Source organism: Stappia sp. MMSF_3263 (genome assembly GCF_030733745.1).
In the GTDB taxonomy this organism is placed as follows: Bacteria; Pseudomonadota; Alphaproteobacteria; order Rhizobiales; family Stappiaceae; genus Stappia.
In genome coordinates this window covers 57,545-114,277 of record NZ_JASHIK010000016.1, presented here as the reverse complement: position 1 = coordinate 114,277, position 56,733 = coordinate 57,545, and the positions used below count along the sequence as shown (strand labels likewise).

The 56,733-nt window shown below is 61.2% G+C and carries 50 protein-coding genes, 3 tRNA genes and 2 pseudogenes (2 of these 55 only partly in view); 23 read left to right on the top strand and 32 right to left on the bottom strand.

The features are described from left to right. The 3 genes in view from RBB46_RS17045 to RBB46_RS17035 are tightly spaced (each overlapping or abutting the next) and all read right to left on the bottom strand, a layout consistent with a single transcriptional unit that may run on beyond the window. Positions 1-327, bottom strand: partial view of a glycosyltransferase family 2 protein gene (locus RBB46_RS17045; RefSeq protein ID WP_306030207.1) — the start only. It extends 450 nt beyond the left edge of the window; only the first 327 of its 777 coding nucleotides appear in the window; it begins with the start codon at positions 325-327; its stop codon lies beyond the left edge, outside the window. Beyond that, positions 324-1,313, bottom strand: coding sequence for a phosphatase PAP2 family protein (locus tag RBB46_RS17040; protein ID WP_306030206.1), 990 nt, complete (start codon positions 1,311-1,313; stop codon positions 324-326). Before RBB46_RS17040 ends, RBB46_RS17045 begins: the two co-directional genes overlap by 4 nt. Further along, the gene (locus RBB46_RS17035) at positions 1,310-2,557 is read right to left on the bottom strand and encodes a glycosyltransferase family 39 protein (protein ID WP_306030205.1); all 1,248 of its coding nucleotides are present in this window, start codon (positions 2,555-2,557) and stop codon (positions 1,310-1,312) included. Before RBB46_RS17035 ends, RBB46_RS17040 begins: the two co-directional genes overlap by 4 nt. Before the next feature lie 166 nt (positions 2,558-2,723). Here RBB46_RS17035 and RBB46_RS17030 point away from each other — a divergent pair, with 166 nt between their 5' ends. The 3 genes from RBB46_RS17030 (at position 2,724) to RBB46_RS17020 (ending at position 6,589) form a co-directional block, all read left to right on the top strand. Then, entirely contained in the window at positions 2,724-3,020 is a 297-nt protein-coding gene (locus RBB46_RS17030; RefSeq protein ID WP_306030204.1) for a hypothetical protein, read from the top strand. 221 nt (positions 3,021-3,241) lie between these two features. Then, on the top strand, positions 3,242-4,063 hold the full coding sequence (locus RBB46_RS17025; RefSeq protein ID WP_306030203.1) for a phosphodiesterase: 822 nt from the start codon (positions 3,242-3,244) through the stop codon (positions 4,061-4,063). A 381-nt stretch (positions 4,064-4,444) separates the two neighbouring features. Next, entirely contained in the window at positions 4,445-6,589 is a 2,145-nt protein-coding gene (locus RBB46_RS17020) for an EAL domain-containing protein (protein ID WP_306030202.1), read from the top strand. Positions 6,590-6,634: 45 nt separating this feature from the next. On the opposite strand, the gene RBB46_RS17015 is transcribed toward RBB46_RS17020, so the two are convergent. Both RBB46_RS17015 and RBB46_RS17010 read right to left on the bottom strand, forming a co-directional pair. Then, positions 6,635-8,116: a PAS domain-containing methyl-accepting chemotaxis protein gene (locus RBB46_RS17015; RefSeq protein ID WP_306030201.1), complete on the bottom strand. Its 1,482-nt coding sequence runs from the start codon at positions 8,114-8,116 to the stop codon at positions 6,635-6,637. Positions 8,117-8,530: 414 nt separating this feature from the next. Continuing rightward, positions 8,531-9,544 (bottom strand): 1-aminocyclopropane-1-carboxylate deaminase, encoded by a 1,014-nt coding sequence (locus tag RBB46_RS17010; RefSeq protein ID WP_306030200.1) that lies wholly within the window; start codon positions 9,542-9,544, stop codon positions 8,531-8,533. 143 nt (positions 9,545-9,687) lie between these two features. Here RBB46_RS17010 and RBB46_RS17005 point away from each other — a divergent pair, with 143 nt between their 5' ends. Continuing rightward, positions 9,688-10,167: an Lrp/AsnC family transcriptional regulator gene (locus tag RBB46_RS17005; RefSeq protein WP_306030199.1), complete on the top strand. Its 480-nt coding sequence runs from the start codon at positions 9,688-9,690 to the stop codon at positions 10,165-10,167. Between the two features lie 16 nt (positions 10,168-10,183). On the opposite strand, the gene RBB46_RS17000 is transcribed toward RBB46_RS17005, so the two are convergent. Beyond that, positions 10,184-11,041 (bottom strand): LysR family transcriptional regulator, encoded by an 858-nt coding sequence (locus RBB46_RS17000; RefSeq protein ID WP_306030198.1) that lies wholly within the window; start codon positions 11,039-11,041, stop codon positions 10,184-10,186. 98 nt (positions 11,042-11,139) lie between these two features. Here RBB46_RS17000 and RBB46_RS16995 point away from each other — a divergent pair, with 98 nt between their 5' ends. Together RBB46_RS16995 and msrA are read left to right on the top strand one after the other, a co-directional pair. Further along, complete coding sequence (locus RBB46_RS16995) at positions 11,140-11,568, top strand: VOC family protein (protein WP_306030197.1); 429 nt, start codon at positions 11,140-11,142, stop codon at positions 11,566-11,568. Between the two features lie 186 nt (positions 11,569-11,754). Beyond that, positions 11,755-12,261, top strand: a complete 507-nt coding sequence (gene msrA, locus RBB46_RS16990; protein ID WP_306030196.1) for a peptide-methionine (S)-S-oxide reductase MsrA — start codon at positions 11,755-11,757, stop codon at positions 12,259-12,261. Between the two features lie 20 nt (positions 12,262-12,281). Here the strand turns inward: msrA and RBB46_RS16985 are convergent. From RBB46_RS16985 to RBB46_RS16950, 8 genes are all read right to left on the bottom strand, one after another. Further along, positions 12,282-12,358, bottom strand: a tRNA-Arg gene (locus RBB46_RS16985). Between the two features lie 86 nt (positions 12,359-12,444). After that, positions 12,445-12,750 carry an ETC complex I subunit gene (locus RBB46_RS16980; protein WP_306030195.1) on the bottom strand — a complete coding sequence of 102 codons (306 nt, stop codon included), beginning with the start codon at positions 12,748-12,750 and terminating at the stop codon, positions 12,445-12,447. Between the two features lie 350 nt (positions 12,751-13,100). After that, positions 13,101-13,177, bottom strand: a tRNA-Pro gene (locus RBB46_RS16975). 202 nt (positions 13,178-13,379) lie between these two features. After that, entirely contained in the window at positions 13,380-14,426 is a 1,047-nt protein-coding gene (locus RBB46_RS16970) for a GGDEF domain-containing protein (protein ID WP_306030194.1), read from the bottom strand. Further along, on the bottom strand, positions 14,323-14,844 hold the full coding sequence (locus tag RBB46_RS16965) for a methanogen output domain 1-containing protein (RefSeq protein WP_306030193.1): 522 nt from the start codon (positions 14,842-14,844) through the stop codon (positions 14,323-14,325). The genes RBB46_RS16970 and RBB46_RS16965 overlap by 104 nt, the downstream gene beginning before the upstream one ends. Before the next feature lie 235 nt (positions 14,845-15,079). Continuing rightward, entirely contained in the window at positions 15,080-15,526 is a 447-nt protein-coding gene (locus RBB46_RS16960) for a DUF192 domain-containing protein (protein WP_306030192.1), read from the bottom strand. 112 nt (positions 15,527-15,638) lie between these two features. Continuing rightward, the gene (locus tag RBB46_RS16955) at positions 15,639-16,223 is read right to left on the bottom strand and encodes a cold-shock protein (RefSeq protein WP_306030191.1); all 585 of its coding nucleotides are present in this window, start codon (positions 16,221-16,223) and stop codon (positions 15,639-15,641) included. A 134-nt stretch (positions 16,224-16,357) separates the two neighbouring features. Beyond that, a complete protein-coding gene (locus tag RBB46_RS16950) occupies positions 16,358-16,624 on the bottom strand; it encodes a hypothetical protein (RefSeq protein WP_306030190.1) in 267 nt (88 codons plus the stop codon). Between RBB46_RS16950 and RBB46_RS16945 the strand changes: the two genes are divergently transcribed. Both RBB46_RS16945 and RBB46_RS16940 read left to right on the top strand, forming a co-directional pair. Continuing rightward, positions 16,623-17,063 (top strand): VOC family protein, encoded by a 441-nt coding sequence (locus RBB46_RS16945; protein WP_306030189.1) that lies wholly within the window; start codon positions 16,623-16,625, stop codon positions 17,061-17,063. The genes RBB46_RS16950 and RBB46_RS16945 overlap by 2 nt on opposite strands. 174 nt (positions 17,064-17,237) lie before the next feature. Next, positions 17,238-17,313, top strand: a tRNA-Glu gene (locus RBB46_RS16940). Here the strand turns inward: RBB46_RS16940 and RBB46_RS23365 are convergent. Continuing rightward, positions 17,273-17,821, bottom strand: coding sequence for a tyrosine-type recombinase/integrase (locus RBB46_RS23365; RefSeq protein ID WP_369293119.1), 549 nt, complete (start codon positions 17,819-17,821; stop codon positions 17,273-17,275). The genes RBB46_RS16940 and RBB46_RS23365 overlap by 41 nt on opposite strands. Here RBB46_RS23365 and RBB46_RS16935 point away from each other — a divergent pair. After that, entirely contained in the window at positions 17,717-18,169 is a 453-nt protein-coding gene (locus RBB46_RS16935) for a hypothetical protein (RefSeq protein ID WP_306030188.1), read from the top strand. The genes RBB46_RS23365 and RBB46_RS16935 overlap by 105 nt on opposite strands. A gap of 783 nt (positions 18,170-18,952) precedes the next feature. Here the strand turns inward: RBB46_RS16935 and RBB46_RS16925 are convergent. The 5 genes from RBB46_RS16925 to RBB46_RS16900 form a co-directional block, all read right to left on the bottom strand. Continuing rightward, on the bottom strand, positions 18,953-19,210 hold the full coding sequence (locus RBB46_RS16925) for a hypothetical protein (RefSeq protein ID WP_306030187.1): 258 nt from the start codon (positions 19,208-19,210) through the stop codon (positions 18,953-18,955). Positions 19,211-19,432: 222 nt separating this feature from the next. Continuing rightward, positions 19,433-19,657: a hypothetical protein gene (locus tag RBB46_RS16920; protein ID WP_306030186.1), complete on the bottom strand. Its 225-nt coding sequence runs from the start codon at positions 19,655-19,657 to the stop codon at positions 19,433-19,435. 5 nt (positions 19,658-19,662) lie between these two features. Next, the gene (locus RBB46_RS16915; protein WP_306030185.1) at positions 19,663-20,403 is read right to left on the bottom strand and encodes a hypothetical protein; all 741 of its coding nucleotides are present in this window, start codon (positions 20,401-20,403) and stop codon (positions 19,663-19,665) included. Positions 20,404-21,015: 612 nt separating this feature from the next. Then, a complete protein-coding gene (locus RBB46_RS16905) occupies positions 21,016-26,184 on the bottom strand; it encodes an NACHT domain-containing NTPase (RefSeq protein WP_306030183.1) in 5,169 nt (1,722 codons plus the stop codon). Positions 26,185-26,656: 472 nt separating this feature from the next. Then, the gene (locus RBB46_RS16900) at positions 26,657-31,246 is read right to left on the bottom strand and encodes a hypothetical protein (protein ID WP_306030182.1); all 4,590 of its coding nucleotides are present in this window, start codon (positions 31,244-31,246) and stop codon (positions 26,657-26,659) included. A gap of 135 nt (positions 31,247-31,381) precedes the next feature. Here RBB46_RS16900 and RBB46_RS16895 point away from each other — a divergent pair, with 135 nt between their 5' ends. Then, the gene (locus RBB46_RS16895; RefSeq protein ID WP_306030181.1) at positions 31,382-32,986 is read left to right on the top strand and encodes a DUF2235 domain-containing protein; all 1,605 of its coding nucleotides are present in this window, start codon (positions 31,382-31,384) and stop codon (positions 32,984-32,986) included. A gap of 374 nt (positions 32,987-33,360) precedes the next feature. Here the strand turns inward: RBB46_RS16895 and RBB46_RS16890 are convergent, their stop codons facing one another. From RBB46_RS16890 to tnpB, 4 genes are all read right to left on the bottom strand, one after another. Beyond that, positions 33,361-35,214: a DUF3363 domain-containing protein gene (locus tag RBB46_RS16890; protein WP_306030180.1), complete on the bottom strand. Its 1,854-nt coding sequence runs from the start codon at positions 35,212-35,214 to the stop codon at positions 33,361-33,363. Positions 35,215-35,845: 631 nt separating this feature from the next. Next, a complete protein-coding gene (locus tag RBB46_RS16885) occupies positions 35,846-36,142 on the bottom strand; it encodes a hypothetical protein (RefSeq protein WP_306030215.1) in 297 nt (98 codons plus the stop codon). After that, positions 36,142-37,767, bottom strand: a complete 1,626-nt coding sequence (locus tag RBB46_RS16880; RefSeq protein WP_306030179.1) for an IS66 family transposase — start codon at positions 37,765-37,767, stop codon at positions 36,142-36,144. Before RBB46_RS16880 ends, RBB46_RS16885 begins: the two co-directional genes overlap by 1 nt. A gap of 63 nt (positions 37,768-37,830) precedes the next feature. Beyond that, positions 37,831-38,178 (bottom strand): IS66 family insertion sequence element accessory protein TnpB, encoded by a 348-nt coding sequence (tnpB, locus tag RBB46_RS16875; RefSeq protein ID WP_306030178.1) that lies wholly within the window; start codon positions 38,176-38,178, stop codon positions 37,831-37,833. A gap of 153 nt (positions 38,179-38,331) precedes the next feature. Here tnpB and RBB46_RS16870 point away from each other — a divergent pair. Further along, positions 38,332-38,433, top strand: a pseudogene (locus RBB46_RS16870) (transposase domain-containing protein); the annotation flags it as partial. A gap of 268 nt (positions 38,434-38,701) precedes the next feature. Here RBB46_RS16870 and RBB46_RS16865 read toward each other — a convergent pair. Genes RBB46_RS16865 through RBB46_RS16855 form a run of 3 tightly spaced genes read right to left on the bottom strand, consistent with a single transcriptional unit; the run spans position 38,702 to position 42,222 of the window. Further along, the gene (locus tag RBB46_RS16865; protein ID WP_306030177.1) at positions 38,702-40,423 is read right to left on the bottom strand and encodes a serine protease; all 1,722 of its coding nucleotides are present in this window, start codon (positions 40,421-40,423) and stop codon (positions 38,702-38,704) included. A gap of 6 nt (positions 40,424-40,429) precedes the next feature. Beyond that, positions 40,430-41,494 (bottom strand): hypothetical protein, encoded by a 1,065-nt coding sequence (locus tag RBB46_RS16860; protein WP_306030176.1) that lies wholly within the window; start codon positions 41,492-41,494, stop codon positions 40,430-40,432. Continuing rightward, the gene (locus RBB46_RS16855; protein ID WP_306030175.1) at positions 41,491-42,222 is read right to left on the bottom strand and encodes a hypothetical protein; all 732 of its coding nucleotides are present in this window, start codon (positions 42,220-42,222) and stop codon (positions 41,491-41,493) included. Before RBB46_RS16855 ends, RBB46_RS16860 begins: the two co-directional genes overlap by 4 nt. Before the next feature lie 210 nt (positions 42,223-42,432). On the opposite strand from RBB46_RS16855, the pseudogene RBB46_RS16850 reads away from it, so the two are divergent. Then, positions 42,433-42,678, top strand: a pseudogene (locus RBB46_RS16850) (transposase); the annotation flags it as partial. Positions 42,679-43,189: 511 nt separating this feature from the next. Here RBB46_RS16850 and RBB46_RS16845 read toward each other — a convergent pair. Beyond that, positions 43,190-44,371 carry a Fic family protein gene (locus RBB46_RS16845; protein ID WP_306030174.1) on the bottom strand — a complete coding sequence of 394 codons (1,182 nt, stop codon included), beginning with the start codon at positions 44,369-44,371 and terminating at the stop codon, positions 43,190-43,192. A 149-nt stretch (positions 44,372-44,520) separates the two neighbouring features. On the opposite strand from RBB46_RS16845, the gene RBB46_RS16840 reads away from it, so the two are divergent. Next, the gene (locus RBB46_RS16840) at positions 44,521-44,715 is read left to right on the top strand and encodes an AraC family transcriptional regulator (RefSeq protein ID WP_306030214.1); all 195 of its coding nucleotides are present in this window, start codon (positions 44,521-44,523) and stop codon (positions 44,713-44,715) included. Between the two features lie 184 nt (positions 44,716-44,899). Here RBB46_RS16840 and RBB46_RS16835 read toward each other — a convergent pair whose 3' ends face one another. Next, on the bottom strand, positions 44,900-45,268 hold the full coding sequence (locus RBB46_RS16835; RefSeq protein ID WP_306030173.1) for a helix-turn-helix domain-containing protein: 369 nt from the start codon (positions 45,266-45,268) through the stop codon (positions 44,900-44,902). A gap of 122 nt (positions 45,269-45,390) precedes the next feature. On the opposite strand from RBB46_RS16835, the gene RBB46_RS16830 reads away from it, so the two are divergent. After that, complete coding sequence (locus RBB46_RS16830) at positions 45,391-45,690, top strand: glutathione S-transferase N-terminal domain-containing protein (RefSeq protein WP_306030172.1); 300 nt, start codon at positions 45,391-45,393, stop codon at positions 45,688-45,690. After that, a complete protein-coding gene (locus RBB46_RS16825; RefSeq protein WP_336623173.1) occupies positions 45,691-45,975 on the top strand; it encodes a glutathione S-transferase C-terminal domain-containing protein in 285 nt (94 codons plus the stop codon). A gap of 105 nt (positions 45,976-46,080) precedes the next feature. Here RBB46_RS16825 and RBB46_RS16820 read toward each other — a convergent pair whose 3' ends face one another. Further along, positions 46,081-46,854 carry an SDR family oxidoreductase gene (locus RBB46_RS16820; protein WP_306030171.1) on the bottom strand — a complete coding sequence of 258 codons (774 nt, stop codon included), beginning with the start codon at positions 46,852-46,854 and terminating at the stop codon, positions 46,081-46,083. An 87-nt stretch (positions 46,855-46,941) separates the two neighbouring features. Between RBB46_RS16820 and RBB46_RS16815 the strand changes: the two genes are divergently transcribed. Continuing rightward, complete coding sequence (locus RBB46_RS16815; RefSeq protein ID WP_306030170.1) at positions 46,942-47,559, top strand: TetR/AcrR family transcriptional regulator; 618 nt, start codon at positions 46,942-46,944, stop codon at positions 47,557-47,559. A gap of 142 nt (positions 47,560-47,701) precedes the next feature. Here RBB46_RS16815 and RBB46_RS16810 read toward each other — a convergent pair whose 3' ends face one another. Further along, entirely contained in the window at positions 47,702-48,061 is a 360-nt protein-coding gene (locus RBB46_RS16810) for a hypothetical protein (protein ID WP_306030169.1), read from the bottom strand. A 1,368-nt stretch (positions 48,062-49,429) separates the two neighbouring features. Between RBB46_RS16810 and RBB46_RS16805 the strand changes: the two genes are divergently transcribed. Further along, entirely contained in the window at positions 49,430-49,864 is a 435-nt protein-coding gene (locus RBB46_RS16805) for a YqaA family protein (RefSeq protein ID WP_306030168.1), read from the top strand. Between the two features lie 16 nt (positions 49,865-49,880). On the opposite strand, the gene RBB46_RS16800 is transcribed toward RBB46_RS16805, so the two are convergent. After that, a complete protein-coding gene (locus RBB46_RS16800; RefSeq protein WP_306030167.1) occupies positions 49,881-50,660 on the bottom strand; it encodes an IclR family transcriptional regulator in 780 nt (259 codons plus the stop codon). 155 nt (positions 50,661-50,815) lie between these two features. On the opposite strand from RBB46_RS16800, the gene RBB46_RS16795 reads away from it, so the two are divergent. The 6 genes from RBB46_RS16795 to menC all read left to right on the top strand — a co-directional run. Continuing rightward, positions 50,816-52,363, top strand: a complete 1,548-nt coding sequence (locus RBB46_RS16795; protein WP_306030166.1) for an ABC transporter substrate-binding protein — start codon at positions 50,816-50,818, stop codon at positions 52,361-52,363. A gap of 108 nt (positions 52,364-52,471) precedes the next feature. After that, positions 52,472-53,389, top strand: a complete 918-nt coding sequence (locus RBB46_RS16790; protein ID WP_306030165.1) for an ABC transporter permease — start codon at positions 52,472-52,474, stop codon at positions 53,387-53,389. Between the two features lie 4 nt (positions 53,390-53,393). Then, the gene (locus RBB46_RS16785; RefSeq protein ID WP_306030164.1) at positions 53,394-54,278 is read left to right on the top strand and encodes an ABC transporter permease; all 885 of its coding nucleotides are present in this window, start codon (positions 53,394-53,396) and stop codon (positions 54,276-54,278) included. After that, positions 54,275-55,144 (top strand): ABC transporter ATP-binding protein, encoded by an 870-nt coding sequence (locus RBB46_RS16780; RefSeq protein ID WP_306030163.1) that lies wholly within the window; start codon positions 54,275-54,277, stop codon positions 55,142-55,144. Before RBB46_RS16785 ends, RBB46_RS16780 begins: the two co-directional genes overlap by 4 nt. Further along, complete coding sequence (locus tag RBB46_RS16775; protein WP_306030162.1) at positions 55,141-55,941, top strand: ATP-binding cassette domain-containing protein; 801 nt, start codon at positions 55,141-55,143, stop codon at positions 55,939-55,941. The genes RBB46_RS16780 and RBB46_RS16775 overlap by 4 nt, the downstream gene beginning before the upstream one ends. A 49-nt stretch (positions 55,942-55,990) precedes the next feature. Beyond that, on the top strand, positions 55,991-56,733 hold the 5' portion of the coding sequence (gene menC, locus RBB46_RS16770) for an o-succinylbenzoate synthase (RefSeq protein ID WP_306030161.1). Its footprint extends 391 nt past the window's final position; only the first 743 of its 1,134 coding nucleotides appear in the window; its start codon is at positions 55,991-55,993; its stop codon lies off the right edge, out of view.

Below are 56,733 nucleotides of genomic sequence, written 5' to 3'. Positions count from 1 at the left end.
GAGCAGCGCCGGAATATAGGCAGGGTCGTTCTCGCCGTCGCCGTCGATGGTGACGACGATGCGCCCGCGCGCGGCATGCAGCCCCGAGCGCACCGAAGCGCTCTGCCCGCAGGCCACCTCGTGACGCAACCCCCGCAGATAGGGAGCCTGTTGCGCGAGTTCCGCCAGATAACCGGCCGTGCCATCGCCCGATCCATCGTCGACGACGATGATCTCGAAGAGCCGTCCGTCAAGCGCGACGGCGATCTCCGCAATCAACTCGCCCAGGTTGTCGCGCTCGTCCTTTGCCGGGACGATGACGGAAATCTCGGGCTCGGCGGCGCTCATTGTAGTGTGTCCTGAATGTCATGCCGCGCCCCGGCGGCCGGCGTGAGGGGGGCAGCGCCGGTGACCGGGCGCTTTCCGGTCAGTGCGCGCAACAGCGCCCTGGCACCGAGCCGGGCGCCTGTCCGGCCGATGATCGGGCGGATGCTGCCGGCCTCGTCGAAGACGAAGCCGATGCGCCGTCGCGCCATCCAGCGTCCGACGACCAGCGCCACGCTCATGCCCAGCAGCGTGCCGGCGATCACGTCGCTGGGATAATGGGCCCCGACCATGATGCGGCTGAAGGCGATCCAGAAGGCGCACACGATGATCAGCCAGCGATAAGTTGGAAAGATCAGCGCCAGCGCGGTCGCATAGGCGGCAACCGTCGTCGAATGGCCGGAGGGAAAGCTCGTATAGGCACCCTTGAAGGCGAAGACGTCGAAATGCACCGGGCCGACCATCTCGTAGAGCTTTGGCCGCGCCCGGCCGAGCACCCATTTCAGCAGCAGAACCGCAACACCGCTCGCCGCCACCGCCGCGAAGATGTAGGCGGCAAAGGTCCAAACGGTGCCAAGCGCCATGCGCATCCGGAAGCGCATCGCATCCCAGTCGAGCGCCAGCGTCAGCAAACAGTAGAGACCGGTGCTCCACAGGATCCAGTGGCCCTTGCCAAGATCCGTGATCGCCGAGAAGGCCGCCTTGTACTCCTGCGGCAGCGAACGCAGCCAGGGATAGGTCGGGATATCCAGCGCGATGACGGCAATACCGACCGTCAGCAGCAGCACCGCCAGGACATCCTGCGGCCGATGACCGGGCGGCAGCGTCCGGGTCGCGCTGGCGACCCGCGCATTGCGCCCGTCCACCAGCGCCTTCATGCGCGCCGCGTTGGCCCGGGCACGCTCGAACGCGCGCCGCAACCTGGCCTGCAGCCGCGATGTCGCCGGCTCCCCGCCCTGACCGGCGCTGCCGGTCGCGGTTGCGTCACTGTCCTTGTCGGTCTCGCTCATTCGTTCAGATCCGTGGCCCGGTAGATGCCGAAATCCAGTTTCTTGCCGCCATTGATGTTGAAGCCCTGGATGCGCGTTGCGGGAGTGACGTTCGCGCGCCCGCTCTCGGCCAGCGCGGCGAGGAAGGCGGCTTCCTCACGCCCCTCGACGACGGCGATCCGGCAGCGTCCGGTCGCGCCCGGCTGCGGCACCTCCAGAAGGAAGGCGGCCGTGTCCACCGCCGAAAGCGGTCGCGTGTCCGTGCCCTGCAGGAAAATATAGCTCGGCTCGTTGAAGCCGCTATTGGCGACCAGCGGATCCGCACACCCCGCGACCGTGCCGACTTGCGCGGCAAGTCGCGGGCTGATCCACATTGGCGACAGGCTCGGCAAGGTAAACCCCCAGGTCGCGACGATCAGCAAGAGGCCGGCGGCAAGCGTCGGCGGCAGGGCGGCGGCGGCAGCCCCGCGGGCCAGCCGGCGCATTGCCGCAAGTCCCGGCAGCAGCGCGAGCACGGCGATCATCGCTCCGGGAGGCGAAGGCCAGGTACCCAGCACCGGACCGGCCGCGAAATTCGCCACGACGACACCCGCCACCGGCACGGCCAGCAGGCCGGCGGCGGCATAGCGCCACGCCCTGGAAAGGGAGCGGGTTTCGCCTTCCGAGTGCCGCGAAAGCAGCACGGCGGCAACCAGGGCAATCGTCGGCAGCAGCGGCAGCGTGTAATGGGGAAGCTTCGTCGCCGTCAGTTCGAACACTGCCCAGGACGGCAGGATCCAGCACAGGGCAAACAGCACAACCGGGCTCTTCAACGAGCGCATCAGCGTCGGCAGGGCCAGCACGGCGAATGCCGGCAACGGCCAGAAGGTGACGAGCGCTGCGGCCAGATGTGTGAGCGGCGGCGCCCCGTGGCTCTCCTGCCCGCTGCCGACCTTGGCCAGAAGGTCCTTGCCGATCGCCTCGTCGAAGAAGGCGCCGTCGGTCTGAAGATAGATCGCGACAAACCAGGGCAGCACCATCAGCGCGAACGCGATGCCCCCCTGTAGCGGGTAGAGCCGCTTCAGCCAGGAAAACTGGCGTTGCACCGCGCAAAGAGCAATGAGCGCCAGGCCGACGACCATCGGGCCGACCGGCCCCTTGATCAGTACGGAAAGCGCCAAAGCGACCCAGAAGACGGCGGCAAGGCGCGGATGGCGTCCACTCTCGCGGTCGAGCCAGATGCGCGCCAGCGCACCCTGCGCCGCCAGGATCGTGGCGAGCAGCATCGCATCGGTCTTGGCCAGCCGGGCCTCGACCCCAAGCAGCAGGGTCGCCGCGACAAGCGCACCAATAGGTCAGGAGCACGGCGAGGATCGCGCCGATCTGCGAGGGCAGCCGATAGACCCAGATGGGGGCCTTCGAACCCAGGCCGCTCGCCTCGACGGCGGCGGATTGCAGCCAGTAGATGCCGACCGGCTTCTTGTGCCGGGCCTCGTCCTGGAAACGGATGTCGATGAAATCGTGACTTTCCACCATCTGTTTGGTGGCCTGGGCGAATCGCGGCTCGTCCCGGTCGAGCGGCGGCACCTGCGCAAGACCGGGCAGGAAGAAGGCAAGCGAAAGCGCGAGCAACATCAGCGGTGCGAGGCCGCGATGCCCGACCGTCCGCAGCCAGCGCGCACCGGGCCCGGCGAAAGCCTCTGTGGATTGCCCGGCAGTCGTTTCGCTCATGTCAAATTCGCCTGCTAATGCGGCCTGCCACGGCAAGCGCCAACACCCCCGCGCGCTTCCTACATGAGCGCGCGCGAAAGGGAAACCTTCCGCGCGCATCCCGCAACCATTCTGTTGACCCCGGGCACCGGTCGCACGCATCCGGAGCCCGGTCGATGCTTTCTTCCCTCGCCTGTGCCGGGCAGTTTCGCTAAATCAGGACACTGCGCCGGCATGTGCGCCCCAAGACGGAGAGACCGATGACCCTGATCGCACAGATCACCGACCTGCACATTCGCCCGCGCGGGCTTGCCTGCTACCGGGTCAGCGAAACCAACATGCTCGCCCGGCGCGCCATCGAGGCGCTCAACGCCTTCGATCCGCAGCCCGACGCCATCGTCGTCACCGGCGATCTCGGCGACACCCCGGATGAACGCGAATATGCCGGCGTTCAGCGCCTGCTGTCGCGGCTCAAGGCCCCGGTCTACGTGCTTCCTGGCAATCACGATTCCGTCAAGCTGATGCGCGAGAGCCTGAGCGGGGTCGGCCCGATCCACGAGGGCGAGAACGGCAAGATGCACTACGCGGTCGACATCGGCGATGTCCGCCTGGTCGCCCTCGACAGCGCCGTCCCGGGTGCCCCGCATGGCGAACTCGGCGAGGCGCAGATCGCCTGGCTTGATCGCACGCTGGCCGAAAGCGACCGCCCGACGCTGGTTGCCCTGCACCACCCGCCGGCACTGACCGGCATTGCCCACATGGACCGCATCGGCCTGAAGGATGCCGCCGCCTTTGCCGGCGTCATCTCGCGTCACAGCCACGTGGCGCGCGTCATGTGCGGCCATATCCATCGCACGATCATCGCAGCGGTCGGCGGAACGGTGATGACACTGGCGCCCAGCACCGGCCATCAGGTCCATCTCGACATACTCGACAAGGGCGAGGGCGAATTCATCATGGAGCCGCCGGCGTTCTTCATGCATCACCACACCCGTGACAGCGGTGTGGTCAGCCATCTCGCTTATGTCGAGAAGTTCGCCGGTCCCTACCCCTTCTTCGCCGACGAAGGCGTCAGCTTCTGAGCGGCAGGCTTGGGAGCAAACTTCGAACCAGGGTAACGGCGGATGAATTCCGGTCCGGTTGCGGCACCAGGCAGCCGGACCGTCCGCCCACGAGAGATGACAAGCTTCCGGCCGCAAAGATTTCAAACGACCTCCGCTATTTAACCATCGGCAAAAAATCCTTCCGAGAAGTTTATATTAATTTTCGAATAGTTTTAAGTATCGCACGGCGTATACCATACTCTGATCTCCCAGTGGACGACGGTAGAAATATCAATTTCCATTAAGCCGAAGTTGGAACTACACTTTTACGTATACGACAGACGTCTGACTCGTCAGCGTCGTCGCCGGCCGGTGCGTTTCATGGGCAGGAGGGGCGGCGCAAGCAACCGGACAGGGATATTGAAACGGCCGCCAGCGCAGCTCCGACCGACACGACGCAGCGCCGCCAGGGCGCGGGCCCTGGACAATCCGGCTGCCCGCCTGATGCTGGCCAATCCCCTGCCCTTCGTCGTCATGCGCGTGTCGCGCGGGCCGGACGGAACCTATGTCGTGGACTATATCAGTGAGAGTTGTACCGAGGTCTGGGGTCTGGATCCCCAGGAGGTCGGCGGAGACCTTGGCAAGCTCTGGTCGCGCGTGCATCCCGACGATCTGCCGCATGTGATCGACCGGCTGCGCGGCGGTGCCCGCATGCGCGAAGAGTGGACGGCGACCCTGCGGATCGACATCGGCAGCGGCCGGGAAAAATGGGTGGTCGGACGCGGCCTGCCCCGTCACGACCTGCCGAACGACGCCTGGAACATCACCATCACCGACGTCACCGCCCAGATGCAGGCCTATTCGGACCTGCATGCGAGCGAGGCCAGGTTCCGGGCCCTGGCGGAAAACATCCCCGGTGCCATCTTCCGCTACCGGTTGCGCAATGACGGCGTGCACCAGATCTTCGACATGACGCCAGGCTGCCAGAGCATCTGGGAACTGCCGGCGGAGGCGATCAACAGCGACCCGACGCCGATCTGGAACATGATTCACCCCCAGGACGTGCCGCCGATGATGGAATCGGTGCTTGAATCCGCCCGCAGCCTGACCCCCTGGCACTATATCTGGCGACTGACGACCCCCTCCGGCAAGTTCAAGTGGCTTGAGGGCCGCGGACTGCCACGCCGCGAGGCAAACGGAGAAACCGTCTGGCACAGCGTCATCCTCGACGTCACCGACCAGCGGCTCAAGGACGAGGAAATCCGCCGTCTCGCCGAGCGCGACGAGCTCACCGGGCTCGCCAATCGCGCCCTTTTGCGCCGCCGTCTCGACGACGCGCTGCGTCAGCGGCTGGAGGATGGCCGCTCCGGCGCCTTGATCCTCCTCGACCTCGATCATTTCAAGGACATCAACGACACGCTCGGGCACGATGCCGGCGACCGCTTCCTGCGCGCCACTGCCGCGCGGCTGGGCGAATGCGTCAGCCCCTCCGACATCGTCGCGCGGATCGGCGGCGACGAGTTCGTCGTGGTTCTCGGCCAGGCCGACGACGAGGACACGGTCCGCAGGGTGATCGGCCGCATCAGTGCGCGCCTGTCACAGGATGTCCGCATCGAAGGCCGCGACCTGTCGACCAGCGTCTCGCTTGGCGCGGTGATTTTCCCCCGTGACGGCCAGACGCCCAACACGCTCTTGAAACATGCAGACATTGCCCTGTTCGAGGCCAAGGCTGCAGGCCGGCAGACCTACACGTTCTTCTCGCCGGCACTAAGCGCCGTGCGCGAGCGTCGCAGGCGTCTTGCCGAGGCGTTGCGCGCGGCCATCGCCGCCGACGAGCTGTGCATCGCCTTCCAGCCGATCGTCGAGGCGAGCAGCCGCCTCCACAAGGGCTTCGAGGCGCTCGCCCGCTGGACGTTGGACGGCCAGCCGATCTCGCCGGCGGAGTTCATCCCCCTGTCGGAGGAGACAGGTCTCGCCGTGCCCCTCGGCCTTGTGCTCCTGCGCCGCACGCTGCGCCTTGCAAGACTGCTCTCCGATGCCGGATTCGACCACGGCACGATCTCGGTCAATGTCTCCGCCGCGCAGCTGCGCGAACCCGACTTCGCCGCCACCGTCGCGGCAATGCTGAAAGAGCACGGGTTGCCGGCCGAGCGGCTCGAGGTCGAGGTGACGGAGACCGTCATCTTCGGGCGCTTTGCCGAGCGCATCGCCCTGACCCTGCGCGAATTGCGGCGACTTGGCACCCGCATCGCACTGGACGATTTCGGCACCGGCTACGCCTCGCTCGCCCACCTGAAGCGCATCCAGGTGGATCGGCTGAAGATCGATCAGTCGTTTGTCCGCGATGTCGAGACCGACCCCGACGACGCTGTCATCGTGCGCACCGTCATCAGCCTGGCCAAATCGCTTGGCATGGATGTCGTGGCCGAAGGCATCGAGACGCTGGAACAACTCGCCTTCCTGCAGGAGAACGGCTGCGACCTCGCCCAGGGTTATCTCTTCGGCCGCCCGACCACGAGCGAGTCCGACATCCGCACCTATCTCGGCAACGGCACCACCCACTGACGATTGCAGCGGGGGATGATCGCAGCAGGAGAAAGCGCAGGGTCGCTATCTTGCAAGGACCGTGGCCGCTTCCTTGGTCTTCTTGAAGGCGACGTCGATCTGCGTCACCGCATCGCCGATCTCGGTGATCGAACCGGAAATCGCTCCCACCGAAGCCGCGACCTGATGCATGCTTTCCGACATGCCGTTGGTGACAACGCTCTGTTCCTCCACCGCGGACGCTGCGGCGGCCACCTGACCGAAGACCGTATCGACCGCCCCTCGAATGTTTTCCAGCGTCATCACCACGTCGCTGGTGACGGTCTGCACGCCATCGATCTCGCGGGCGATCTGGTCGGTGGCCTTGGCCGCCTCCCCGGCAAGGTTCTTAACCTCGCTGGCCACCACGGCAAAGCCGCGGCCGGCCTCGCCGGCGCGCGCCGATTCGATCGTGGCATTCAGCGCCAGAAGATTGATCTGGCCGGCAATGTCCTGGATGAGACCAACGATCCCGCCCATCGCCGTCGCCGCGCTGACGAGCTTCTCGGTCGCCGCCTCGGCCGCCTTCGCATGCTCGGCGGCACTTTCGGTCGCGACGCGGGATCGGGACATGTTCTGGGAGATTTCAGCAATCGAGGAGGCCAACTCCTCGGCGCTCGAGGCCAGCGCCTGCACGTGATCGGAGGTCTGGTCCGCGGCCCCGGCAACGGTTTCGGCCTGACTGTCGGTGCGCGACAACGCCATCTCCACATCCGCGAAATTCTTGTGAATCAGCTCCTGCAGGTTCTGCAGCAGCTTCATCTGTGCGGTGATGTCGGTGGCGAACTTGATGATCTTGTAGGGCTTGCCGTCAGGCGTCAGGATCGGGTTGTAGGAGGCCTCGATCCAGATCTCCTTGCCATCCTTGCCGTAGCGACGGAACTGTCCGGCCTGGAACTCGCCGTTGCGCAGCTTCCGCCAGAACTCCTTATAATCGGCGCTCTTGCGGTAGTCGTCGTCGACGAACATCCCGTGATGATTGCCGACGATCTCCTCCAGCCGATAGCCGACCGCCCCCAGGAAGTTCGGATTCGCATCCGTGATCGTTCCGTCCAGATCGAAGGAAATGACGGCGCTGACCTTGTTGATCGCCTCCACCTGCCCCTTCATCTCCGCCGCCTCGATCGTCGAGGACGTCACGTCGGTGGCAAACTTGATGATCTTGAGGACGCTGCCGTTCGCGGCGAGGATCGGATTGTAGGACGCCTCGATCCAGACGACGTCCCCCTCCTTGTCGAAGCGCTTGAACTGTCCGGCCTGAAATTCCCCGCGCCCCAGCCGTTTCCAGAATTCCCGGTAGTCGGAACTCTTGGCATAGTCCTTGTCGACAAACATCGAATGATGATTGCCGGCAATCTCGTCGAGCCTGTAGCCGAGCGCGTCGAGAAAGTTCTGGTTGGCGTCGATAATGGTTCCGTCAGCGGAAAATTCGATGCGTGCCTGTGACTTGTCCAGCGCAATGCGAATGGCCTCGGATTCCGATACCTTGCGCCCACCAAAGCGAAACATGGCTTTTCCTTTCGTCCAAAAGACGAGCCTGGGTTAAATGTCTCCCCTCCCCGGCATGCTCTGAACTGGAATGCGGCCTGATCGCAACTTACGGGCGATATTTATAACTTTCAGTTAACTGTAAAAACTGACTTTCTTTCAATATGATAGTGATTTCCCTTAAGCAAAATCACGGTCGTTCCGCGCAGAATCGCTTCCAGGGAAGCTACCTGGAAGCTTCCAAGACCGGCATGAACCCCTACGTTTTCTGGAGCTCCATATCGCATTTGATGTCGCCCGCATGCCGCACCCGCCATCACGGCACAGGCTGCCGCATCGCAAGCTTTCATCCCTTTTGTCGAAATCATCCTCAGGTTGTGCTGGCGGTCGATGTCGAGGCAAAGGCGACCGGTGGTGACACCGGCCGCCCTGTCGTCAGCCGTTGCGGAACGTGTAGCCATAGCCGTTGAGGGCGGGAGCGCCACCGAGATGGGCGTAGAGCACTTTCGATCCTTCGGGGAAATAGCCCTTCTTGACGAGGTCCATCATGCCCTGCATGGACTTGCCCTCGTAGACGGGGTCGGTGATCATCCCCTCCAGGCGGGCACAGACGCGGATCGCCTCCTTCGTCTCCTCCGACGGCACGCCGTAGAGCGGATAGGCATAGTCCTCGACCAGCACCACGTCGTCCTCGCTCACCGGCCGGCCGAGCTCGACCAGATCCGCCGTGCGCCGCGCGATCTCCAAAACTTGCGCCTTCGTCTGCTCGGGTGTCGCGGATGCGTCGATGCCGATCACCTGGCGCGCGCGGCCATCCGCGGCAAAGCCGACCAGCATGCCGGCATGGGTCGAACCGGTCACCGTGCACACGACGATATAGTCGAACTTGAAGCCAAGTTCGGCCTCCTGCGCGCGCACTTCCTCGGCAAAGCCGACATAGCCGAGCCCGCCATACTTGTGCACCGACGCGCCGGCAGGGATCGCATAGGGCTTGCCACCGCCCGCCTCCACGTCCGCCAGCGCCTCTTCCCAGCTCTTGCGGATGCCGATGTCGAAACCCTCGTCGACCATCTGCACGTCCGCACCCATGATCCGGCTCAGCATGATGTTGCCGACCCGGTCGTAGACCGCATCCTCGTGCGGCACCCAGCTCTCCTGGACCAGCCGGCACTTGAACCCGATCTTGGCCGCGACGGCGGCGATCATGCGGGTGTGGTTGGACTGCACGCCACCGATGGAAACGAGCGTGTCCGCGCCGCTCCGGATTGCATCGGGGATGATGTACTCGAGCTTGCGAAGCTTGTTGCCGCCATAGGCAAGGCCGGAATTGCAGTCCTCGCGCTTGGCGTAGATCTCGACCTTGCCGCCCAGATGCGCGCCAAGACGGTCGAGCTTCTCGATATGGGTCGGCCCGAATGTCAGCGGATAACGTTCAAATTTGTCCAGCATGTCTGTCCTCGGCAGGAGTGTTCGATGCCGAAAACGCTAGCAATTCTTCCCTGAAATGTACTCTCGAAATAGAGGTGCTGTGTGAGGTGAATATGATACATTATGAAAAAGAATGAATTCATAGAGCAACCAAGTTGGAAAAGATGAAAGATTCCACCACATCATCCCCACTCGACCGAACCGATCTCAGGATTCTGAAGCTCCTGCAGGAAGACGGGCGCCTGACCAATGCCGAACTGGCGCTGCGCACCAACACCTCTCCCGCCACTTGCCACCGCCGCACCCAGAGGCTGCTGGCCGAGGGCTACATCCCACAGGTTCGCGCCATGGTCGCGCCGGACAAGGTCGGCCGCGGCGCGCTGGTCATGGTCGGGGTGGTGCTCGACCGATCGACGCCGGAAAGCTTTACCGAGTTTGAGCATGCCGTGCGCAAGCTGAGCTTCGTGCTCGACTGCCACCTGGTGGCCGGGGATTTCGACTACTTCCTCAAGATCCGGGTGCGCGACATGGCGGATTTCAACCGGTTGCACGGCGAAAAACTGATCGCCCTGCCCGGCACCCGCCAGACCCGCACCTTCTTCGTCATGAAGGAAGTGATCGACAACGCTCCCCTCGACTTTTGAGGCGCAAGCAATTCCCTCACAGTGCTCTCCGGCACTCTCCGATCATCAGGGCAACGACCTCGTCCCGTGCCATCGGGCCGGCAACGCCGATCTCCCGCGCGAAGTCCGGAGCCTCCAGCGACACCGTGCGAACCTCGCCGAAATAGCCCATGTAAGCCTCTGACTGCGGTACGATCGCCACGCCCAGTCCGTTGGCCACCATCGTCAGCAGCGCCGGAATGTCGTCGAGTTCGGCCCAGTCATTGACGCTTACCCCCTGCTGATCAAGGAACCGCTCGACCTGGCGTCCGCCGAAGGAGTGGCGGCTGTATCTGAGGAACGGCCGGGTCGCAGCGCTCGTCCGCCAGTCCGTGTCCGGCCAGTCCGGCGGCACGGCCAGAACGAACGGCTCCCGCACCAGGGGTTCCCAGGCGACATCCTGCGGCAGGCCAAAACCCGGCCGGATGATCACCGCCAGATCCAGTTCGCCGGCATCGAGCCGGTCAAGCAGGTCGAGGGACAGGCCCGGGATCACCTGCACCCGATACCCCGGGCAGGCCCGATGAAACCCGGTCAGCGCCCGGCGCACCAGCGTCGGCTGGGTGGAGACTATCGCCCCGATACGCAGGCATCCGTGCTGTCTGGAAAGATCCATGGGCTCGGCCAGGCTGTCAGCCAGAGCCAGCAGTTCTCCGGCGCGCGCGAGCACCCGTCGCCCGGTTTCGTTCAGCGTGGCGGAACGGCCCGTCCGGTCGAACAGGCGCTGGCCGAGCTTCTCCTCCAGCCGCTTCATCTGGCCGCTGACGGCAGCCTGCGTCAGGCCGATCCGCTCGCCTGCAGCTGCAAAGGTGCCGTGTCGCGCCACGGCGACGAGGGTCTTGAGTTCAGCGATCATTCATAAGCTTTTGTTTGCCTCAGCCTCACAACATACAGTTATCAATTATGAGAGGGCGTTGATAGGGTGCCGTGATCGATTCATTTCAGGAGCTGACCATGACGGACCGTGCCATTCGCCCCTTCCATCTCGCTTTTCCGGTCGACGATCTCGAGGCCGCCCGCGCCTTCTACAAGGGGCTTCTCGGCTGCCGCGAGGGCCGCAGTTCCCCCGACTGGGTGGATTTCGACTTCTACGGCCACCAGATCGTTGCCCATCTCGCACCGGGGGAAACCGGCAAGGGTGCGACGAGCGCGGTCGACGGACACGGAGTGCCGGTGCGCCATTTCGGTCTCGTTATGGCGATGGACGAGTGGCAGCAGATGGCCGACCGGCTGACCGCGGCCGGTGTCGACTTCGTCATCGAGCCCTATATCCGCTTCAAGGGGCAGCCCGGCGAGCAGGCAACGATGTTCTTCACCGATCCGGCCGGCAATGCGGTCGAGCTGAAGGCGTTTGCCAACATGGACCAGCTTTTCGCCACTTGATCAGGGGCATCAGGCCCCGCCGGACAGGGGTCTCCCTCGCCCGGTTCGGCCGGGCCGGCAAAGGGACAGGGCGGGACGGGCATAATGCCCGTGGCCTTCCCACCCGGCCACCTTGCCCTATACTTGAAGGCATGCCCGACACTTGCAAGAGTTCGGGACCTTCCGCAACCTTCTGGAGGACGCATGATGAACGAGCGCGCTGTTCTGGCTGGAGGCTGCTTCTGGGGCATGCAGGACCTGATCCGCGCCCTGCCCGGTGTCCTTGCGACCCGCGTCGGCTATACGGGCGGCGATGTGCCGAACGCGACGTACCGCAATCACGGCAGCCACGCCGAGGGGATCGAGATCATCTTCGATCCGCAGGTCACGAACTATCGCAGGCTGCTGGAATTCTTCTTCCAGATCCACGATCCCACCACCCGCAACCGGCAGGGCAACGACATTGGTCCGTCCTACCGTTCCGCCATCTACTACACGTCCGACGAGCAGAAGCGGATCGCGCAGGACACGATCGCGGATGTCGAGGCGTCCGGTCTGTGGCCGGGCAAGGTCGTGACCGAGGTCGAGCCGGTCGGGGATTTTTGGGAGGCCGAACCCGAGCACCAGGACTATCTGGAGCGCTTTCCCAACGGCTACACCTGCCATTTTCCGCGAGCCGGCTGGGTTCTTCCACGCCGCGATGCGGCCGAATAGCGGATGAGGCAGAGGAAAACTGGCGACCCCGGCAGGACTTGAACCTGCGACCATCGGCTTAGAAGGCCGGTGCTCTATCCAGCTGAGCTACGGGGCCGTCGGCGTCGCGGCGGCGGGAAACCGCCCGCGGCGCGGGCGCGCGACCGGCAAGGCCGCGCGGTCAGGATTGTTCGAACCGGACGCTCAGTGCGTCCAGGGCATGTAGCGGTCGAATTTGAAATTGTCGGAATAAGCGATCTTCGGAACGCGGCGCTCACGCTGGACCTCGACCCGGTAGGCGATGCCGTTCTTCTTGGCATAGGCGATCGCCTCGTCCTGCGTTTCGAAGCGAAGCCGCACCTGCTGCTTCATGTCGGTGGAGGACGTGTAGCCCATCAGCGGCTCAATGGAGCGCGCCTGTTCCGGCACGAATTCAAGCACCCAGTCATGGGCCTTGCCTCGACCCGACTGGGTGGCAGTCTTCGCCGGGGAATAGATGCGTGCGACCATGGTCAGAACCCTTGCTCGGAACATTGCGCCGGCAGGCCCGCTTTCGCGAAAGTCCCGTGACGCGACATCTTCGGCATCCTCGCACTGCTCCCGCGCGCGCTGCCACTCATCCCCGGTTATTCATTGGTTCGCCGGCCGAAGTCAACTCGGCAAAGCCCTCGATCCTGAGGATTCGGCCGCAGTCGGCGGCAAGAGCCGTCGGACCCGACAAAAATCGCCCTGAATGACGACGGTTCCTTGAAAATTTCTGTCCGGAATTGTCGGGATTGTTCGAAACGGCCGGGATCCCGGCGCGGCGCCAACCGGACCTGCCGGCTCGCGGTTCCCGCCCACTGGGCGGAACGAGAGGTTGGTCGGGGCAGCAAGATTCGAACTTGCGACCCTCTGCTCCCAAAGCAGATGCGCTACCAGGCTGCGCTATACCCCGGACCTTGGAGAGATGCGGTGTATCGGGCTTCGCCCCACCGCGTCAACCGGGAACGAACAGGGAAAACAAGGCGCAGGCATGGCAAATGCCGACATTTGCTCGCCGGTGGCAGGCGCCGCCGGCCGGGTCGCCGCAGGATGCGGGTACAATCTCCCCGGGGAACGCATCCGGCGCCGGACGCGCGATACGCCGGACGGCCGGATCAGGCTTCCCGGCTGATATGCTTCATATCGTACATCCGCGCTTCGGCCGCGCGCAGCACCGTGTCGAAGCCCGTGTTCGGATCGCTGATACCGTGCAGGCCGACCGAGGCGGAGGTCGCAAGAAGACAGGGCGGACCGCCGTCGGGCGGGCGCCAACGCAGCGGCTCGCGGATCTGGTCGACGATCTCCTCGACGCGCTCGCAAATGTCGTCGCTGGTCGCCCCGGCAAAGGCGATCATGAATTCGTCGCCCCCCATGCGGCCGACGATATCGGTCTCCCGCACCGCCCGTTTCAGCACCCGCGCGACCGACCGGATCGCCGCGTCGCCGGCCAGATGGCCGAACCGGTCGTTGATCTGCTTGAAGTGGTCGAGATCGATATAGACAAAGGTCACGCAAGGACAGGCTTCCCCGATCTGGGCGATCAACGCCGTCGCCTGGATGCGGAACTCGATGGCGTTGAGCAGGCCGGTCATGCGATCGGTGACCGACAGCCGCTGCAGGCGACGGGCCTCGTCGCGCAGCTTGCGCTGCTGCTCGAGACTGTCCGCAAGCCGCTCGCGATGCGCCGCCACTTCCTGCGAAGCAGCGAGGAACTTTGCGGCCAGAGACTTGCTCTGGTCCAGCTGCAGGATGGCGAGCGGCGTTTCCAGACCCGGAATGCCGGCAAGCCTCCAGCCGGAAAAGGTCAGCTTCGCCCCGCAGGTGCCCTCGAGCCCGATAAAGGCCGGCGTCGACGCACGGAAGGCCCGCTCCATGCGCTCCTCGACCAGATCGCGCGGCAGGCCGGTCAGGGCAAAGACCCCGTCCTGCGACAGGTCGCCGAACCGTTTGATGGCGAGCCGGTTGGAAAAATGCACGCGCCCATCGGGATCGATGATCAGCGTCGGTTTCGGCATGTTCTCGATGGCGATCCGGACCCCATCAAGCATCAGCCCGGTTTCAAGCGAAAAATTCGTACCCATCCACATCGGCCCGTGGCCGGAGATGGACACGGACGCGGCATCCGGCATGCCCGGTAGCAATTGCTTCAAGGATTTCGACATGCGCATATCCTGAGGCCCTCGATACGATCCGTCCGAAAACATTGGTTGTCATCATGCAAAGCGATGGTCGCCCGACAACCTGCCGGGCGAAGGGGCAATGTCCGTTGACGAGGCAGATTTCGTCTTCGGTAATCGACTCGATCCGGAAGCTTCCGCCGATGCGGGCCTTCAGATCGACCAGGATGGCGGCAATCGTGCCGACATCCAGTTCGCGGCGACCAAGCGCCATGCTGTATTTCCGGGAAAGCTCGTCGCCGATCTCCCCGCCGACCACGCCGACGAACGAAGCCGCATCCTCCAGTCCGACAACCTCTTCCAGGGTATTGGCGAGCGTGCCAATGACTTGCTGAAAAAATCCGGTCTGGTTCAGATCGACGTCGCAGCCGGCAACACCGGCAGGCCCTTCCCCGTCCTCCATCCGTTTTCCTTGGTCTGCATGCCCCGACACGATCCAGCCTGACGCCAAAACACAAGGAACCGTAGTTCGATTCGTATTTTCCGATGGCGACACTACGCTGAATCGGAAAACGATTCGCTCCCTGAAAGCGCGTCTTCACGACCCTGAAAGGTCAAAATAACGGTGCCATAACGATGTACTGACGAATGCGGCGATGTTCAGGCCGATCTCAGGCGCGGGTGCTCTGCACCGGCGGTCACTCGGCAGCCGCAGCCTTGATGGTGGCGCTGGTCGCCATGTCGCCGGGCGCTATCCCGAGGGCGGCGCTGGTGCCTCCCGGTATCTCGAGAACAAAGCGCACGACCGCCCGGGACGGCACGAGGTCTTCCGACAGCGGCACGGTATCGGCGGCGATATGGGCAATCCGCCCGGTGCGGTCGATGAACAGCATATCGAGGGAGATCAGCGTGTTCTTCATCCAGAAGGCAACCTCGCGGTCCTCCCTGAAGTCGAACAGCATGCCGGCATCCGGCGCGAGATGCTGCCGATGCATCAACCCGAAGGACCGGGCCTGCGGCGTGTCGGCGACCTCCACGTCGAAGCGGTGCACTCCGGAAGCCGAGCGGATCTCCAGCGGTTCTCGCACCAGTTCATCGCCCTGTCCGGCCAGACCTGGCATGGACAGGAACACAAGCACCAGCATGGAAAAGCAAAGAAGAACGAATGTCCCGGCGCCCCTTCCGGAACGTCCCCGGCGAACGCCTGCGAAACACGGATGCGCGAAGAGAGCCGGGCTCGTCAAGCGGGGCGGCCGCTCAGTGCGATGACGGGATATGGACGCCATCCCCGTCCGGCCGGATCTCGGCCGCCATGCGCCCCTTCGGCCCCTTGCCGAAGCGCACCATGACGGTCTGTCCGGGCCGCAACTCGGTAATGCCGAAACGGCGCAGGGTTTCCATGTGAACGAAGATGTCCTCCGTTCCCTCGCCCTGCGTCAGGAAGCCGAAGCCCTTGACACGGTTGAACCATTTGACCGTGGCTCGCTCGTAGCCACCTTCCGGGGTGACCTGGACATGGGTGCGCGAAGGCGGCAGTTGAGAGGGATGAACGGCGGTCGACTCGTCCATCGACAGGATGCGGAACGCCTGTAATCCGCGGGACCCGGGCATCACCTCGCAGACGATGCGAGCGCCCTCATAAGCCGTGCGGAACCCGTCGCGTCTGAGACACGTCACATGAAGAAGGATGTCTGGCTGGCCGTCGTCGGGAACGATGAAACCGTACCCCTTCGCCACGTCGAACCACTTGATCGCCCCCGCGACCACCGCAAGCTCGACGCCGGGATCTTCCGACCCTGCGTCACGCGCCGCCACGACAGGCTTTGCCCCCAAGTTCTTCATAGTCCTGCCTCTGATACGCCGTAAGCTGGATCCGTGAGCGCAAAACCGTGATACCGTCGATTCCGCGAGCCAAGGATAGCATCCCGAGAGGCCGGAACCAGTCAATTTTGCGAAAAAGTGCCATGGGCGCTTTCTTAACCAAGTTTGTCGGCCTTCAAGCGATTCGCAAAGCCCAACAATGCTGTTTTGGTTTTCAGCCTGCCGATTTTGTTCCGTCGGGATTGATGTCGCGGCCGAAGGCCATATTGTTTGACGGTGAAGGCGGGGATCGCAAAGCCCGGCCAGCGGCCCTTGCCGGCCGGTGGCACCGGGCTCGGCGACACCTGCACCAAAGCCGCGCCCTCCCTCCCGGTGGCAACAGCCGTTCCACCCCGGACATACTGAAAAAACGAGGTTTTCATGCGTTACCTGCACACAATGGTCCGCGTCCGCGACATTGACGAGTCGCTCGACTTCTACTGCAACAAGTTCGGCCTTGAGGAAGTGCGCCGCCACGAAAGCGAGGCCGGCCGCTTCACCCTGATCTTCCTCGCGGCGCCCGGCGATGCCGAGGCCGTGCGCAACGGACAGGCTCCCGCACTGGAGCTCACCTACAACTGGGACCCGGAGGAGTATGACGGCGGCCGCAATTTCGGCCATCTCGCCTATGAGGTCGACGACATCTACGCCACCTGCGAGAAGCTTGCCGCCGCCGGCGTGACCATCAACCGTCCGCCGCGCGACGGCCGCATGGCCTTCATCCGTTCGCCGGACAACATCTCGATCGAGATCCTGAACAAGGGCGGCGCCCAGGAGCCGAAGGAGCCATGGGCATCCATGGCCAACACCGGCAGCTGGTAACACGCCGCAAGACGATATCTCCGCCGGGCGCCTCGAAAGACCTGCCCGGCGGGCGCCCCCGCCCCTTGTGCAGGGCCCGCCGGGGCCGATCGCCAGACCTGTGGATGACCAACCATCTACCCTCTTGCCGACCGCGGCAAACCTGCTTATAACCCGCGCACATCGACCGACCGGGCGCCCATCGTCTAGCGGTCTAGGACGCCGCCCTTTCACGGCGGAAACACGGGTTCGAGTCCCGTTGGGCGTACCACTCCGCTTATCTGCGCAAATTTTTTCAATACGTTATCGGCACTGTTGCCTAACCGCTCATCTGGGTTAGGCAATTCGAGATCGAATGCACCGGCCATTTTTGCCATCGCGGTCTGTGATAGACGCTTTTGCTCCGCGGCCTTAGTATAGGTCAATATCTCCTCTATCTTAGTGTGGCCGGTGACGGCCATGATCTCATGCGCGCTGGCGCCCGCGTCTGCAAGCCTGCGGCAGGCGGCCTTGCGCAGGCCGTGGGGTGAGGCCTGTGCTTCAATCCCGGCATCACGCGCCGCCTCGCTTATGAAGCCGGTAAACGCCTTCTCGGAACGCGGCGCGCCATAGGCAGTAATGATAAAGGTCGGGTCGGTAAGCGGCCTCTCCTTCAGGAAGCGCCATAGCTCATCATGGATCGGAATGCTCAAGTCCACGCCGGTCTTGCTGGCCACGATCTCAATCCGGTCATCGATAATATGCCGCCAGCCGATCCGCACGGCATCCGATCGCCGCAGCCCCGTATAAAGCAGGATTTCCATGGCCAGTCGCTGCGGCGTCCCCTCGTCCCAGTGGGCACGGAAGGAGGCAATGTCAGCCTCGCTCCACGTGCGATAGCCGACCGTCTTTTTGCGGATGCGCATTGCCTCCTTAACTGGATTGCCAGTGACGAGGCCGACCGCTCTCGCGAACTCAAACAATTGATGCAGACGTTTGCGGAGATGAACTGCCGATCCAGGCGACATGCTGGCAAGAACACGATTGACGTCTTGCGTCCGCATCCCGGCCAGCGGCAAGTGACCGTAGTCATTCCGGAACCGCTCCAGCGTATTCCGGTACGTCGATTGTGTAATAGATGCCAGTGACTTGAATTCTGCGCTTACATAGTAGGCCGCGATGGCCGCCGAAACCGATCGCGTCGGCGCCCCTGAAACCTTGGCAACCGCCCCGCCCTCCATCGCCTTGTGGTAGGCAATCCAGAACGGCTCAGAGTACAGCGGGCCAGGCAAGGGCACCTGCGGCTGACCGGGGCGACGTAAATAGATTCGCATCTTGCCGTGCCGATCTTCGTAGGCATTCACGTATTTTGGTTTGCGGTGCCCAACCAATGCGCGTCCCATGCATTTAGCTCATTATCATTGCCGACTTCGATCAACTGACCGTCAAAAATCGCATCCAGGTCGTGCCGATCGTAGATTTGCACTCCAAACAAGTCCTTTGGCGCTGGAATCCGTCCCGCCGCCCGCTCCTTATCGAACTGGGAAGGCGAAATGCCGAGATAGGCTGCAGCGGAAGCCCGCCTCAACCCACGCGGCCAGCGTTCACACGTTTGCGTCACGCATTCGCCCTTCCAACTCTTAGTGCACAGTGCAAGGCATCAACGTCATCAGGGCCGGCCGCCTCGTCCATAACTTCGATCGCCGCCCGTCCAGCTCCCGATCGCCTGCCTATCCGCCGAGAGGCTTCGAGCCGGTGAAGCCCCAAGCCAGAAGCGGTAGTCCGCGCGACCTCAGGATCATGCTGGACCCAATCCTCGCGTGCCGCATGCTCCTCGCACAGCCGGAACTGGTCCTCGATGGAGGCTTCCCGCTGGTTGCCCGATGAGTAGCGGGCGTAGAATGCGGCGCGATGCATTGGAGCTTTCTCCTCTATCCTTCTTCCCTGCCCTTCCGACCGTGGCCCTCTGCCTCTTCCACCGGGCGCCTATTGTCATTTACCACCTGCAAGGCCTCGAAGCGCTCGCGGGCGATCTGGCGGCCGATCAGTCGGGCAACGCTCAGAACCACCCGGCCCACCCGCTGCCAGGGTGCGATATCTGCGTCCTCGACATTGGCATGTTCCGGTCCGGAATTGTCGTTGGCCGGCTGATCGGTGTCTTTCCGTTCGAACTTGGCTTCGTCTTCCATGCCGTTCTCCAACACGCTGTGCGTTTAGGCAGGAAATACCGGCAGTCGGCGGCTTCAAAGCAGAATCTTCATCGTGTCGTTCTGGCGGGTACATAAAGGCGCACAGGGCGTTGTATGTTCTGGGAAGCTCTCATCGCCAATGCCGCTTCCTCGCGTCACTACGGGCGAAGCGGCCACTGCTCGCCCTCACGCGGGAACCAAGGTCGAGCGCATACATAGCGATTACCAAGCTCGTTCATGACCGGCAGGCAGCTTGACGAACACTTCAAACCAGAAGCGGAAGTCTGCCTCCCGTATGGCATAGCGCGCGGCAAAGGCGACCGATGCGGCGGCAGTGGCTGCGGCGGGCCCATAAAGATCACGCGCCGCCGCGGCCGCCTCCTCAGGATCGGCGAGGTCCCAGAGCGTGAGTTCGGCATCGAGGGCGTCAAGTTTTTGGCGGGCCATGGCCTTCAACTCCCGTCCGGAGCCTTCCAGACCCGAACGCTGCCGCCGTCCCTTTGGCGGCGCTGATACGGCCCCTTGCGACAGCTGCCCGGCATGAAAGCATCAGGCTGCAGTGTCTGCCCGATGCGCACGACATCGACGAGCACCGAGCACACCTGTGGCCAGGGAAACTCGGAGCAGTCCTCCTCGCTCTCGCCCTCGTGCAGGATGGCATCAAGCTTGCCGGCCACGCCAGAAAGCGAGGTGGCGGGCGTGTGGGTCAAGCTATCGAACACGTCCTGTTCGTGGTCGGACGCCTCCTGCTCTTCCCGTTTGGCGGAGGAATAGCCGATCTGAGCATCGGCCGCCGCCCAGCGCGCCTGATGGGCGGCGAGATCAGCTTCGGCCTGGGAGCGAATGTCGGCCAGCGCGGGATCGTCGCCCAACAGCTCCTCGATGTCCCCAAGCCAGGAGACGGTGACGTCTTCGTCCGGCAGATGGACCTGCGCTTGAGGGAACCCGACACGGCCGACCAGCTTCGTTTCCAAACGCTGCTGCTTGCGGCACAGGGCGGCGGTGTGGAGATATGCGGCGTTCCACTCGCGCCAGAGCGAAAGCGTCGGGTCGAAGGAAGGATTACTGGCCAGCACGCAGGCAATCGCCGCTCCATCCTGCAACGGCCATGCGGCCGTTGTCGCTATCGTCCCCGTCAGCAAACGCCTGCGGGTGACGGAAGGCAGAGTCGTGGTATTGTCCGAATCATCCATGATCCGAGCCCCCTTACAGCTTGGGTTGTGGTCAGGCCGATCGCGATGCGTCAACATTGCGTTCGGCCGCTTTAAATGCTGGTTACGCGCGCAAAGTTGCAGTGTGAACGCACTCGGCATCACGGACTACCCTACGTGAACTTTGCCATAGATTCAATGCCTGTGGCATCAAATGATACTCAGAGTCCATATGACAGTCACGAGTGAACAGTTACGAGCGGCAAGAGCGCTGCTGCAATGGGACCAGAAAACTTTAGCCGCCGAGTCCATGGTCTCTCTCGCAACCATTAAGCGGCTTGAGCCGAATTCTGGGCCGTTGAAAGCCAACAAGGTGACGATTGAAGCGCTTCGGAGAGCACTTGAAGCTGCTGGCGTAGAGTTCATTTCACAGAATGGCGGTGGTCCAGGCGTTCGGCTGGCGCGGCCGATTGACAGCGAGTGATCATCTGAGCGGAACGGGGTTAGCCCTTCAGCGAAGGAGACCTTGGCCATACTCGCGGGAAACGGCGGCTTTGCGCCCTCATCTCGGTCGTTCGCAACCCCTTAATCTAATGTCTGATTCTTGGCCCTAAGCGGACACTCCCGCGAGCAGGCATTTTCTGAGAAGTTGTGCTAGCCGAGACCCATGTTAGGATTAGGACGTTGAACGTTCTTGAATGCGCTTGTCTGTTCGAGGGCTGCGCTGCGGCGGTCGCCGAGGTCGATCAGTGCATCGAGAATTCGAAGAAGGCTTTGAGCGTCGTCGCGCTGCAGTGGGAAGTTCGCATCCGCGAGCCGTTGAACCGTAGCGGCGATCCTAGCCGGCAGCGTCGTCCCCGACCATGCTCCCTTAGCATTGGGCAGAGCATCCAGCATTGCGTTCGCCTGCGCTGCGAAGTCGCGAACTGGAAAGGCCGTGTCCGCCCGCTCGCAAAGGGTCATGAAGGTCTGCGCGACAAAAGTAGACCATCCCGCATTGGCGATTATCTTAGTGACGATCGGCATCACCATGCCTACCTGCGACCAGTCACCGTTCGCAAATCGCGACGAACCCGAGGCGGGTTCGTCTAACGGCACAAACAACAACGCCCTTATGAGCTTTGGCATATCCCAACCGCTGACTTCTCCTGCTCGGTAGCTGTCAGGCCGGAAGGTTGGGTCTTGGACCACGCGAACCGCGCAGTCATCCAACAATTCGAATGTGTTTGGCGGTACCGTTTGCGCGTCGATCACATGCCGTATTACAGCCTCCGTCGCAAAGGGTGTGAGTACCCGCAACCCTTGTTCATCGTCTGTGCGGAACGGGCCGAGAAGCCGGTCGCGGGCAAAGATAAGCGATACGAGCGGCGCGGCTCGCGCGATCAACTGTCCAAGGGCGCTGTTCCATTCCGTCAGATGCGCCGCCTCCGAAGACGAGTTTCGTCGACGATCTTTCTGGTCCCGCCAAGAAGGCATCATCCGCTCGGCCGTCCAGTTCACTAGCTGCATGAGCCATTGTTCGACGAGTGGGTTGTACGTCGCGCTTGCGAACCATGACTCGATCGGAAATTTCACAAACAGTTTGGCGGCGAGCTGTGGGTTGAAGCAGGGATTGGGATCGCCCCATTCAAGCATTTCACCGTTGCGGTTAAACCGGGGCCGTCGAGGCGATTGAACCCATGCGGGCGGAACGCCCCTTAACGGATCTGCTTTCTTCGCTTTGAGGCGGCGAAGCGCGCTAGCTTTGCTGTCACGCCGCGCCTTCTGATTAGCGCTATGATCGCGTCGCCCGTCATCGCCCACTTCGAATGCGTGGTGGACGCACAGGTCCATGGCCATCTGGGCGGCCACCCAGCGGACGTGTTCATCGAAGTCCATGAACAGCGCATCGAAAGCAAGCTCCGACACCTCTTCGTTTGGATGCATCGCCATCGCAATCAGATGCTTTACGTCGTTGGGGCGTGGTGCCTGTGACTTTCGGTCATAAAACAGAGCAACGACCATATGCTTCGCCGGATGCCATGGGATACGTTCGACGCCCAGTACATTGTCCGGCTCAGCCATCTTTGCGACGCGCTCCATCACTGACCACGCCCACTCATGATGCGGGCTTTCGGAAGGAGCAAAGCGGATCACGGCGGCAGCTACCGCCGACAAGACCGTCTGTGATCCATGGTTCTCTGCATCCCGGCGGCGAGCCAATACGCCGCGACCGTCACGTTCTTTCGCGAACGCTACTGCGCGCCCCAAGTCGATCTGAGGCTGAAGAGCGTTGGCCGCAAGTGACTGCGTTGTCCAAGCGATGACCGCGTGTTCCTGTAGCGATGTCGTGCTCTCGGCCATCCGCGCTTCTTGGTCAGCCGTCAGCGGATTTGGCGGTTCGTAGCCGATGAACGTGGCGCCGTCATCCTGCTCGTACTTTCGGTAATTCTCAATGTCACCCAGCGGAGCCCAGCGCTCGGCTGCTTCCTTCAGCTTGGCGGTAACGGCGGTATTAGAACGCTGCTCCACGAGTTGATATGGCAGGTCGTCGGGGAAGTGGGCAAGCGCTTCGCGGAACCGCTCTCTCAATTCTTTGGGTTTGGAGACAGCGAAGCGCATTGCGAGTTCCTTGACTTCGCGCTTGTTGCTCTCCCGGTTTTCGAGAAATTCCTTCGCTTCGGCCTTTGCGCCCGTCAGGCGGTTCATGAACCCGAACCCAAAAATGTCAAGGTTGCGGGTGGGAAACTGCACGACGCGGGCCAAATCGTATTCCCACAAGCGCTGGCAGGATGCGATCGGAAGAGTGGTTTCAGACACTTCGAATGTTTCGAGTGAGAGAACCAACGCGAGGCCGAGGGTCGCCAAGCACTCATGCCCCTCCACAACTTCACGGATGACATCAGACGTCGACCGGCCAGCCTCGATCTCTTTGAAGGCCCAATAGCTCAACGCGAGATAGGCACATTCCAACGGCTGAGGTGCGAGTTGGCCCATGAACCAGTTGTAGACATGCCAATCGCCCCAGAAGGTTTGCTTGCCCCAAGGCAAGTCGACTTCAACCGGCAGCGGCGTGCCCATCTGATGCACGTTGATGGAGTGGATCTGCCGCCATCCCGTAGTGGCATGGTTCGCCAGATCGCGGACGAGCGCACGGCCAAGGTCTGGACGCTTTGCAAGCAGGGTGACGAACGGTTCATGCAGGGCCGAGCCCGGAAAGTAGTAGTTGTCGTGACGACTGATCCCGACGTCATCGAGGTCGTACCGATCCATTCCTATGGCATGGAAGTGCGTGTTATCCAGGAACTTGCGATGTGCTTCGGTGCGGTCTTCTTCTGGAATTTCACGAACGCGTCGTAGTCTCTCCAAGTATTCATCGTGCTCACGCTCTTTGCGTTCTGCGCGGTCCTGAGGAAGCTCTTCCATAATTTGGGCCTTGGCGACCGCCATTATGGACTCCGGCGAGACCTCAACGATGGTAGGAGAGAAGGCTATCAGCTCACTATAGGCTTCACGCCTCATGCGATCATTCGCAACTGCCCGGTCGAACAAAGCGATCGCTGGTGCTGGATATGCGCGTGCAGCCCGCATGATCAGCATTCGAAGAGCGCTCGCCAGGCTCTTCCGCGCTTCGCCTCCCAGTGCTTCCCAACGTCCGTGCTCAGAAGAAAAACGCTCACTGTAGAGGTCTTGTTCGAGCTCGACCAACCATGCGCTACAGACGTTGACGATCGCTTCGGAAATTGGATTCCGGTGGTCTGCCAGCGCATTTTGCCAGACTCCGAAGAGCTCCAGCAGGCTTGGCAAAAGCCGAGCGGGCAAGTTCGGGGCTCTAGGTAACAGCCAGCTCAGGAGGCGACGCCAACCACCAAACTCCGAAGGCCAGCTCAGATACTCTGCCATGCCGATCATGTAGCCTGCGGTCGTGAGCGCTGGGTTCTGCAGCACATACTGATTTGGCACTGTGTGTTCCGCCTGAAACCAGACGAGTAGCTTTTCTAGGAGCGCGTAGTCATCGGCAGTGACGAGTTCACCGAACTCGTCGGTGGTGGTCTCGAAGGTTGTTGAAAACGGCGGAGCGGTCAGCCATTCGCGTCGCCACTGCGATCGAAGCGGCTCTTTCTCAAGGGCGCGGTAGCCTGCAAGCCACTTTCCTTTGGTGCCGATTGCGCTTTGAGCCAGCAACCCGACAACGCGGCCAAGCAAAGGCGGCTCACCAGCGGCCTCAAGCCCTCGTGGCCAGTCGGTTCCAAGCTCGATTAAGAGACGGAAGAAAGCCCATTCGAAGAAGATGTCATGGTTGAAGGAGTAGAACGCGCCGCCATCTTCTGTTCGAACAATGTGGTCGGTTTTCAGGTCCGCGATCTTTGCGATCGTTGCCTCCTTCAGCTTCCTCGCGGGTACGCCTTTTCCAAGGTTCTCGACACCGCATTCGGCCAGATCGACCAGGGCACGTTGGCGCTGCGGAACCGTCTCCTCAAAGGCGTTGTGCCCAGCACGGGACCACCAGGCGGCTATGAGGTCTACTTCGGTCTGAGGAGTTACAGTGTCGTCGGCGAACGTCTCGGCCAGTACAGAGGCGAAGAAAGGTCGCCGGGCGATCTCTGAGACAGCTGGTGTCCCCAACAGCAACCGCGACAACGCGGGTACCTTTTCGGCAAGGATCGTCGCTTCATCGTCCGTGAAGGCCGACACCGGGACGTCACTGATTTGCGTCCCACTGTAGAAATTGACGGGGAACCAAGTGCGATACGCTTCGAGGCCTTGATCACGCGATGTCGCCAGAACCTTCCAATTCGAAAGCGCTTCGTTCTTCTCGATCGCTTTCACGATGTCGCTGATGATGCCGCGGTGGTCGGGCCGAATTCGGTCGATGCCATCGATGAACAGGATCGGTGTTCCTGTCGCTCCGATTTCTGCGAGCAAGCTGGTCACTGCCCGATGCTTCAGTCCAAGAACCTCAGCAAAGGTCAGCCAAGTTTTTCCCTCAAGCAGATCCGATTTGAGAAAGAGGATAGGCCCGTTTTGGGCATCGGCGACAGCGATTCGCTTCAGCATTGCCGACTTGCCGCAGCCGGGCATGCCGCTGACGTTTAGCACCTTCGCCGACGCCAAGCGCTCGCGAATGAGCTGCTCGATTTGCGGACGCTCGATTCGAATGCCATCGATGTCGTCCGAAATCGCATCAATGCCAGTGGTCGAGAATTCCTGCAGAACCTCGATGTCGTGAGCATGGTTCGGCGCAACCTTTAAGGAGACAACGTCCCGAAGTTGAGCGAGCAGCGCCTCTCGTGTCCATTTCCGGGCGGTGCCGGCACCCTGACGGACGATTGTGCAAAGCCGGTCAAATAGCAGTGTGCCTTGCCCATCCTCGTTGCTCGCGACCAATTCCTGCAACCGGTTGATAAGGTCGGTTCTGGTAACGCCTTGGGGTCCCAACCCATCAAATCGGGTCGCGACCAAATGGCGGTAAAACTGCCATTCTTCTTCCGTGCTAACCGGCTTGATGATGGTCGTGATGTCATCCCGCATAGCGCGTTCGTCATTCGCCGCCGAAGCATCCTCGGCGAAACGATCTTCAAAGTGCTTCCAGTCGGGACTGGACTTCGCCCAATCGACCAGCCGTCCCAATGTCCGAAGTCGATGCACGGCAAGGTGCTCGGCCGCAAAACCGTATGTGTCTCGTTCGGGTTGAAATTTCGGTGTAGACCGCGTTTCCAATGCACGGGCAATGACGTCTTTAAAAAGTGCATCGCTACTACTAATTGCAAAGCCAGTTTTGACTTGTAGTCCAAGGGTGGCTTGCTCACCCAATTGGTCGGTCTCGACAATCAGATCATCCATCGGGTAACCGTGACCGGCCTGTTGCACGGCTACGCTACGAACGATTCCATCCTGCAATGCCGCGCTCTCTTCGCGAAGCAAGGCGACAAGATAGTAGGCAACAACGGTGTCTTCGTAGGTGAACCCTGCTCCCCCAGTCAGCTCGATCGAAGTAGCTCTACTCCTCTTTGATTTTGTCAAACCGCCTTTACCTCAAATCAAACGTAATTCCCCGCCAGTTTTTCCAACGGCTTGCCGAACAAAGAATAGCTTGGTGTGTACAATTAAGGAACAGACCGGATCCTCCTTTAGACGGAAGCCGTGTGCCGAATGCTGCTACGTCCGCTTCTGGTCTTGATCGGATCGGCGGGTCTTGATCACCGACGAGACTTGAATGACAGCTGGTAGACTGAAAACTTAACGGGGGACAGCCAACTAAGTGTCATCGGTGACGAAGAAGCCAGCAGGAACGACCCGCATATGGCCCGGCATGTCACCTTAAGTAGTGACCGTCTGGCACCTTCCCACCAAATAGCGTTTTCTGGCGCTTATCCTTCCATTTGCCAATCCGCCGCTCGATGTGGGCCTGAATCGTCGGCAGAAACCGCGAGGAAATTATATCGGCATCCTCGGCAGAGCGCTCCCAGAGTGAAAATCTCCCATCGACGATCTTGGCTAGCAGCACGGAGCAGCGCCAAAACTCCATCTCGCTCGGCGCGTCGAGTATCGCATTGTACCAGTGCCGCGCCCAGACGTTTCGCTCGTAGGCTTCTTTCGCGGCGGCTGCAGCCGTGCCGATGAAGCCGTTTGCCCCTTCGTGAAGCGACAAGATCGCAGCGCGGTCTGCGCTTTCGCCTGCGTAACCGCAGACCATTAACGCTCGGCAGATCATCGCCGGCTCACCGAGCGCGCGCCGACTGATAACATACTCATCAAGGATAGCACTCTGCTTCGACATTTCCGCAGCGAGGACCATCTCGGCGATCTCAGCATCCGTACCAGCACGATCCAGTCGTTCAAATGCCAGGTCACGCAGTGGGAGATGCTTCGCAAGCGACCAGAGCGAAAGAAGCTCGGATGGCACCTTGGCAGGCCCAACAACCCTGTTGATCGTCGGGCGAGCAGACTCCAGGCGCCGAAAGATCGTCTCAGCCGCGTTGGAATCGACCGCCACCAGAGCATGAGCAAGTTGATGGGCAAAATGATAGAGGTTGCTAAAGGGCTCGTCCGCCGCGTCCACTAGGCGCTGTATCCAATGCGCGGCAATATCCGGCGCAGCGGCCACAATCGCGGCGACTCCGGCACCTGTAAGGTCTTCCACAGCGAGATCGGCGTCCGCGGCCTCAATATCCTTCGCGAACCGCTCATACGCCTTGCCGGCGCGTTTTTGGCGGGCGCTGTACTCGGCCGGGGACTCATTGATGCGATCGAGTGCTTCCTGGGGGCTCTTGGGCTCTTCGATACGTTCATCGAGAGACACCATAGGCGGCCTCTGCGTTAGCGCGATCGAACCCGGTGACTCGATCTCTGGCAGGTCGCTGCTCCCCTTGTAGGCCAGCACGCGTGCGAGGGCGACATCAATGAGGTCTGCCGCAAGCCGAGCGCCTTCAGGTCCGAGTTCTTTGGCGGCAAACCCAAAATGACTCAGCCGCAGACGGTCCATTGCCTCAGCAGCGGAGATGAGCCCGGCCGAAGCGGCAACCAATATGGCTCGAGATCCATACCACACCTCGAACCACCTCTTGCGAAGCGAGATGGCCCGCGCCGTCCACCCGCTATCGACAAACTTTGCGAGCTCGCCTTCATTATTGCCGCGCGCGAGGATTCCGAGTGCCTGCGTGTGAACCAGATGGCCTGATGATCCGAGAAAACTGCCGACAAGTCTGTGAGACTCCGGCAGCAGCTCAGTGCCCGAATAATGAATCGCACCGAGAACACGCGTCTGCAAATCCGTGTCCATACTTTTACACGCGGCCTCCAGCCAGAATTGTGCGCGGACAGGTGAAGCGGGCCTCAGCGCCTCCATCATCTGCAAGAGGAGCAGATTTCCCTTCGAGCCAGCGATGGCATCAAGTTGCTCGTCGCCGGTTAGATAGGGCATGGCGATCGATAGCGAATACTGCGCGGTGAGCCAAGCGTCCCGGCCCGCCTCATCCGAGTGAAGCGCACTCTCACTATCTTGCCCGGCGACCAGAAACTCCCGAGCAATGTTCTCGCCAAGAGCCGCACTGTGGGGAAGCAGCGTCAGCACGCCTTGCCGCCTCGCGAAAGCGTCGCGCGCCAGCACTCCGTGAGCCAGGCGACGTAGAAGAGATATGCCGGCGTCGGGCCGGAAGCGGGCTATGCCCGGCAAGGCATCGGCTAGGAAGTGGTCTTCGAATGTCTTGCCGAGCTGTGTTGACAGCAGGCTGGTTTCCAGTTGGTCAAACTTGTCGGCGGTCAGCTCGACATTGTCCGGCTTGCTGGTGCCGGGGTCGCAGGGATCGGAGGCGCAGTAGTCCTCGATACGCCGCCACGAGCGATAGCGCTCGCGGTCCCTCGTTAGCCATTCTGCGATGTTTTCTGCCTTGGTGGCATCATCCAGGGCGCCTGTTGATCGCAGGATGTGAACGAGGGTCCAGCCACCAACCCAGGAACGGTTCTCATCCGCCTCCAGCCATGCCGACGCGCCTAGCAAAGCCTCGCGGGTTTTCGTCCAGTCCATTCTGTTGAACTGGATGAGGTGCTCAAACTCTTTACGCGGCGCGTGGATGCTGCTCCCTAGAGCGTCTGAGAAGGCCCAGTTGACAAGCGCCGGGGCGAACTCAGCGAGCGGCCAGCCGGTGAGGAGGTGGAAGGCAAGGCGGTGAAGGTCAGCAAACTGAGGTTCTGTAGCGTCCGTGAGCTGCTCCATCTTGGCGCGCTCCATCATTGTTAGCGCGCCAAGATGCTTTTGGATTTCGCCTTCGCGCCGCGCCCGTTCTTCTTGAACCTGCTCTTCCGTGTCGCGACCGGCCTGTCGGAACATCATGCGCTCAGGCTCGAGTGAGTAGAGCGAGAGCCATTCAGAAATCTTTTTTTTGAGCACCGCCTCTACGGCCGGATCGTTACGCCAGCGGATGAGCGCTTCTCCAACCCACTCACCGCTTGGCACATGGGACAACGTCAAAGCAATGCGCTCTGCGGCCATCACAAACGCATCTGGTACTTTGCGAGCGAGCGCGGCAAAGGCATCAAAGCCGTTATCCGGCAGATTCTGCAGGCCGACAAAGTGCTCAATCAGCGCGGCTCTGACAGAAGTCGGGCATGTCTCACTTAAGCAGGACGTGTGAACCGCGCTGGCGACCACTTCCGCCGCTTGATCGAGTGCAACGATAGGACCCACGACCTCGACGAGCTTGGCGCCGGGATCTCGACCTTGCCGATTCTCTTTTTCAAGCACGCTAACGAGCCAGAGACTGAGGGCGAGGTTTAGGCCCTCGTCACGAATGGAATAGAGGTCAGGATCACCCGCGTCTTGAACGAAGTAGCGGCTCGATGCGATAGCTGCGAGCTTGGTATCGCTCGCTGCATCAAACAGCCTGAGATCGTCGTGGTCCTCGCCCTTGAGCCGTTCCATAAACGAACCTGCGATGGCGCGTAGCGCCCTCGCAAACTCACGCGCCGGGACGGCGACGGCGTTGCCGTGATCCGACCTGCGCATATGCTCAAACAGAAGCCTTCCCACGCTGAACTCTTCAATCCGCTCGATCTCTTTTGCGTCAAGAAGTTCTAGCGCCATGGAGAGGATACGAGGGTTGCGTAACGTAGCAAACACATCGGCACTCAGAGCATCTGCGTTAACGCCTCGGTCAACAAGTACCGCCCTCAGTTCCTCCGATGACCAATCCGGTACGACCACTCGTTTTGGGTTGTTCGCGAGTGACTGGCGAAACTGCGCGAAGTGGCCCGTGCGTGTTGTGATTATGAGTTGGCCGCCGAGGTCGCGAAGCGTATTGGCCAGCGGATCGAGCCGTCGGCGCCAGCAGATGTTTGGCGCCTGGTTTAGCCCGTCTATGAACAGAGCCATCCGGACGTTCGCTGGGTCAGGGTTCTCGCGCCAGCCACGGAAACGACGACGCCAGCGCGTTCGAAAAGCTTCCGTGTCAGCAGCGCCAATCTGACGGGCGATCTTCCTAAACAGAAACCCTTCAATGTCGTTGTGAACGTCATCGGTGAACTGATCGGCGGTGCTCACAACGAGAAGACACTGAGGATGGCTTTGAAGCCAAGCTTGGATGGCAAGCCACGACTTTCCAGCACCCTCCTCGCCGAGGACTGCGTGAAAGTCGTTGTTGCTCGGCCCAGAAAAGGCGCTAACGAGTTCCTTCACCTGCGGTCGGTTCTGCAATGGGTAGCTGTCCGCCCCGGCGAGAGGAGCCAAAGACTGCCCGAACTCGATGTGTGACTCTCTGCGATCTGCAAACAATGATCGCAGCCACTTGTTGTTGTCGGCCTTGGCGAGGCCAAGGCCGACATTCGCATCGCGCAGTTTGACTTGTAAGGATTTAGCTGCGGCACCCCATCCCGGCTCCGCTCCAAGCGAACCTAGGGCAGTAATGGCGGCATCTGCCAGCGCCGTCCCGCCCGGGTTGGTCAGATTGGCTTTCAGAAATGCACCTGACTGCGCTCCGGCGAGCTGCGCGGCAAGGGCCAGCGTTGGAAAATCTCCCGTCCAGTCGAGGATGAGCACTCCGATGCCGTGCTGCGCCCCCAGTTCCTCATAGTCCTTTGCATGCTGCGCTGAAGTGTCGGCGGTACTTCCCAAGACCCACAAATCCACCTGACCCCGGTCATCAACGGCCAGTTCTGAGAGCTTGATAGTAACGTCTTTCTTCGGGACTTCGTCTTTGTAGCGCTTCGCCTCAAAGTAGGTGGCGCCCTGGTCAAAGGCGGAGTTGCCATCGCGGCCTCGCTGCGTGCCGCTACTGGCGAGCCGAAAGGGTTGACCAATGATCGCTTGAAGAACGGTGGCGACAAACCCCTCAAAACCTGTCTCTCCGGTCGCATCAAGCTCCCGGAGAGCCAGCCTTAGATCATTAAGATGCTTGCCGCGCGAATCCATGCCGCAAATTCTACACGATTCGCGCCTGGACAATTCTATGAAATGTCCGCTTTTGGGCGCCGAGCCGCCATTCATTTGGTGGTTGCTGACTGTCCGCTATCGGCCCCGTGACCGCCGTGGACGAACTGGTCTTCGATGAGCGAGTCGATGGCGTCAACGGCAACATTTTTGGGGATCGGCTGCAAGAACTTTCACAGAACAGCTCTTGGCGGGCAGTGCGAATCGCATATCGTGATCAAATCACTCGCTTTCGCGCGTATAGCTCCGATAGGGTTAGACATGCCGAAGACAATTCTGATCTTTTCGGACGGAACGGGACAAATTGGCGGGGTGAAGCCGGATGAGCGGCTAAGTAACGTCTACAAGATGTACAGGGCGATGCGCCCCGGTCCCGATTCCCCAATTGATCCGAAACGGCAGTACGCCTTCTATGATGCCGGCTTGGGTGCTGGCGAGACGGGCGGGCTTACTTATAGGCGGCTTCGCAACACCCTTGCAGCCGCCGTCGGCACAGGAATCGACGAGAACGTGATTGATTGCTACGCCGCAATCATCGCTCACTACGAGCCCGGCGACAAAATCTGCCTCTTCGGTTTCAGCCGCGGCGCGTACACAGTGCGATCGCTAGCGAATGTGATGAACCTCTGCGGGGTGCCAACGCATGACGCCGGCGGGCACCCGGTCCCCCACTATGGTCCGGAGCTACGGAGGATCGCTACCGACGCGGTCAAGTTCGTCTACAATCATGGAGCTGGCCATCCGCGCGGCAAGTTCGAAGACGAGCGCGAGGAGAAGGCGGCTCGTTTCCGCGCGAAATATGGTTGCGAGGGCACAGGCGTCGACGGGGAACCGCAAGGCAACGTGCAGCCCGAATTCATCGGGGTGTTCGATACGGTAGCTGCGCTGGGCAGCCGAGACGCGACAGCGGCCGCAATTGTCGGAGTCGGTGCACTCACGCTTTTCGCCGCGCTCGCCTGGGGGCTTCTAGGTTGGTTTGCGGGCCTGCTGATATTCGCTCCACTGATCGCCGCGCTCATTTGGGTGGTCCGGCTCCTGAGCGGTCAATGGAAGTACTTTTTCCCCGACGCCGACCGCCACCCGGCGCTCTGGAATCCGCTGAACTGGCCTTCACTGTGGCAGCACGGACATCTCGCTGCGTGGTCGAGCAAGAATTACGACCGATATGTCGACAAGGAAATTCCGCACCTTCGGCATGCGCTTGCGATAGATGAGGCTCGCGCCAAGTTTCCCCGCGTGCTTTGGGGACGCCCAGAGGACGTGGAGTGGAACAACGAGCGTCGGAACGTCGATTGGATGAGGCAAGTGTGGTTCGCTGGCGATCATTCTGACATCGGCGGCAGTTATGCCGAAGAAGAAGCGCGTCTATCCGACATTCCGTTGCAATGGATGATGGAGGAACTACGCGCGGCCGTGCCAGATATAGCGATACGAGAGGGGTTGCTCACCACGTGGCCTGATCCGCTCGGTCTGCAGCATGATCAGCGGCAGGAGGTCTTAAACATGCAGCCCGGCTGGCTGCGTCGGTTGACCTCCAGCAAGTTGACCTGGCGGACGAAGATCCGGCCCGTGAATGAATTGGCAATGTTGCACCCATCGGTGCTAGATCGCTTTGCGGCTGCCGTCGTGCCACAGATGGGCGAGGTGAAGCCGTATCGACCAGAGAATTTGAGAGATCACGAAGCGGTCAGGCATTTCTTCGTTGATACCAACGGCGCGTGATTTAGGTCATCTTCCACCACCATCTAGTCAGTGCTCCGGCCCATCAGTATGCGCGAGTCTTGGCTCGGGCTATGTCGGACTTCTTTATCCAGCTGTCGTGTTCCTTCCGGGCCGTCGAAGCGCCCGACATCAACGGAGTAACGTCATTGTCTGGGTCTGCTGCCGGGCGACGCTCGTAGGCGGACTGCGGCAGGAATGGGGGGCGCTTCAGAACGGCGGCTTACAGAGTTGTTCCGCCAGAACCGGACGGTCAGGAGTCGGCCCCAAACACAACATTCCGAGATCGGCTTTGGCGAGGACGACTGCTGGCGCGCAATTGACGCGTCCAAAGAGCAGGATCGCCAGCAGCTATCCAGCAACGGATGCCATGCCGCTCACATCCCGATACCAATCCCGCGCTGCCGGCCGAAACGCCACTCGATGCTGCCGGTGGTTCGGATGTGGGCGCTGATGGTCTGGCCGACACGCTGTTCGAGCATCGGCTCCCAGGGGACGAGATGAAAGCGGAACCCATCGTCGAGCATCGCATAGCGGCCGCTGGCGAGATTGGCGGCGCCGACGAGCTTGCCGCGCGCTTCGTCGCCGATTTCCACCGTCGTGAACATTCGCTCTCTGGCCTTGGCTATCTCGCGGCCGACGCGGGCGACCTCCTGCCGTTCGAGCGTGCGGCACATGCCACGCGGGACGGTGATGACGCCGCTTGTCGCATCCCGTGTGGCAATGCCCATCTCGACCAGTTTGAAGGTGCGCTTGTCGAGCGCTTGGGTAACCTCGCGGCCAAAACCGCTGGGCGCAAGCTTGGTCTTGTCGTGTGAGGCAAGCTCGCGGTCGAGCCAGGTGGCGCCGTCGCTGCCGATCTGCGCTTCAAGATCGAAAGCCGAAAGCATGCGCACGGTGAAGTCCTTGCCCCTGTTGCGGGTGTCATGGGCGAGGCCACGTTCCGGCAGGTCAGGCGGAACCTTCCAATGGTTCTCGTCGATGCGCTCGACGTGCCCTGCCCGGCGCAGCGCTTCGAGGCGACGAACATGGGACCGGATGAAGGCGTCGGGATCGCCGCCGATGCGTTTGATCTTGTCGCGCGCCAGCTCCAGGTGGTGGCCTGGCCGGTAGATGCCGTTCTCATCCGCGGCATCGCGGATGTTGATGTCAGCGGATCGTGGCTCGGTCTTCGCCAGGACCGGCTCCAGGGCGACGATGTGGCCGTTGCCGATGTCATTGAGCCTTGCCGCGTCCGCTGTCTCCACATAGTGGATGCGGCCGTCGACCCCGTCGATGACGACATGCAGCCGGTCGCTCATCTCGTCACCGGCCAGCCCCTTGGCCAGCACACGGCCGATGATCGGTTTCCGGATGCTTGCCCCATGCATTTCGTAGCTGCCGGGGGACCGCTCCTCGGCCAGGTCATGGGCCGTCAGCGCCCGGTGCATGGTCTTGATGATGTCGTTGCGGATGCCGAGGTCTCTCAAAGTCTTCTCGGCCTTGGCGGACAACGACCACTGTCCGGTGTCGATTTCTCCCGCCAGCCCCATGCGCTCCAGCTTGCGCACCCGGTCGATCAGCAGATAGCGGTTGGCGCGGATGGTGTAGCTGTCGCTGGCATTCGGATTGAGATCGATCAGGCCGTGGTCCCGTTGCTCGGAGATCAGCATCCGGTCGAGCCGTGTCAGCCGGTCGGCATCGAGTTCCCTGGCGAGCTTTTGGGCAACCTCCCGCTCGCTCTGCGGGCCGAGCTCCAGCGTCAACCGTTCCGATGCCCGGTGACGGATGCCATGGGCGATGTAGTCGCCGGCGATGTTGAGGATCTTGCCGTCATCGGTGACGCCACGCACCAGGATGTGGGTGTGCGGATGGCCGGTGTTGTGGTGATCGATCGCCACCCAGTCGAGCCGCGTGTCGAGGTCATCCTCCATTTGCCGCAGCACATCGCGGGTGAAGCCGCGCAGGTCATTGAGCTCGGCAGCATCCTCCGGCGCGACGATGAAGCGGAACTGATGGCGGTCCTTGCGACCGCGCTCGATGAAGGCCTTGCCGTCGGCCTCGTCTTCAAAGGCGGAATAGACGCGGCCCTTCTCGCCGTCCCTGCTCACGCCGTCGCGCTCAAGATAGCGCAGGTGTGCATCGACCGCCTTGGCGCTGGTGACGAAGCTGCGGCCACCGCGGATGCTACGCCCTGCATTCAGCTTCACGACACGGGCCTTCACGACGGCACGGCGCGAGCGAAAGCGCATCCCGCCTTCATAGCGCTTCCAGCCGCGGCCTTCTTTGGGCAACGCTGCCGCCAGTTTGGAACCGCGGCCGCGGGCGTTGAACCGGCCGCTCCCCCTTCCGGCTACCCGTCCGTTTCGGCGAGGATCGCGACCCGCCTTACGCACCGCCATTTCCACCTGGCGGCGGAACGAGTTTCCGCCCGACTTGCCGCCGCCTCCCCGGCTGTGCGGCGGTCCCGGCCGGACGCGGAAGATGTCATCGAAATCGTCTGTCATGAGAGCTGACATGGACCGACGATTCCGGGCGTTCAAGGGCGGAAACCGCGTGATCGCAGGTCGGCGGACATAAACGTAAGCAGGGCGTAGCTGCCTGGATTCGGTCTTTCAATGGCACCATACCAAGCCATTGAAACCACGAGGAAATCTGACTCTCCGGCACCAATCGACCACCTAACGACGCCAGAATGGTACAGACAAGAAGCTCAAAAATAATGTGCAGATAATGACTTAACGACCAGCGGGAGTGCGAACGCGAGTTCGCTTTATCTTGCACTCCTCTGATCGGGCACCCCTCTGTCGCGCGATCACGCTGACGCCGAGGCCCTGCCGCTTCAATTCCAAGATCATCACAATCTCCGTAACCGGCCGATTGTTACCGCGGCGATTGAGCCTTGACGCGGGCAGTGACATCAGGATCTGAGACGAAGTCGTCGAGGAAGCTGTGCCAGTTTTCGGTTGAACTTCGGGCGTTCGCCAGCATGTCTTTCAGTTCGTAGATGCCGTCGTCGGTAAGCGCCGTGACATAGTCGTCCTGACCAGTTTGGACGCTGACGATGCTGCCGTAGGTCAGGTTGTCATCGTTTTCAACGATGGCCTCGAGGAGCTCAAGGTCTTCACCGAGCAGCTGCGCGACACAAGCGAGCGTGGTGACATGAGTGACCGCGGCCATCAGGCTGCCTCCGCGCAGGAGACCGCCATGGGTTTCCAGTTCCATGGAAGCAACTCGTCGAGACGGTTGATCTTGTGATCGTGGATGCGGTCGAGGACATCGGCCAGATAGGCCTGCGGGTCGAGCCCGTTCATCTTGACCGTTTCGATGACCGTCATGGCGCGCGCGAGTGTCTCGGCACCGGTGTCGGCGCCGGCGAATAACCAATTTTTCCGGCCGATTCCAATCGGACGCAGGGCGCGTTCAGCGGCGTTGTTGTCTATCGCCACGCGGCCATCTTCAAGGAACAGGCAGAAGGACGGCCAGCGGCTGAGGCCATAGCGGAACGCCTTGGCAAGTTCGCTCTTGCCGGGCAAGCGTGTCAGTTGCCGCTCGGCCCAGAGCTTGAAGTCGTCGACCTTCGGCTTGGCTCGCGCCTGGCGCGCGGCACAGCGGATGTCGGCAGGCTGGCCCGAGATCTCGCGCTCGATGTCGTAGAGGGCTCCGATCCGGTCGAGTGCTTCACGGGCGATTTCGGATTTGGTCGCGCTCCAGACATCGTGGAAGTCCCGGCGTAGATGTGCCCAGCATGCTGCCTCGCGGAACCGGCAGGCTCCGTCGAGCCCGGGCTCATAGAGCTTCGCAAAGCCCTTGTAGCCGTCGGCCTGGAGAACGCCACTTGCGTGCCTGAGGTGATGCTGGACGTGCCCCTCCTTCCAGTCGGGGGCGAAGTAATAGACCGCTCCGGGTGGCGCGGCACCGGACCATGGACGCTGATCGCGAACGTAAGTCCAGATCCGGCCCTTCTTCACGCCCTTGCCAAGGCCCTTCTCCCGTAAGGACCGGTCCAGCACCCGGATCGGGGTGTCATCGGCATGCAGCAGATCACTGCCCATGACCTCGGCCTCGATCCGGTCGATCAGAGGCTGAAGCGCCCGCATGGCGCGGCCGCACCAATCCACCAGCGTGCTGTCTGGGATATCGGCGCCCATTCGGCCAAAGATCTCGTTGAGGCGATATAGGGGCAGGTGGTCATCGAACTTGGAAACCAGGATGTAAGCCAACAGACCCGCGCCTGCCATTGAGCCCGGGATCGGCCGGCTCGGTGCAGGAGATTGCACCACCTTCCCGCATTGGCGGCAGGATTTCTTCAGTCGGGCGATCTGGATGACCTTCAACTGCGCCGCGATCATGTCGAGGATGTCGCTGACATCCTCGCCCACGACACGCAAATCGCCGCCGCAATCGGGGCAGCATGTGCCGGGGTCCAATTCCCGGCGCTCGCGCGGGGTCGCTGCCGACACACCCGGACGACGCCGCGGCTTGTGCTCGCGCGTGCCGTTGCCGGCAGCTGCGGGCTCGTCCTCGCCTTGGTCATCGTCGATCAGTGGGTCAGCGCTCTCGGTGACCGCAACTAGCAAATCTTCCAGCGCCAGTTCCAGCTGTTCGATCTCACGCTCGGTCTTTTCCGAGGACTTGCCGAAGGCCTGTTTCTGGAGTTTGGCGATCCGAAGCCGTAGGGCCTGAACCAGCTGGTCATGAGCCCGGAGCGTCGCCGACATCTTCGCGTTTTCCGCCTGCAAAGCGGCGATCTTCGCCTTCAGTAAGGCGGGATCATCAGGAAGATTTGCAGCATCGACAGACATGATTCTGACTTACCACAAACCCAATGGAAATGCCAAAAAAACAAATCAAATCAGTTAGATAATTCAGCCCACCCGAGCCGGCGGCGAACCCCAGTCCGGCCTGCGCCAGTCGATGCCTTCCCACAGCATCGCCAACTGCGCCGAGGTCAGACGAGCCGTGCCATCGGAAACCGACGGCCATGGAAAGCGGCCCCGCTCCAGAACCTTGTAATAAAGACAGAAGCCCTGGCCGTCCCAATATAAAAGTTTCAGCCGGTCACCCCGCCGCCCACGGAAGGCAAACACCGCACCACTCGTTGGCTTCTGACGAAGCACATCCTGTGCAAGAGCAGCAAGCCCTCCGATGCCCTTGCGCATATCAGTGGCACCGCAGGCGAGATAGACCCGGACGCCAGTCCCAGGGCCGATCATGCTGCTTCCACCGCCCGGATCAGCTGCGTCAGCGTGGCCGCATCCAGGCGGCCGTCGAAACGCAGGCAACGCCCGTTGCCCAGGCGCAATTCAACCGGAACCGGATCCGAACTGACCGACACTTCACGGATCGCCGGACGAACGTCCGCAATGCCCTTCGCCTATCTCAAGGCCACCCTCGAGGCCATCGCCGCCGGACATCCGAAAAGCCGGATCGACGAGCTCCTCCCATGGAACTTCACGCCGTCAAGCTGAAACCCGGTGGGCCGCAGATGTCGCTTACGTTGATGCCCGTCTCTCTGGAAATTGCCGACACTGTCAGGCCCTGCTGATGCAGATCCAGGGTCACGATCGTCTCCCTCAGCCTGATCACCAAAATCCCCCTTCCGACCATCGGAAGGAGTATCGGCGATGACGCGCCCCCGGTCTTCCGGGGCGCCCCCTCGGAAGACCGGGGGCCGCAGCACCTGGAGAAGATTCAAACGGCAATATTGGGGAGTATTGATCCATTACTGACAATAGACTACTGATCAAGGGCTTGAAGAAAAGCTTGAGCGGCTTCGTATTGGACAGTTTCGGCAGTTGTAAATGATCGCACCGCTACATCGTTTTTACAAACCTTATCAACGCGGGGGGCAAGCAATTCTCGCAACGCGTCTGTCATCTTAACATCTGCTTTTGTTTTGTAATCGATCATGTAATCAACAAGCCGAATGCCAGAATAATATCGATAAAAATCATCGTGCGTTTCATCATATAGCCTCCGAAATCCACGGTCTCGACCAGTCGACCCAAATAGGCCAGTGAATTCGCTAGTATCCTCATCATAGAAGACAAGGTTCTCGGAATTCAATTCCACGCGAAGTTTGCGGAGAGTTTCCATCCCCATCTCCCAAAAGTCTGGGCGTTCTCGTTTTTGGTTATATGCAACAGCATATATGTACTTTGCGATTTCCTCGACCGGTGCATCCCGATTTACAAAATCGACACACGCCTTTTGATACTTCTCTAAATTTGCCTCGTCAGCCGATATCTGGTTAGAGATTTTCTCTAATACTAAGCTGGCGTTCTTTACGGAATCCTCGATATCTGAAAACATCGCAGCGCACGCAATTTTTATAAGCTCAATATTATTCGCTTTGATGTATTCAAAAATATCACTATTCAGTTGTTCTTCACTCAATTCGAAGCGAGCAATTCTCGAACACCAGTCAGAATAGTTATTTGCCTCTGCGACCTTTTCGCCGCTTGCAGCTGTTCCGATACTTAATTTGAAGCTCAATAAATTCGCTTTGAGAAGCGATTCTGTTAAATCTGCCGGTACATCAATCTTTGAAAACACTCGATCAGTGTTCAGTTTGATTCCAGCCTGAACAAATAACTCGGCGTCCTGCGGGCGCCCTATAGAAAGTGCGCGTACAAACTCGCTATCTGCGCCTCCGCGGAATCCCAAGAACCCTGCATTCTTTGATAGTTGATACCCTCGCGCTGTGAGTTCTCTGATCGGGTCAAAATCAACATTGGGAAGAGAGATTTTCGTATCCACTAAGTCAAATGGATATCCGGCTTCTTCCATTTTCTCTTTTAGAAATTTCAACGGAATGATGCGAGCCAGCCCATTGTCGGTTTCTATGATGAGCCCAATTATCCGCAGCCCTTCGTCAAAGGTTGCACCACCAGACATGCCTGGAACTACTGAGCTTGACTCAACTTCAATTGCAGTAGACGTAGAGGAGACAACTTTTTCCGGGCTTTTGTTTCCGCTCCAGACTTTGCCGCTTGGTTGCCCAAACAGATAGGCTCCCTCTCCAGCTTCTACCTCTTGGGCGATACGAGCTGCGGAAAACTCATTGAGCGATGTTATTGAAGCTGGTGCCCGGTCTTCAGGAACGACCAAAACAGCAAGATCGATACCTTTATCTAAATTTGACGGCCAGGGCGTGGCGTCTATCTCTTCGCCTGGTCGATCTCGGAACTGAACTTTTATGTCTTCAGCTGTTTCGGTTAGCCCCTGCACAACGTGCCCAGCGGTCGCGATGTAGACCAATCCACCTTTGCGGCCGACGACGATGCCGGCTCCCTCTGTAAGTTTTCCAGTAGTCGGAAACCGACCATCGATCATCACGACCAGCTGTTTTGCGGAGAATGCTTCGTTCTCGTTTTCCTCAGCCTCTTGGGCTAGCCCCGCCGAAACACACATTAACAGGCTGATTGCCAAACTGACGATGCCCGTGACTATCCGCATATTGTCTTACCTCTCAGTGTGTGTTCGACCTAAGCTTATTGCACTTAAAAGGGCGAGTAATAATCCAAAAATCGAGGATGCTATGATCACAAGACTTTCTATTGAACGTAATCCATCCAACATGCTTGGGGTTATGCTCCTGCGATTATTTAGGAACCCTGCTTTTATCCCATCAGCTTGCCCAACCAAAAGAAAACGAAGCCCTGTCTCGGTCAGTTCAAGATTAGTGAGCTGAGCATCTAGGCCGCTAAAGTGCGTAAATTCACCGCTACGCAAAATGACTGGCTCGGTTGGATAACTTCCAAAAGGGAAGTTCAGATAAAATTGAACCTCACCTTGCAATAGCGAACTGGTGGCAATTTGGTTTGAGCCACTTAGGCGCAAACGTTCAGTCGAGAGGGCAGTCACTGGCACTGGGCTATAAATGAAGCCAGCGATTTCTGGCGTTTCAATCTCAATGAGTGGCGCGTGAGCCTCCCACCTATCGCTGCCAATCCTCTCAGAGATAGGAGCAGAATTCGAAGTTACGCTTCCATTCCAAACTACTGTTGTTTGGGAGGCCGCACCTCCTTCTTCATCAACAATGTGCAGCGAAACAAATTTGTTCCGGCCAGAGGAGGACACCTCGACCGCTCGTCGAGCAGGAATAAAGAGACTATCGAGTTCTAAATAGCTGTCTTGCGAGGCCTTTGAAAACGTTTTCGAGTTTGATTTTTGGGCCCCTTGAGTGCCGAGCAACTGAGTGAGATCACTCGCGCCTAACGACTGATCTGTAGAATATTCAGAAGCTTCCCGCAAAGTGATGCTTGCCCCCGAAATTCCAGAAATACTGGAACTCTGCTGCCCATTTCGGAAAGTCAAATTCTGTGTTTCGAGTGTGGCGACAAAAGTCGTTCTCACAAGCCAATGACTTGGCAGAAGTTCCAAAGCAATAACAGAGATTGAAAAGATCGACAATGCAACGAATACGATTATCGCATACATACGCCACGTCAGGACAAACTTAAACCTTCTGAATGATTTTCGAAATAGAAGCTTAAGCCCGATCACGCTACTCTGAAACATTGTCATTCATGTTCCAAACGAGCGCTTACGCTATCAATCTGCTTTTTGCCTCTCCCTACCGCAACGATCTCCAGGGTGATGCTAGCGCGGTTTTCCAAATACGGTTTCAAAGGAAAAGTGGCTGGTCGACTGGCTGGCCACGTCCGATTGCCGAGCATCTCCTTATCAAAAAGAACTTCCCCGGTATCGTCGGCCTTTATTGATATTCGCAGTTCGAACAATTCAAGATTTGCGACCAATGCGATGTACGGATTGAACGCGTCTTCTCCTCCGAAAGAAGCGGGCGTCAGCGTAGGAACTGAAGTATCGCAGTTTTCCTTGCATACTACTGCGGCAAAGTCAGACGGAACCACATTCACGTTAGGATGGCGTACAACATCCAACGGAAGTGAATAGTTATTTCCGGAGAAGCGCGCGTCCATTCGGTAAAATTGTTTCGGGCGCAAAGAAGTGACCGTCAGAGCTTTGGAGGTGTCTGTTGCTCCAGATGATATGTTTAGTGCTAGCGAGGTCTCATCATAAGAGGCGGGATGCCTATGATAAGCAGCAATACGCATTCCTGTCGCAGACACCTGCTGAGAAAAAAGCCCTTCACAACGGTCGCCGCGTTGCTTGTATGCTAAATCGCTCGACGAAATAGGATTTATTTCTTCTCTACAAATACTTTCTTGCGCATTTACACTTATGGCTGCAAGCGAAGCAATTGAAAAAATTAGAGCGAATACGTGTTTCATAGCCGTTGAGAATCCCTGCGAATATTAGGCCCAGTCCATTTTATCGATTTGTTGACGGCGGTAAACCACCAGTTGGGTCAAAGATAGTCATCCGTGCTGGTTCATTTTGAACTGACGACCTCGAACGGCCTAGGTCGAAACCCAATCAGCCTATTGATCTGTTGCCGCAAATCAGATTCACAGCGTCCAATCAGGAGATTCGAGGCGTGGATGGCTCGTCTGTTTTTGCTTTCGGACACCCAATGGGCGACGATAGAGCCCTACCTGCCCAAGAACCAACCGGGTGCTCGCCGTGTCGATGATCGCCGGGTGATCTCCGGCATCATCCATGTGCTGAAGACGGGATGCCGTTGGTGCGATTGCCCGCAAGACTATGGCCCTTCGACGACAATCTACAACCGCTTCAATCGCTGGTCGCGCAGGCGCTTCTGGGTGGACCTTCTGGAAGCCCTCGCGCCGCCCTCGCCAGACGCCTCGCAGTCGTGATGCATGCCATGCTGCGCGACGGGACTTTGTTCGAAGCATGAGGTGAGGTAACAAGAGTTCGCCAGCGGTGACGCACACGCGCCGATCCGGTGGCGGCATCCCGAGAGGGAACGCAAGGACGGACGAGATGCGGAGGTTATCCGATGGGCGCGAAGCAGCCCGGTTCGAGTCAATGCACCGTCCGACCTTGTGAGACCCGATAGAGCACGGCCGCAAGAGTACACGTAATGCGGTCAGTGCGGACAGATCTATGAAACCCTCGACGGACCACCGCCACAGCAGAGCAAATTACAGATCGACCCTAGCGAAGTTCTTGATTATCTGTTTTGGTTGCGGGGGCCTGCAATCATCATTACTTGCAACCGCCCTCTCCTCTTCTCCCCAATTTGCTCCAGATGGACACAGCGCTCCTTGGAGAATTATTTCGCACAGCAGCGTAGAGAACAGACTCAATGAGAGTTAGGGCGGCTGACGGAAGATTTCAGGTGGCGGCAGGCAAAGGATCAGTTCCCTCGCTAAGGATCGCAAGATATCGCCGGTAGCTGAACACTCTCCCCCGCTTGCGCCCGGTGATCTCCTCGACGATGCCCATCTTCTCCAGATCGGCCAAGGCAGCATTGACTGTCGGCGCCGAAAGGCCGGTCTGCCGGACAAGCTGGTTGGAGGTCAGGAACGGGCTCTGCTGGAAAAGATCGTGGATGCGCAGCGCCGAGCCTGCACGGTCGCTTTCGTTCGTGATCTGCTCGCGATCTTCCTTGAAGAGGTCGACAATTCGGGTAGCCGCCTCAAAAGCCTGGTTCGCCGTATCGGCTACACCTGACAAGAAGAAGTCGAGCCAGGCTTCCCAATTGCCGTTTTCCCGCACTTCCTGCAGCAGCCGATAATAGTCGGCACGATGCGTCTTCAGATAGAGGCTGAGATAGAGCAGCGGCTTGCGGAGCACCCCGTTGACGCAAAGATACAGCGTCACCAAAAGGCGACCGATGCGGCCGTTGCCATCGAGGAACGGGTGGATGGTCTCGAACTGGACATGCAGCAGCCCGGCCTTGATCAGCGCAGGCAATCGCGAGCTATCCTCGTGCACAAAATGCTCCAGCGCGTCGAGGCAGGCATCGAGTTCGGTGACGGGCGGTGGCACATAGAGCGCATTGCCGGGGCGCGAGCCGCCGATCCAGTTCTGCGAGCGGCGGAACTCGCCCGGGCTTTTGGTGTCACCGCGTCCGCTTTGCAGCAGCCGGGCATGCATCTCGCGGATCAGACGCAAGGATAGCGGCAGCTCTTCCAACCGCTCCAGCCCGTACATCATCGCATCCACGTAGTTCGACACTTCGCGGATGTCGTCAATCGGTTCCCCGGTCTGAGCCTGGTTCTCGAAGCGCAAAAGATCGGTCAGTGTGGATTGCGTCCCCTCGATCTGGGACGAGAGCACCGCCTCCTTGCGCACATACATATAGAGGAAGAGTTCCTGGCGCGGCAGTAGCATGGTAATGCCATCCAGTCGCCCGAGCGCGCGCTCTGCGAGGCTCAGCCGGTCCAGAAGCGCCAGGACGTCGATCTGCGGCTTCGGTGGCAGAGGCGGCGGAACGAAAGCGCGTACGATCTCGCCCGCGACAGGGGTTTCGACATATCGGCCAAGGCGCTGAACTAGGTTGGAATCGGTCATAGCGTCATCTTGGCAGCATGACGCTATTTAAACAATCCTGACCATATTTAAATAGCGAGCATGCTAACGTAAGCGCGCTTAAATAGGCTCGTCGCTCTCGGCCTGCTCCAACGGAAGGACAAAGCCCTCCGATCGACTTCGGATAGGGCATCTGGTGCGACGAATCGGATAGGACCGTCAAGCCCGCCGACGAACGGCTGATCGAAACCCGCGACAGTATCGCCGAAATCGCGACCTCGCTGGGATATATGTCGGAATACGCCTTCGCTGCAGCGTTCAAGCGTAAAATGGGTTGTCCGCCGCGTCGCTATTTGCGGGAGACCAGCAGAGTGCTGTTTCCCTGAAGCGTCGAAGGGATCCAGAAAGCGCACCGATCGCTGTGGAAATCTTTTGCCTTGGCAGCTCTTCGAGCTCGCACAGCGCCGAAGCGTGGCGTGGTGACTCCGGCTCGTCCCGAAGGCGGCGAGCCCAGTGCAGACGTTCCGATGCCGACTGGCTGGGCTTCGGCCCTGTTGTGACGGGAATGCTTCAAGGCTGGCGGTTGTCGTGACGGATGCGATTGGCTGCAATTGCTTCGCGATGGGCCGCTGCCCAATCGGCGAGCTGCCTTGCGGCTTCGGACAGGGAATGTCCGAGCGGCGTCAGGGCATATTCGACCTGCGGCGGCGTGGTGTGGCGCACGGTGCGGTCGACCATACCGTCGCGTTCCAGCGTCTTGAGCGTCCTGGTCAGCATCTGCTGCGAAATGCCGCCCACGCGCCGCTTGATTTCGTTGAAGCGGTGTGGGCCCGAGCGAAGCGCGACGACCACCTGGATCGTCCACTTGTCGCCGATGCGACTGAGGATCTCGCTTACGGCACGACAGTCGGCGCCGGCTGGCTTGACAGTCATATCCATCTGACCTGCTTCGAAATTTATGCTTTTGACGGCTTCTTTTAAGTCCCATAAATGGCTGTGGTCAACAAATTAGACCTGGTTCCAAGCATCGACTCTGGCCGGGTTCAACAAGGAGATCGCACGTGAAGCTGTTTTATTATCCCGGCGCCTGCAGCCTGGCCGATCACATAGCGCTCATCGAGGCCGGGCTTGCCTATCGGCTCGTCGGCATCGATCGCGAGAAAAGGACGGAGGATGGCCGCGATTTTCTGGCGCTCAACCCGAAGGGCTACATTCCAACCATCGAGATGGACGACGGAACGATCCTGACGGAGAATCAGGTCATCCTGACCTATATCGCCGAGGAAAGCGGTAAGCTCCTGCCCGAAGACCGCATGCTCAGGTGGCGGACATTCGAGGCACTCGCCTACATGTCCAGCTAAATCCACGGAGCCTACGCCCCGTTCTTCAGGGATTTCCCCGAACCGGAAAAGCAGCGTGCCCGGGAGAAGATCAAGAAGGCCTTCGCAATTCTCGCCGATCAGATGGGCGACAAGGCATTCGTGATCAGCAACGACATGACGATTGCCGCCTGCTATCTCTTCTGGATCCTGATGGTTGCGCCAAAGAGCGGCGTTGATCTGCCCGCAAATCTGCAGAATTGCCTGGACCGCATGAAGGCAATGCCTTCCGTCATCCGGGCGTTTGCGGAGGAAGGATTGAGCTGATCTGCAGTTCGGCGATAACGCCGCTGCGGCGAGCGCATCTTAGTTGCGATGCGCTCGCCCCGGCCATGTGCGGACCGCCTCTCACGGCCGCGTGGTCGGGATTGTTCAGATCCGGGCGCCGCCGGTCGCATCAATCATCTGGCCCGTCGTCCATCGCGCCTCGTTCGATGCCAGAAAGGCGATGACGTCGGCGACGTCTTCCGGATTTCCGACGCGTGAGAAGACCGAGAGGGCTTCGGCGCCGGCGCGCGCATCCGGCAATGCCAGCCACTCGGCATTCATGTCCGTCTCCGTCACGCCCGGTAGCACGGCATTGACCGTGATACCGCGCGCGGCAAATTCCGGCGCCAGCGCCAGCGTCAATGTTTCCAGTGCCCCCTTGGAGGCCGCATAGGCCGGATGTGTCGGTGCCGCAATCCGGGTGAAGCCGGTCGATACATTGATGATGCGGCCATTGTCGCGAATATGGTCGGCCACGGTCTGTATCAGGAAGAATGGCGCCTTGTAATTGATGGCCATAACCTCGTCGAACACAGCTTCGCTCGTCTGCTTCAACGGCAGGGCGGGCGCAATGCCGGCGTTGTTCACCAGAATGTCGAGAGCGGCGGAGCCCGTCTCGGCACGCGAAGCTTCGCCGAACTGCGCCCAAAGGCTGTCGGCCGCCTCCTTGCCCTCCCGCAAGTCGGCCTTGACGCCAACCGCCTTCACCCCGAGCGCCTCGATGTCGCGAAGCGTGGCATTGGCTGCATCGGCATTGGCGGTGTAATGCACGCCGATCAGCGCCGCGCCTTCCTTCGCCAACGCAAGGGCAACCGCCCGCCCGATGCCGCGTGAACTTCCGGTGATGAGGGCAATCTTGTTTTCAAGTCTCTGGGTCATGGATCACTCCGTTGCTAAATTAAATAGTGACCGCTACAATAAGGATGCAAATGACGATGTCAATAATTTAATAGGGATCACTATTTAATGCCGAAGCCAGCTCGCAAACGGGGCAGACCTCGCGCGATCGAACGCGACGCGGGCCTCGACATCGCGGCTCGCCTGTTCTGGGAACGCGGTTATGAAGGGACCTCGACCGCCGACCTCACGAAGGCCATGGGGATCAATCCGCCAACGCTCTACTCCATGTTCGGCTCGAAGCAGGAACTCTACCGTCAGGCGCTCGAGTTCGGCATTGCCCGTGAAAGCGGCCGCCGGATGGAAATCCTGCAATCACCCCTTCCGGTTTACGACGCCCTCAGGCTGTACCTTTACGATATCGCTGACGGAGACACGCAGCCCGGCAAGCCGCGCGGCTGCATGGTCTCGACGGCCGTTCTGCAGCATGCGGAAGAAAACGCATCCGTCGCGCAGATGACAGCGGCCTTGCGGGAAGCCTCGATGCAGATCCTCAAAACCCGCTTTGACCGGGCCGTCGAGGAAGGCGAATTGCCAGCGCAGACTGACACAGATACGCTCGCGCGCTTCTATGGCGCGATCATTCAGGGCATGTCGGCACAGGCCTGCGATGGCGCCTGCAACACCCGGTTAAAGCAGCTGATCGATCTCGCACTCACGGCCTGGCCGGGGAAGCGTGGCACCTAAAGAGGAGCCGCGCCCAGAGATCCACGATCTGCTTCTTTAGTCCGATCCGGACGTCCCATTGGAGGCTCGTCTATAGGAAGCACCCGAGGGTCACTTATAGGGCTGATTAATCACTCCCCTGCCGGTGCCTTGGACTGTCGTGTCATCCGTGATCTGCGGACCGGGTGATCTCCTGCCGCAATTGATCAACCTTAGAACCGGCCCACTGCCGGGCGTCTTCGCCGAACACGAGCCGCGAGGGCACCTCGCCCTGCGAAGCAAGTGCCACGATCATCTCAGCGAGCAGCTTCGGATCGCCCGGCTGGTTACCGTTGGCTCCGTCCACGAACGCACGATACTGTGCTATGGCCTCGGCATAATCCGGAATGTCGATGCTGCCGAAGCTCGCAGACTTGCCGTCCAGTCCAGGGATGCCATGGGTAAAGAAGCTTGCGCTCAAAACCGGTCCCGTGGGCGTTCCGTCGTCGAGTTCTACAATCACCAGCGGCCACACGCCGCCCATGGCGGACAGCCGCCCGCCGTGGTCTACTTCAACAGCATCGAACCCGATCAGCAGGTGTGGAGAGTAGCTTAAGCAGTTCGCCGATATTGACCGGCAGACGCGGCCGATAGCTCGGCTTGGGTGGGGCGACGGACGCCTTAGCTGCCGACTGCACCAGCTTCGTCGGATGAGCCATCCAGATCCTGCCCGGTCACGACGCGGGTGACGTACTTGCCATACGGCACGTTCATGATCCGGAAGTAGCGGATGTGCCTGAGGCACACCAGCGATCGACTTTGGTGCTCAAACCGCTGGCATATATTGGCGGTTGTTGTGTGCCATTGATTCTGAGTGTGCCTCAAATGTGCCTGAACGCAGAAACGCCCCGGCTTTTGGGCCAAGGAGTGTCTGTAATCTCTGATATTGCTTGGTAATTTTGGTTGCGGAGGCTTGATTTGACCCCGGCGCGGTCGCTCTGCATAAAGACCTTTGTCAGCAGAACGAATTCGGTTGTGGCACTGTATCGGCGGAAGCCTTCCGTTTACTTGGAACGGTTAGGCGATTCCCTAATTTTGCCATGTGGATCAACGGCTCGTTGGTTAGACGGTTTTTCGCCTAAGCCATTGTTTTTCTTTACTCCGTCTACTTCCGTTGGGCGTACCACCTCGCTTCAAAAGCGATTCACCGGCGAAGAACACCTCCCCCTAAACGACACGCGAGCAAGCCGCCATCAGCGGCTCCGGCTCATTCGACGCCGGCCGGGCTCGTGGCCACCCGCATCGATCCCATGGATGTTTCCCGGACGTTGACAACCGGTGGTCATCCTTCTGGTCTTTCCGATCATTTCACGATCCACGCAACGAACTTCGCGAAACGCCAATCTGAATACGATTGCATAACAGGATTATTTCTTCGCAAAACGCGAATCCATCGATGCCATATGCGGATCGAACACGTCGCCGGCTCGCCCTTGACGCGGCCAAGCGCGCGCCTCACGCAAGGTTTTCGGCCAGGAACACCACAATTCCGCACTTGGCACGGTTCTTGGTTCGTTGAACACAGCGGCGCGGCCGGTCAACGGAAGGTCAGCCCGTCTCGCGCCCGCCGCCACACAACGAACCGCGACGCCCCATCGACGTAAAACATGTCGCGGATAAAAACCCTTCGCGTCCGCCGGACCAGTGCCAGCGCCTTTCCCACCCCAGCCGGCGGGCCCGGCGGACGCTCCTTCCCTTCCGCTCCTGCAGTTGTCTCAACGGTCCGGCGAGTCGTTCCGTCTGCTACCCCGCGTCCCGGGAAATGTCCGCGAGCAAGGTCGGCGCGTGACGGCCGCTGCCCGCTGGCCTATAGGCATGCCAGACAAACGGAACGGAAGGGTCGCCGCGACACATGCTGCTGCTTGGCATCTACGGGGGGCTGTTCCTCTCCGCCTTCGGGGCGGCAACGCTGCTGCCGCTGCAATCGGAAGGGCTGCTTGCCGGCCTGCTGCTGGCCGGACATCCGGCGAGCGGCCTTGTCGTCGTGGCAAGCCTTGGCAACACGCTCGGTTCGGTCGTCAACTGGCTGCTGGGACGGGGCATCGAGCGGTTTCGCGACCGGCGCTGGTTCCCCGTCGGCGAAGCCGCGCTGGTGCGGGCGCAGGGCTGGTACGCGCGCTACGGGAAATGGTCGCTGCTGCTTTCCTGGATGCCGGTGATCGGCGACCCCCTGACGCTGGCGGCCGGCATCATGCGCGAGCGCTTCGTCGTGTTTCTCGTGCTGGTCGCCATTGCCAAGACCGGCCGCTATGCGGCCCTCGCCGCCGCCACGCTCCAGGTCATGTGAGAGCGTCTCTCTCGTCTCAGCTCAGCGCCACGATCGAGGAAATCGTCCGCGAGGCATCGGTGATTGCCGGCACGAGTTCGCGCCGCACCCGTTCCTCGTCCCACTCGGGCAGATAGACGGGCATGCTTATCGCGGCGACCGCCTGCCGGTTCGCCCCGATCACGGGCGCCGCGATGACGATCTCCTGCACCATGATCTGTTGCACCGAGATGACATAGCCCTCGCGTTGCGCCTGGGCGACGCGGGCGCGCACAATCTGCGGATCCTGACAGGTGAAGGGCGTGACCGGCTCCGGCAGGCCGGGCGCCAGCATCGTCTCCAGCGCCTCCGGCGGCGAGAAAGCCGCGATCACCTGCCCCACAGCCGTGACCGCCGCCGGCTGCCGCACGCCGATCAGCGTCGTGTCATAGGCAAGGCTCGTATGAGGAATCCGGGCCTTGTAGACGACCTCGTGACCGTCGAGAACGCCAAGATTGACCGTGGTCCGGAATGTCCGGCTCGCCTCGATCATGCGCGGCAGCGCGCGCTCCAGAAGCCGGTCGTGAATGAGAAAGGCATAGGCGAGATCGAGCATCCTGAGACCTGGCCGGTAGCGGCGGGTCTTCTCGTCCCGGTCAAGATAGCCAAGCGCGTGCAACGTGTAGGTCAGCCGCTGCGCGGCGCTCTTTTCCAGCCCGGCCGCCTCGGCGATCTCGGTCAGGCTGAGCGGGGCGTGGTTGTCGCGGAAAAGCGCCAGCACCCGCATCCCCCGCTCGAGCGTGCTGGCAAGCACCGGTGGCCTGGCCTGTTCGTTCATGGTGTGTCGTCGCTCCCCTCGCCTCATTTGCCGCACGAGACGGCCGCGCTTGACAAGCAATAAGTTGCCACGTTTAAATATCGATGTCGATAATCATTATTTGATAATCGTAACAAAATATCGATCAAGGGCGATCCAGCGCCCAGGAGGTCCAGATGTCCCTGAACAGCTTGAAACTCGGAACGGCACTTGCCGCGTCCCTCTTCCTCGCAGCTCCTTTTGCCAGCCCGGCCCTTGCCGGACCGGCGGAGAACACGCTCGTGTGGTCGGCGGAGAAGGAACTGACCGCGGCCGACACCTATTTCGACACGTCCCGCGAAGCGGTTGTCGTCTCGCAGCATGTCTATGACGGGCTCGTCTACTGGGATCAGGCGGCCCAGACCTTCGAGCCGCTTCTGGCCACCGCCTGGCGCCAGGTCGACCCGTACACGCTCGAGTTCGACCTGCGTGAGGGCGTCACGTTTCATGACGGCAGCAGCTTCGGCCCCGAGGATGTCGTCTACACGCTGAACTTCGTCGTCGACCCGAAGAACGCCGTCCTCAACTACGGCGACATCAAGTGGCTGAAGAGCGCGGAGAAGACCGGCGACAATTCGGTCCGCCTGCATCTCAACGAGCCCTTCCCCGCCGCCCTCTCCTATCTGGCCCTCGTGCTGCCGATCATGGCCGAGGGACATTTCGACAAGGCCGAGGCCGGCAGCGACGGCAACAAGCGCTTCGCCGCTGTCCCGGCGAACGGCACGGGCCCCTACAAGGTGACGGGCTTCGGTACCGGCGACACGGTGACGATGGAAGCCAACGAGGCTTATTTCGAGGGCGGCCCCAAGGGCAAGCCGTCCATCGGCGCGATCACCTACCGTACGATCTCGGACGGCGCGACGCAGATCGCCGAGTTGATGACCGGCGGCGTCGACTGGGTCTGGGGCATCAGCAACGACCAGGCCGCTGCCCTTGCCGAAGCACCGCACCTCACGTCGGTCAACGCGCCGACCATGCGCATCAGCTACCTGACCTTCGACCTGAAGGGCACCAGCGGCACCGACGTCTTCACCGACGTGCGCGTACGCAAGGCTGTCGGCCACGCCATCGACCGGGCCCGCATCGCCAAGTACCTGATGGGCGAGAACAGCCAACTGGTGAACGCCGCCTGCCATCCGACCCAGTTCGGCTGCACGGACGATGTCGCCGCCTATGATTACGACCCGGCAAAGGCAACGGCCCTGCTTGCCGAAGCCGGCAAGGCGGACGGCTTCACGGTCGACTTTTATGGCTACCGCGATCGTGAGGTCACCGAGGCGATCATGGGCGACCTCGCCAAGGTCGGCATCAAGGCCAACCTGCGCTGGATGAAATACGCCGCCGCCCGCGACCTGATCCGCGAAGGCAAGGTACCGGTCGCCAACATGACCTGGGGCTCGTCCTCCATCCCCGACGTCTCGGCCATCACCAGCTACTTCTTCGGCGGCGGTCCGGACGACCCGGCCAAGGACGCAGCACTCCAGGAAGCGGTTCGCCGCGCCGATCTGGCAACGGACCCGCTGGTGCGCAAGGCCGGTTACACCGAGGCCCTGCAGCTGATTGCCGACGAGGTCTACTGGCTGCCGCTGTTCAGCTACACCAAGAACTACACCTACAATGCCCAGCTCGACTTCACTCCGTCGGCTGACGAATTGCCGCGCTTCTACGCGACAAGCTGGAAGTAACGGCAAGGGGTCCGGCACCGCGCCCGGATGCGGCGCCGGACCCGTTCACTTTTCGCTGACTGCCGCGGCGTCTCGCGCTGCGGCACAGCCTTCCTGCAAAGGCCCGGCATGCTCCGCTTCACCCTCAAGAGACTGGCGATCGCGGCCCTCGTCGCCCTGGTCGTCTCCGGCATCAGCTTCGGCCTGATGTTCGTCTCCGGCGATCCCGCCATCGCGATTGCCGGCGAAGGCGCCACGGAAGACGACATCGCCGTCATCCGCACCCGCTACGGCTTCGACCGGCCGATCCTCGTCCAGTACGGCGCCTGGGTCGCCAATGCGGCGCGCGGCGACTTCGGCGACAGCATCTATTTCAGCAAGCCCGTCGTCAGCCTTCTCGCGGAGCGCTTTCCGGCAACGGCGACGCTCGGCGTCCTCGCCATCGTAGTCGCGCTCATCCTCTCGATCCCGCTCGGCATCATCGCCGCGATGCGCCAGAACAGGGTCTCGGACCGTGCCGCCCTCACTTTCGGCACCATCGGCCAGGCGACGCCGAGTTTCTGGCTCGGGCTGATGCTGATCTGGCTGTTCGCCGTCAAGCTGCGGGTGCTGCCGGTCTCCGGTTCCCAGACGCTTGCCCACTTCGTGCTGCCGGCGCTGGTGCTGGGCTACTACGCCGCGCCGTCCATGCTGCGCCTGTGCCGTGCCGGCATGATCGACGCGCTCGCCTCCGACTATGTCCGCACGGCGCGGGCCAAGGGCATGCTGCCGCGCCAGGTCCTGTTCGGCCACGCCATCCGCAACGCCATCCTGCCGGTGATCAGCGTCGCCGCGGTCGAGTTCGGCTTCATCCTCGGCGGCTCGGTCGTGGTGGAGAGCGTCTTCGGCATTCGCGGCATCGGCCTGCTCGCCTGGGAAAGCATCGCCCGCAACGATTTCCCGACCATCCAGGCGATCATTCTCGTCTACGCGATGATCTATGTCTGGCTGACCTTCCTTGCCGACGTGATCAACGCCTGGCTCGATCCCCGCATCCGCGTGAGCTGACCCGATGACCGTCGCCTCCCCCCTTCCCCATCCCTCGCCCCGCCGCATCCTGATGAAGCGCGCAAGGGCGCATCGCGGCCTCTTGATAGGCGGTACGATCGTTCTCGCCGTGCTGCTTGTCGGGCTTGCCGCGCCTGTGATCGCGCCGCACGATCCCTACCTTCAGGATCTCAGCAAGCGGCTGGTGCCTCCGGTCTGGTCCGAAAAAGGCTCCTGGGAGCACATCTTCGGCACCGATGCGCTCGGCCGAGACTACTTCTCCCGCATTCTCTACGGCGCGCGCATCTCGATGCTGATCGGCCTCACGGCCGCGCTCGGCTCCGGCATCATCGGCACCACGCTCGGGCTTCTCGCCGGCTATTTCGGCGGCAAGGTCGACAGTCTCGTCACCTTCATCGTCTCCGTTCGCCTGGCACTGCCCGTGGTGCTCGTCGCCCTTGCCGTCGTCTCGCTGTTCGGCGGCGAATTGTGGATCGTCGTCGCCGTTCTCAGCCTGCTGCTGTGGGACCGTTTCGCCGTCGTCGTGCGCTCCGCCACCCAGCAATTGCGCAACCAGGAATTCGTCACCGCCGCGCGCGCCATGGGCGCCTCGACGCCGCGCATCCTGATCGTCGAACTGCTGCCCAATCTCGTCGGACCGCTGGTCGTCATCGGCTCGCTGGAAGTCGCCCACGCCATCCTGCTGGAATCGGCGCTTTCCTTCCTCGGTCTCGGCGTCCAGCCACCAACCCCTTCATGGGGACTGATGGTGTCGGAGGGCAAGGGCATGGTCTTCTTCGATGCCCGCCTGATCGCCCTGCCGGGCGCGGCCATCGCCATCCTGGTGCTCGGCATCAACCTGATCGGCGACGGCCTGCGCGACGTCCTCACTCCGGAGGGACGGGGATGACGACCGTGCTCAGTGTTCGCAACCTGGAAGTCTCCATCCCCACCCATGCCGGACCGCTCGCCGCCGTGCGGGGCGTCGACCTTCAGGTCGCGGCCGGCGAGACCCTCGGCATCGTCGGCGAAAGCGGCTGCGGCAAGTCGGTCACCTCGATGGCGGTGATGCGCCTGCTGCCGGAGCGGATCTCCGTCACCGCCGACGAGATGCGCCTTGGCGAGACCGACCTTACCGGCCTTGGCGAACGGCAGATGGCGGACCTGCGCGGCGAGCGCATGGCGATGATCTTCCAGGAGCCGATGACCGCGCTCAATCCGGTGCTCACCGTCGGACGGCAGCTCACCGAAACCTGGCTCCGCCATCGCAGAACCCCGATGAAGGAGGCGCGCGAACGTGCCATCGACCTGCTCGACCGGGTCGGCATCCCGCATCCGCGCGAGCGCATGGACGTCTATCCGCACCAGCTCTCGGGTGGACTGCGCCAGCGGGTGATGATCGCCATGGCTCTGCTTTGCGATCCAGAGCTGATCATCGCCGACGAGCCGACCACGGCGCTCGACGTGACGGTGCAGGCGCAGATCCTCGACCTTCTGGCCGGCCTGCAGCAGGAGCGCGGTCTCGCCATGGTTTTCATCAGCCACGACATCGGAGTTGTCTCGCGCATCGCCCATCGCGTCCAGGTCATGTATGGCGGGCGCACGGTCGACGGCGGACCGGTCGACGACCTGCTGCGCCATCCCAGGCACCCCTATACCAGGGCGCTCCTGTCCTCCGTGCCGCGACGCGGCATGCGCTGGGGCCGCGACACGCTCGGCGCCATCCGCTGGAGCGAAGACACCGACGATACCGCCACCCGGGAGACGCGCCCATGACCGGAACCGGCACCGTGCCCGTGATGGAAATCCGCGACGTTCGCCGGACCTACCGACTGAGCGGTGGCATGTTCGGGCAAGCAAGGATGCTGGACGCGCTGGCCGGCGTCAGCCTCGATCTCAGGCGCGGCGAGGTGCTGGCGCTGGTCGGGGAATCCGGCAGCGGCAAGAGCACCCTGTCGCGCATCCTGCTCGGTCTCGAGGCACCGACCTCGGGCGAGGTCTTTCTCGACGGCATGCCCGTCTCCTCGATCGCCCGGCGCAAATTCGCTGCACGCGTCCAGCCGGTGTTCCAGGACCCATATTCCTCGCTCAATCCGCGCAAGACCGTGCGCCAGCTCATCGAGATGCCGCTGGTTATCGCCGGTGGCGTGCCGGCATCGGAGCGGCTCGCCCGCGTGCGCGAGCTGCTCGACATCCTGCGCATGCCCGCGCGAATGCTCGACGCCTATCCGAGCCAGATGTCGGGCGGCCAGCGTCAGCGTGTCGCCATCGCCCGGGCGCTCATCTCGAGGCCCGAGATTGTCATCTGCGACGAGCCCACATCGGCGCTCGACGTTTCCGTCCAGGCGGAGGTGCTCAACCTGTTGATGGAGCTGCGCGCCGAGTTCGGCCTGACCTATCTGTTCATCAGCCACGACCTTGCCGTCGTCGAATATATCGCCGACCGGGTCGCGGTGATGCAGGAGGGGCGGATCGTCGAGCTGGACGAGGCCGAGCGTCTCTTCGCCGGCCCCGCGCATGACTACACCCGCCGCCTGCTTGCCTCCGCACTGACAGTTCCGCTCGCCACCTGACGGGCGACGACCGCGTAACCACTTTTCCAGCATCCTTCGAGGACCCCAGATGACCAGTCCGCTTGCCACCCGGCAATCCGCAGCCCTGACCATCGACAGCGCCGAACTGCGAGTCGTTCACCTGCCGCTGATCAATCCCTTCACCACCTCGACGGGCACGATGCGCGAGAAGGTCCTCCCCGTTCTGGTGCTCAAGTCGGGCGAACTGGAAGGCATCGCTGAGGGTGTCATGGACCCGCTGCCGGACTATCTCGACGACACGATCTCGGCCACGACGCATTTCCTGCGCGAGGCGATCCTGCCGCATGTCGTCGGCAAGAGCTTCGCCAATCCAGGCGAGCTGGAGCGCGTGCTCGCCCCATGGCGCGGTCACTGGATGGCCAAGGCAACCGTGGAGATGGCCTTCTGGGACCTGTGGGCGAAGTCCCTTGGCCTGCCGCTCAAGACCCTGCTCGGCGGCTCCGGCGACAAGGTCGCGGTCGGCGTATCGCTCGGCATCGACGAGATCGAGGCAACGGTCGAGGCGGCCAAGCGCCACCATGCCGAGGGCTACAAGCGGATCAAGCTGAAGATCCAGCCCGGGCACGACATCGCGCTTGTCTCGGCCGTGCGCGCCGCCCTGCCCGGCGCCCGGCTCAGCGTCGATGCCAACACGGCCTATACGCTGGCAGACACAAAGGTGATGCGCGCCCTCGACGCCTTCGACCTGGAGTACATCGAGCAGCCGCTCGCCTATGACGACCTGCACGACCATGCCGTGCTGCAGCAGCGCATCGTCACGCCGATCTGCCT

Coding starts and splice junctions, on each gene's coding strand:
- RBB46_RS16960 (WP_306030192.1), bottom strand. CDS start 15,526: ATGCTGGTGCTTGTGTTCCTGTCCATGCCAGGTCTGGCCGGACAGGGC.
- RBB46_RS16890 (WP_306030180.1), bottom strand. CDS start 35,214: ATGCGCTTTCGCTCGCGCCGTGCCGTCGTGAAGGCCCGTGTCGTGAAG.
- RBB46_RS17015 (WP_306030201.1), bottom strand. CDS start 8,116: ATGTTTCGCTTTGGTGGGCGCAAGGTATCGGAATCCGAGGCCATTCGC.
- RBB46_RS16800 (WP_306030167.1), bottom strand. CDS start 50,660: ATGAACGAACAGGCCAGGCCACCGGTGCTTGCCAGCACGCTCGAGCGG.
- RBB46_RS16780 (WP_306030163.1), top strand. CDS start 54,275: ATGACGACCGTGCTCAGTGTTCGCAACCTGGAAGTCTCCATCCCCACC.
- RBB46_RS16805 (WP_306030168.1), top strand. CDS start 49,430: ATGCTGCTGCTTGGCATCTACGGGGGGCTGTTCCTCTCCGCCTTCGGG.
- tnpB (WP_306030178.1), bottom strand. CDS start 38,178: ATGATCGGCCCTGGGACTGGCGTCCGGGTCTATCTCGCCTGCGGTGCC.
- RBB46_RS16915 (WP_306030185.1), bottom strand. CDS start 20,403: ATGGATGATTCGGACAATACCACGACTCTGCCTTCCGTCACCCGCAGG.
- RBB46_RS17025 (WP_306030203.1), top strand. CDS start 3,242: ATGACCCTGATCGCACAGATCACCGACCTGCACATTCGCCCGCGCGGG.
- RBB46_RS16935 (WP_306030188.1), top strand. CDS start 17,717: ATGGATCGGAATGCTCAAGTCCACGCCGGTCTTGCTGGCCACGATCTC.
- msrA (WP_306030196.1), top strand. CDS start 11,755: ATGAACGAGCGCGCTGTTCTGGCTGGAGGCTGCTTCTGGGGCATGCAG.
- RBB46_RS16880 (WP_306030179.1), bottom strand. CDS start 37,767: ATGTCTGTCGATGCTGCAAATCTTCCTGATGATCCCGCCTTACTGAAG.
- RBB46_RS16835 (WP_306030173.1), bottom strand. CDS start 45,268: ATGGATATGACTGTCAAGCCAGCCGGCGCCGACTGTCGTGCCGTAAGC.
- RBB46_RS16995 (WP_306030197.1), top strand. CDS start 11,140: ATGACGGACCGTGCCATTCGCCCCTTCCATCTCGCTTTTCCGGTCGAC.
- RBB46_RS17005 (WP_306030199.1), top strand. CDS start 9,688: ATGAAAGATTCCACCACATCATCCCCACTCGACCGAACCGATCTCAGG.
- RBB46_RS16775 (WP_306030162.1), top strand. CDS start 55,141: ATGACCGGAACCGGCACCGTGCCCGTGATGGAAATCCGCGACGTTCGC.
- RBB46_RS17010 (WP_306030200.1), bottom strand. CDS start 9,544: ATGCTGGACAAATTTGAACGTTATCCGCTGACATTCGGGCCGACCCAT.
- RBB46_RS17040 (WP_306030206.1), bottom strand. CDS start 1,313: ATGAGCGAGACCGACAAGGACAGTGACGCAACCGCGACCGGCAGCGCC.
- RBB46_RS16815 (WP_306030170.1), top strand. CDS start 46,942: ATGCCGAAGCCAGCTCGCAAACGGGGCAGACCTCGCGCGATCGAACGC.
- RBB46_RS16950 (WP_306030190.1), bottom strand. CDS start 16,624: ATGAAAACCTCGTTTTTTCAGTATGTCCGGGGTGGAACGGCTGTTGCC.
- RBB46_RS16885 (WP_306030215.1), bottom strand. CDS start 36,142: ATGGCCGCGGTCACTCATGTCACCACGCTCGCTTGTGTCGCGCAGCTG.
- RBB46_RS16790 (WP_306030165.1), top strand. CDS start 52,472: ATGCTCCGCTTCACCCTCAAGAGACTGGCGATCGCGGCCCTCGTCGCC.
- RBB46_RS16855 (WP_306030175.1), bottom strand. CDS start 42,222: ATGAAACACGTATTCGCTCTAATTTTTTCAATTGCTTCGCTTGCAGCC.
- RBB46_RS16900 (WP_306030182.1), bottom strand. CDS start 31,246: ATGGATTCGCGCGGCAAGCATCTTAATGATCTAAGGCTGGCTCTCCGG.
- RBB46_RS17035 (WP_306030205.1), bottom strand. CDS start 2,557: ATGCTGCTCGCCACGATCCTGGCGGCGCAGGGTGCGCTGGCGCGCATC.
- RBB46_RS16925 (WP_306030187.1), bottom strand. CDS start 19,210: ATGGAAGACGAAGCCAAGTTCGAACGGAAAGACACCGATCAGCCGGCC.
- RBB46_RS17000 (WP_306030198.1), bottom strand. CDS start 11,041: ATGATCGCTGAACTCAAGACCCTCGTCGCCGTGGCGCGACACGGCACC.
- RBB46_RS16920 (WP_306030186.1), bottom strand. CDS start 19,657: ATGGCCCGCCAAAAACTTGACGCCCTCGATGCCGAACTCACGCTCTGG.
- RBB46_RS16865 (WP_306030177.1), bottom strand. CDS start 40,423: ATGCGGATAGTCACGGGCATCGTCAGTTTGGCAATCAGCCTGTTAATG.
- RBB46_RS16820 (WP_306030171.1), bottom strand. CDS start 46,854: ATGACCCAGAGACTTGAAAACAAGATTGCCCTCATCACCGGAAGTTCA.
- RBB46_RS16860 (WP_306030176.1), bottom strand. CDS start 41,494: ATGACAATGTTTCAGAGTAGCGTGATCGGGCTTAAGCTTCTATTTCGA.
- RBB46_RS16970 (WP_306030194.1), bottom strand. CDS start 14,426: ATGTCGAAATCCTTGAAGCAATTGCTACCGGGCATGCCGGATGCCGCG.
- RBB46_RS16980 (WP_306030195.1), bottom strand. CDS start 12,750: ATGGTCGCACGCATCTATTCCCCGGCGAAGACTGCCACCCAGTCGGGT.
- RBB46_RS16795 (WP_306030166.1), top strand. CDS start 50,816: ATGTCCCTGAACAGCTTGAAACTCGGAACGGCACTTGCCGCGTCCCTC.
- RBB46_RS16905 (WP_306030183.1), bottom strand. CDS start 26,184: ATGGATGATCTGATTGTCGAGACCGACCAATTGGGTGAGCAAGCCACC.
- RBB46_RS16785 (WP_306030164.1), top strand. CDS start 53,394: ATGACCGTCGCCTCCCCCCTTCCCCATCCCTCGCCCCGCCGCATCCTG.
- RBB46_RS16945 (WP_306030189.1), top strand. CDS start 16,623: ATGCGTTACCTGCACACAATGGTCCGCGTCCGCGACATTGACGAGTCG.
- RBB46_RS16895 (WP_306030181.1), top strand. CDS start 31,382: ATGAGCGAGTCGATGGCGTCAACGGCAACATTTTTGGGGATCGGCTGC.
- RBB46_RS16965 (WP_306030193.1), bottom strand. CDS start 14,844: ATGGAGGACGGGGAAGGGCCTGCCGGTGTTGCCGGCTGCGACGTCGAT.
- RBB46_RS16845 (WP_306030174.1), bottom strand. CDS start 44,371: ATGACCGATTCCAACCTAGTTCAGCGCCTTGGCCGATATGTCGAAACC.
- RBB46_RS16955 (WP_306030191.1), bottom strand. CDS start 16,223: ATGAAGAACTTGGGGGCAAAGCCTGTCGTGGCGGCGCGTGACGCAGGG.
- RBB46_RS16810 (WP_306030169.1), bottom strand. CDS start 48,061: ATGGGCGGCGTGTGGCCGCTGGTGATTGTAGAACTCGACGACGGAACG.